Origin of the sequence: Roseicyclus salinarum, assembly GCF_029624655.1 — a bacterium.
GTDB classification, from domain to species: Bacteria; Pseudomonadota; Alphaproteobacteria; order Rhodobacterales; family Rhodobacteraceae; genus Roseibacterium; species Roseibacterium salinarum.
The window spans coordinates 109,225-165,018 of sequence record NZ_JARRSA010000008.1; the positions used below are offsets into that span (position 1 = coordinate 109,225).

The 55,794-nt window shown below is 69.6% G+C and carries 52 protein-coding genes (1 of these 52 only partly in view); 30 read left to right on the forward strand and 22 right to left on the reverse strand.

Translation table 11 applies throughout. The features are described from left to right. Positions 1-71 carry the 5' end (the start) of a fructose-6-phosphate aldolase gene (gene fsa / locus P6F26_RS07475; protein WP_278028038.1) on the reverse strand. It extends 583 nt beyond the left edge of the window, so the window shows 71 of its 654 coding nt (coding positions 1-71); the start codon lies at positions 69-71; its stop codon lies off the left edge, out of view. A gap of 76 nt (positions 72-147) precedes the next feature. Here fsa and P6F26_RS07480 point away from each other — a divergent pair, with 76 nt between their 5' ends. The 4 genes from P6F26_RS07480 (at position 148) to P6F26_RS07495 (ending at position 5,489) form a co-directional block, all read left to right on the forward strand. After that, positions 148-2,355, forward strand: a complete 2,208-nt coding sequence (locus P6F26_RS07480; protein ID WP_278028039.1) for a primosomal protein N' — start codon at positions 148-150, stop codon at positions 2,353-2,355. An 88-nt stretch (positions 2,356-2,443) separates the two neighbouring features. Beyond that, entirely contained in the window at positions 2,444-3,529 is a 1,086-nt protein-coding gene (hisC, locus tag P6F26_RS07485; protein WP_278028040.1) for a histidinol-phosphate transaminase, read from the forward strand. After that, positions 3,526-4,479: a prephenate/arogenate dehydrogenase family protein gene (locus P6F26_RS07490; protein WP_278028041.1), complete on the forward strand. Its 954-nt coding sequence runs from the start codon at positions 3,526-3,528 to the stop codon at positions 4,477-4,479. The genes hisC and P6F26_RS07490 overlap by 4 nt, the downstream gene beginning before the upstream one ends. Then, positions 4,476-5,489, forward strand: coding sequence for an extensin-like domain-containing protein (locus P6F26_RS07495; protein WP_278028042.1), 1,014 nt, complete (start codon positions 4,476-4,478; stop codon positions 5,487-5,489). The genes P6F26_RS07490 and P6F26_RS07495 overlap by 4 nt, the downstream gene beginning before the upstream one ends. Here P6F26_RS07495 and P6F26_RS07500 read toward each other — a convergent pair. Continuing rightward, positions 5,486-6,490, reverse strand: coding sequence for a DUF2125 domain-containing protein (locus P6F26_RS07500; RefSeq protein ID WP_278028043.1), 1,005 nt, complete (start codon positions 6,488-6,490; stop codon positions 5,486-5,488). The two genes, P6F26_RS07495 and P6F26_RS07500, sit on opposite strands and share 4 nt — an antisense overlap. 66 nt (positions 6,491-6,556) lie before the next feature. Here P6F26_RS07500 and P6F26_RS07505 point away from each other — a divergent pair, with 66 nt between their 5' ends. The 3 genes from P6F26_RS07505 (at position 6,557) to P6F26_RS07515 (ending at position 10,587) form a co-directional block, all read left to right on the forward strand. Next, positions 6,557-7,126, forward strand: coding sequence for a gamma-glutamylcyclotransferase (locus tag P6F26_RS07505; protein ID WP_278028044.1), 570 nt, complete (start codon positions 6,557-6,559; stop codon positions 7,124-7,126). Positions 7,127-7,226: 100 nt separating this feature from the next. Beyond that, positions 7,227-8,489: a biopolymer transporter ExbB gene (locus P6F26_RS07510; protein ID WP_278028045.1), complete on the forward strand. Its 1,263-nt coding sequence runs from the start codon at positions 7,227-7,229 to the stop codon at positions 8,487-8,489. 4 nt (positions 8,490-8,493) lie between these two features. Next, entirely contained in the window at positions 8,494-10,587 is a 2,094-nt protein-coding gene (locus tag P6F26_RS07515) for a peptidoglycan -binding protein (RefSeq protein ID WP_278028046.1), read from the forward strand. 575 nt (positions 10,588-11,162) lie between these two features. On the opposite strand, the gene clpA is transcribed toward P6F26_RS07515, so the two are convergent. Together clpA and gloB are read right to left on the reverse strand one after the other, a co-directional pair. After that, positions 11,163-13,496 carry an ATP-dependent Clp protease ATP-binding subunit ClpA gene (gene clpA, locus P6F26_RS07520; RefSeq protein WP_278028047.1) on the reverse strand — a complete coding sequence of 778 codons (2,334 nt, stop codon included), beginning with the start codon at positions 13,494-13,496 and terminating at the stop codon, positions 11,163-11,165. A gap of 220 nt (positions 13,497-13,716) precedes the next feature. Then, positions 13,717-14,505 carry a hydroxyacylglutathione hydrolase gene (gene gloB, locus P6F26_RS07525; protein ID WP_278028048.1) on the reverse strand — a complete coding sequence of 263 codons (789 nt, stop codon included), beginning with the start codon at positions 14,503-14,505 and terminating at the stop codon, positions 13,717-13,719. 79 nt (positions 14,506-14,584) lie between these two features. Here gloB and P6F26_RS07530 point away from each other — a divergent pair, with 79 nt between their 5' ends. After that, positions 14,585-15,343, forward strand: coding sequence for a methyltransferase domain-containing protein (locus P6F26_RS07530; RefSeq protein WP_278028049.1), 759 nt, complete (start codon positions 14,585-14,587; stop codon positions 15,341-15,343). 42 nt (positions 15,344-15,385) lie between these two features. Here P6F26_RS07530 and P6F26_RS07535 read toward each other — a convergent pair whose 3' ends face one another. After that, a complete protein-coding gene (locus P6F26_RS07535; protein ID WP_278028050.1) occupies positions 15,386-16,207 on the reverse strand; it encodes a hypothetical protein in 822 nt (273 codons plus the stop codon). A gap of 427 nt (positions 16,208-16,634) precedes the next feature. Between P6F26_RS07535 and P6F26_RS07540 the strand changes: the two genes are divergently transcribed. The 6 genes from P6F26_RS07540 (at position 16,635) to P6F26_RS07565 (ending at position 22,993) form a co-directional block, all read left to right on the forward strand. Next, complete coding sequence (locus tag P6F26_RS07540; protein ID WP_278028051.1) at positions 16,635-17,195, forward strand: F0F1 ATP synthase subunit delta; 561 nt, start codon at positions 16,635-16,637, stop codon at positions 17,193-17,195. Beyond that, positions 17,196-18,734 (forward strand): F0F1 ATP synthase subunit alpha, encoded by a 1,539-nt coding sequence (gene atpA, locus P6F26_RS07545; protein ID WP_278028052.1) that lies wholly within the window; start codon positions 17,196-17,198, stop codon positions 18,732-18,734. Positions 18,735-18,764: 30 nt separating this feature from the next. Next, positions 18,765-19,643, forward strand: coding sequence for a F0F1 ATP synthase subunit gamma (locus P6F26_RS07550; RefSeq protein WP_278028053.1), 879 nt, complete (start codon positions 18,765-18,767; stop codon positions 19,641-19,643). 21 nt (positions 19,644-19,664) lie between these two features. Continuing rightward, positions 19,665-21,089 (forward strand): F0F1 ATP synthase subunit beta, encoded by a 1,425-nt coding sequence (gene atpD / locus P6F26_RS07555; protein ID WP_278028054.1) that lies wholly within the window; start codon positions 19,665-19,667, stop codon positions 21,087-21,089. A gap of 66 nt (positions 21,090-21,155) precedes the next feature. Beyond that, on the forward strand, positions 21,156-21,599 hold the full coding sequence (locus P6F26_RS07560) for a F0F1 ATP synthase subunit epsilon (protein ID WP_278028055.1): 444 nt from the start codon (positions 21,156-21,158) through the stop codon (positions 21,597-21,599). 167 nt (positions 21,600-21,766) lie between these two features. Then, a complete protein-coding gene (locus P6F26_RS07565; RefSeq protein WP_278028056.1) occupies positions 21,767-22,993 on the forward strand; it encodes an MFS transporter in 1,227 nt (408 codons plus the stop codon). Here P6F26_RS07565 and P6F26_RS07570 read toward each other — a convergent pair. Further along, positions 22,966-23,994, reverse strand: coding sequence for a ribose-phosphate pyrophosphokinase (locus tag P6F26_RS07570; RefSeq protein ID WP_430736729.1), 1,029 nt, complete (start codon positions 23,992-23,994; stop codon positions 22,966-22,968). The genes P6F26_RS07565 and P6F26_RS07570 overlap by 28 nt on opposite strands. A 128-nt stretch (positions 23,995-24,122) precedes the next feature. Between P6F26_RS07570 and P6F26_RS07575 the strand changes: the two genes are divergently transcribed. After that, the gene (locus P6F26_RS07575) at positions 24,123-24,722 is read left to right on the forward strand and encodes a 2-hydroxychromene-2-carboxylate isomerase (protein ID WP_278028057.1); all 600 of its coding nucleotides are present in this window, start codon (positions 24,123-24,125) and stop codon (positions 24,720-24,722) included. After that, entirely contained in the window at positions 24,719-25,501 is a 783-nt protein-coding gene (locus P6F26_RS07580) for an alpha/beta fold hydrolase (protein WP_278028058.1), read from the forward strand. Before P6F26_RS07575 ends, P6F26_RS07580 begins: the two co-directional genes overlap by 4 nt. Here P6F26_RS07580 and P6F26_RS07585 read toward each other — a convergent pair. From P6F26_RS07585 to P6F26_RS07600, 4 genes are read right to left on the reverse strand one after another with little or no spacing between them, the layout of a single operon-like run. Next, entirely contained in the window at positions 25,498-26,559 is a 1,062-nt protein-coding gene (locus P6F26_RS07585; protein ID WP_278028059.1) for a threonine aldolase family protein, read from the reverse strand. The genes P6F26_RS07580 and P6F26_RS07585 overlap by 4 nt on opposite strands. Next, a complete protein-coding gene (locus P6F26_RS07590) occupies positions 26,556-27,002 on the reverse strand; it encodes a YcgN family cysteine cluster protein (RefSeq protein WP_278028060.1) in 447 nt (148 codons plus the stop codon). Before P6F26_RS07590 ends, P6F26_RS07585 begins: the two co-directional genes overlap by 4 nt. Further along, the gene (locus tag P6F26_RS07595) at positions 26,999-27,925 is read right to left on the reverse strand and encodes a bifunctional riboflavin kinase/FAD synthetase (RefSeq protein ID WP_278028061.1); all 927 of its coding nucleotides are present in this window, start codon (positions 27,923-27,925) and stop codon (positions 26,999-27,001) included. The genes P6F26_RS07590 and P6F26_RS07595 overlap by 4 nt, the downstream gene beginning before the upstream one ends. Before the next feature lie 53 nt (positions 27,926-27,978). Then, a complete protein-coding gene (locus P6F26_RS07600) occupies positions 27,979-28,422 on the reverse strand; it encodes a MaoC family dehydratase (RefSeq protein ID WP_278028062.1) in 444 nt (147 codons plus the stop codon). 213 nt (positions 28,423-28,635) lie between these two features. Here P6F26_RS07600 and P6F26_RS07605 point away from each other — a divergent pair, with 213 nt between their 5' ends. Beyond that, complete coding sequence (locus tag P6F26_RS07605) at positions 28,636-28,971, forward strand: ArsR/SmtB family transcription factor (RefSeq protein WP_278028063.1); 336 nt, start codon at positions 28,636-28,638, stop codon at positions 28,969-28,971. A 6-nt stretch (positions 28,972-28,977) separates the two neighbouring features. Here the strand turns inward: P6F26_RS07605 and P6F26_RS07610 are convergent, their stop codons facing one another. Both P6F26_RS07610 and P6F26_RS07615 read right to left on the reverse strand, forming a co-directional pair. Continuing rightward, positions 28,978-29,853, reverse strand: coding sequence for a TIGR01459 family HAD-type hydrolase (locus tag P6F26_RS07610; protein WP_278028064.1), 876 nt, complete (start codon positions 29,851-29,853; stop codon positions 28,978-28,980). A 191-nt stretch (positions 29,854-30,044) separates the two neighbouring features. Then, on the reverse strand, positions 30,045-30,968 hold the full coding sequence (locus P6F26_RS07615; protein ID WP_278028065.1) for a manganese-dependent inorganic pyrophosphatase: 924 nt from the start codon (positions 30,966-30,968) through the stop codon (positions 30,045-30,047). A 366-nt stretch (positions 30,969-31,334) separates the two neighbouring features. Between P6F26_RS07615 and P6F26_RS07620 the strand changes: the two genes are divergently transcribed. The 7 genes from P6F26_RS07620 (at position 31,335) to P6F26_RS07650 (ending at position 38,387) form a co-directional block, all read left to right on the forward strand. Next, positions 31,335-31,646 (forward strand): co-chaperone GroES, encoded by a 312-nt coding sequence (locus P6F26_RS07620; protein ID WP_278028066.1) that lies wholly within the window; start codon positions 31,335-31,337, stop codon positions 31,644-31,646. A gap of 58 nt (positions 31,647-31,704) precedes the next feature. Next, positions 31,705-33,345, forward strand: coding sequence for a chaperonin GroEL (gene groL, locus P6F26_RS07625; RefSeq protein ID WP_278028067.1), 1,641 nt, complete (start codon positions 31,705-31,707; stop codon positions 33,343-33,345). Between the two features lie 138 nt (positions 33,346-33,483). Beyond that, positions 33,484-34,245: an SDR family NAD(P)-dependent oxidoreductase gene (locus tag P6F26_RS07630; RefSeq protein ID WP_278028068.1), complete on the forward strand. Its 762-nt coding sequence runs from the start codon at positions 33,484-33,486 to the stop codon at positions 34,243-34,245. Positions 34,246-34,257: 12 nt separating this feature from the next. Beyond that, positions 34,258-35,103 carry an NAD(P)-dependent oxidoreductase gene (locus P6F26_RS07635; RefSeq protein ID WP_278028069.1) on the forward strand — a complete coding sequence of 282 codons (846 nt, stop codon included), beginning with the start codon at positions 34,258-34,260 and terminating at the stop codon, positions 35,101-35,103. Between the two features lie 80 nt (positions 35,104-35,183). Further along, positions 35,184-36,326: a DUF8173 domain-containing protein gene (locus P6F26_RS07640; protein ID WP_278028070.1), complete on the forward strand. Its 1,143-nt coding sequence runs from the start codon at positions 35,184-35,186 to the stop codon at positions 36,324-36,326. A gap of 52 nt (positions 36,327-36,378) precedes the next feature. Next, positions 36,379-37,527, forward strand: coding sequence for an alpha-D-ribose 1-methylphosphonate 5-triphosphate diphosphatase (locus tag P6F26_RS07645; protein ID WP_278028071.1), 1,149 nt, complete (start codon positions 36,379-36,381; stop codon positions 37,525-37,527). Continuing rightward, positions 37,524-38,387: a DMT family transporter gene (locus tag P6F26_RS07650; protein WP_278028072.1), complete on the forward strand. Its 864-nt coding sequence runs from the start codon at positions 37,524-37,526 to the stop codon at positions 38,385-38,387. The genes P6F26_RS07645 and P6F26_RS07650 overlap by 4 nt, the downstream gene beginning before the upstream one ends. On the opposite strand, the gene P6F26_RS07655 is transcribed toward P6F26_RS07650, so the two are convergent. Continuing rightward, positions 38,357-38,824 (reverse strand): NUDIX domain-containing protein, encoded by a 468-nt coding sequence (locus P6F26_RS07655; protein WP_278028073.1) that lies wholly within the window; start codon positions 38,822-38,824, stop codon positions 38,357-38,359. The two genes, P6F26_RS07650 and P6F26_RS07655, sit on opposite strands and share 31 nt — an antisense overlap. A gap of 89 nt (positions 38,825-38,913) precedes the next feature. On the opposite strand from P6F26_RS07655, the gene P6F26_RS07660 reads away from it, so the two are divergent. Beyond that, positions 38,914-39,672, forward strand: coding sequence for an alpha/beta hydrolase (locus P6F26_RS07660; protein WP_278028074.1), 759 nt, complete (start codon positions 38,914-38,916; stop codon positions 39,670-39,672). A gap of 13 nt (positions 39,673-39,685) precedes the next feature. Here P6F26_RS07660 and P6F26_RS07665 read toward each other — a convergent pair whose 3' ends face one another. The 3 genes from P6F26_RS07665 to P6F26_RS07675 all read right to left on the reverse strand — a co-directional run bounded on the left by P6F26_RS07665 (position 39,686) and on the right by P6F26_RS07675 (position 41,581). Then, positions 39,686-40,759, reverse strand: coding sequence for a 5-(carboxyamino)imidazole ribonucleotide synthase (locus P6F26_RS07665; protein WP_278028075.1), 1,074 nt, complete (start codon positions 40,757-40,759; stop codon positions 39,686-39,688). Beyond that, positions 40,752-41,240: a 5-(carboxyamino)imidazole ribonucleotide mutase gene (purE, locus tag P6F26_RS07670; RefSeq protein WP_278028076.1), complete on the reverse strand. Its 489-nt coding sequence runs from the start codon at positions 41,238-41,240 to the stop codon at positions 40,752-40,754. Before purE ends, P6F26_RS07665 begins: the two co-directional genes overlap by 8 nt. Positions 41,241-41,362: 122 nt before the next feature. Beyond that, positions 41,363-41,581 carry a YdcH family protein gene (locus tag P6F26_RS07675; RefSeq protein ID WP_278028107.1) on the reverse strand — a complete coding sequence of 73 codons (219 nt, stop codon included), beginning with the start codon at positions 41,579-41,581 and terminating at the stop codon, positions 41,363-41,365. 212 nt (positions 41,582-41,793) lie between these two features. Between P6F26_RS07675 and P6F26_RS07680 the strand changes: the two genes are divergently transcribed. Together P6F26_RS07680 and P6F26_RS07685 are read left to right on the forward strand one after the other, a co-directional pair. Beyond that, positions 41,794-42,219 (forward strand): Hsp20 family protein, encoded by a 426-nt coding sequence (locus P6F26_RS07680; RefSeq protein ID WP_278028077.1) that lies wholly within the window; start codon positions 41,794-41,796, stop codon positions 42,217-42,219. Next, positions 42,216-42,443 (forward strand): DUF1150 family protein, encoded by a 228-nt coding sequence (locus tag P6F26_RS07685; protein WP_278028078.1) that lies wholly within the window; start codon positions 42,216-42,218, stop codon positions 42,441-42,443. The genes P6F26_RS07680 and P6F26_RS07685 overlap by 4 nt, the downstream gene beginning before the upstream one ends. A gap of 132 nt (positions 42,444-42,575) precedes the next feature. Here P6F26_RS07685 and P6F26_RS07690 read toward each other — a convergent pair whose 3' ends face one another. After that, positions 42,576-44,243, reverse strand: coding sequence for an NAD+ synthase (locus tag P6F26_RS07690; protein WP_278028079.1), 1,668 nt, complete (start codon positions 44,241-44,243; stop codon positions 42,576-42,578). 286 nt (positions 44,244-44,529) lie between these two features. Between P6F26_RS07690 and P6F26_RS07695 the strand changes: the two genes are divergently transcribed. Then, on the forward strand, positions 44,530-45,969 hold the full coding sequence (locus P6F26_RS07695; RefSeq protein WP_430736730.1) for an MORN repeat-containing protein: 1,440 nt from the start codon (positions 44,530-44,532) through the stop codon (positions 45,967-45,969). Positions 45,970-46,185: 216 nt separating this feature from the next. On the opposite strand, the gene P6F26_RS07700 is transcribed toward P6F26_RS07695, so the two are convergent. Both P6F26_RS07700 and trxB read right to left on the reverse strand, forming a co-directional pair. Next, positions 46,186-48,255, reverse strand: a complete 2,070-nt coding sequence (locus P6F26_RS07700; RefSeq protein ID WP_278028081.1) for a bifunctional sulfate adenylyltransferase/adenylylsulfate kinase — start codon at positions 48,253-48,255, stop codon at positions 46,186-46,188. 365 nt (positions 48,256-48,620) lie between these two features. After that, the gene (gene trxB / locus P6F26_RS07705; RefSeq protein WP_278028082.1) at positions 48,621-49,616 is read right to left on the reverse strand and encodes a thioredoxin-disulfide reductase; all 996 of its coding nucleotides are present in this window, start codon (positions 49,614-49,616) and stop codon (positions 48,621-48,623) included. Between the two features lie 250 nt (positions 49,617-49,866). On the opposite strand from trxB, the gene P6F26_RS07710 reads away from it, so the two are divergent. Together P6F26_RS07710 and P6F26_RS07715 are read left to right on the forward strand one after the other, a co-directional pair. Next, positions 49,867-50,367, forward strand: a complete 501-nt coding sequence (locus P6F26_RS07710; RefSeq protein ID WP_278028083.1) for an Lrp/AsnC family transcriptional regulator — start codon at positions 49,867-49,869, stop codon at positions 50,365-50,367. 4 nt (positions 50,368-50,371) lie between these two features. After that, the gene (locus P6F26_RS07715) at positions 50,372-52,438 is read left to right on the forward strand and encodes a tetratricopeptide repeat-containing sulfotransferase family protein (protein ID WP_278028084.1); all 2,067 of its coding nucleotides are present in this window, start codon (positions 50,372-50,374) and stop codon (positions 52,436-52,438) included. Positions 52,439-52,898: 460 nt separating this feature from the next. On the opposite strand, the gene pgeF is transcribed toward P6F26_RS07715, so the two are convergent. From pgeF to lgt, 3 genes are read right to left on the reverse strand one after another with little or no spacing between them, the layout of a single operon-like run. Further along, positions 52,899-53,669, reverse strand: coding sequence for a peptidoglycan editing factor PgeF (gene pgeF, locus P6F26_RS07720; protein ID WP_278028085.1), 771 nt, complete (start codon positions 53,667-53,669; stop codon positions 52,899-52,901). A gap of 33 nt (positions 53,670-53,702) precedes the next feature. After that, entirely contained in the window at positions 53,703-54,770 is a 1,068-nt protein-coding gene (locus P6F26_RS07725) for a class I SAM-dependent methyltransferase (protein WP_278028086.1), read from the reverse strand. Then, positions 54,767-55,681, reverse strand: a complete 915-nt coding sequence (gene lgt, locus P6F26_RS07730; protein WP_278028087.1) for a prolipoprotein diacylglyceryl transferase — start codon at positions 55,679-55,681, stop codon at positions 54,767-54,769. Before lgt ends, P6F26_RS07725 begins: the two co-directional genes overlap by 4 nt. Between the last annotated feature and the right edge of the window lie 113 nt (positions 55,682-55,794).

Consider the following 55,794-nt stretch of genomic DNA (forward strand, 5'->3'; position numbering starts at 1 on the left):
CCGTCGACGATGCCAAGCTGGGCCAGGTCGCGGATGGCGTCGATGTCGGCGGTATCCACAAAGAATTTCATTGGGTCAGGTTCCTTTCGTGCCGGGGCCGTGATCATCTGGCGGCCTTCTAGCGCAAGGGTGGACTACCTTAAAGACATGAGCGTCGCCAGTTCCATGCCATCGCATTTCGAGGAGGGGGCGCTGATCGGGGTCCTGACGCCCGAGCCGCTCGACCGGGTGCTCGACTACCGCGCGCCTCCGGGCGGGTGCTGGATGGGCGCGTTCGTCGAGGTGCCGCTGGGGCCGCGCAAGGTGCTGGGCGTGGTGTGGGGCGCGGGCAAGGGCGACTTCGACCCGGCGAAGGTGCGGGCCGTCACGCGCGTCCTCGACGCGGCGCCGATGCGCGAGGAAATGCGCGAGTTCCTTGCGCGCGCCGGAGCCTACACGCTGACGCCGATGAGCCAGATGCTTCGTCTCGCCACGCGCGTGCCCGGCCTGTCGGATCCGCCCTCGATGCGCAAGGTCTACCGGCTGGGGCAGGGCGAGGCCGACCGGATGACGCCCGCCCGTCGCCGCGTGGTCGAGACGCTTGTGGAATATGGCGGCCTCGGCTTCACGCTGTCGGAACTGTCCGCGCTGGCCGGTGTTTCTACCAGCGTCGTCAAGGGGCTGGCCGCTCAGGGCGTGGTCGAGGAGACGGACACCCCGCGCGACGCGCCTTACCTGCCGCTCGACCCCGACCGGCCGGGCAAGGCGCTGACCGAGGATCAGGCGCGGGCGGCCGAGACGCTGCGCGCCGCCATCCGTTCGCGCCGCTACGGCACGACGCTGCTGAAGGGCGTCACGGGGTCAGGCAAGACCGAGGTCTATCTCGAAGCGGTGGCCGAGACGCTTCGCGCGGGGCGGCAGGCGCTGGTGCTGCTGCCCGAGATCGCGCTGACGGCCGAGTTCCTCACGCGCGTCGAGGCGCGCTTCGGCACCCGGCCCGCCGAATGGCACTCGGGCGTCACCATGACCGAGCGCCGGCGCTGCTGGAAGATGCTGGGGCAGGGCGAGGCGCAGTTCGTCGTGGGCGCGCGCTCGGCCCTGTTCCTGCCGTTCCGCGACCTCGGCCTGATCGTCGTCGACGAGGAACACGACAGTTCCTACAAGCAGGAGGAGGGCGCGCTTTACAATGCGCGCGACATGGCCGTGCTGCGCGCCTCGCTCAACGACGCGCAGGTCGTGCTGGCCTCGGCCACGCCGTCGCTGGAGAGCTGGGCCAACGCCGAGGCGGGCAAGTATGCGCGCCTCGATCTGACCTCGCGCTTCGGCACCGCCGTCCTGCCCGAGATGGCCGCCATCGACATGCGCACGGAGGACCTTCCGGGGCAGTCGTGGCTTTCGCCGACCCTGACCGGCGAGGTCGCCGCCCGCATCCGGGCCGGGGAGCAGGCGCTGCTGTTCCTGAACCGCCGAGGCTATGCGCCGGTGACGCTGTGCCGGGCCTGCGGCGCGCAGGTGGGCTGCGAGCATTGCGACGCGCGAATGGTCGAGCACCGCTTCCTCAAGCGACTGGTCTGCCACCAGTGCGGCGAGACGCGGCCCCTGCCCGAGGCCTGCCCGACCTGCGGCGTCGAGGGGCGGATGGCAGCCGTCGGCCCCGGCGTGGAGCGCGTCGCCGAAGAGGCGGCGGCAGCCTTTCCCGACGCCAGGATCGCGGTCCTGTCCTCGGATCTCTTCGGCTCGGCCCGCGCGCTCAAGGCCCAGATCGAGGAGATCGCCGAGGGCGACACCGACATCATCGTGGGCACGCAGCTGGTGGCGAAGGGGCACAACTTCCCGCGCCTGACGCTGGTGGGGGTGGTGGACGCGGACCTCGGCCTGCAGGGTGGCGACCTGCGCGCGGCCGAGCGCACCTTCCAGCTGATGCGGCAGGTCTCGGGGCGGGCCGGGCGCGCCGAGAAGCCCGGCGTGGCCCTGCTCCAGACGTTCCAGCCCGAGCATCCGGTGATCCGCGCGATCCTGGCGGGCGACGAGGAAAGCTTCTGGCGTGCCGAGGCCGCCGAGCGGGAGGCGGCCGGGATGCCGCCCTACGGGCGTCTCGCGGGCATCATCATCAGCGCGAACGACGCCGCCAGCGCCTTCGACCTCGGCACCCACCTGGCGCGGAACGACGGGCCGATCCGCGTCGCGGGCGCCGTCGTCTACGGGCCCGCGCCCGCGCCCATCGCGCGCGTCCGGGGGCGGCACCGCGTCCGCCTTCTGGTGAAGGCGCCGAAGGGGGCCCCCCTGCAGGCCGCGATCGGGCGCTGGATCGGCGGATTGAAGCCGCCTTCCCATGTCAGGCTGAGCGTCGACATCGACCCGCAAAGCTTCTACTGATAGCGTTTTCCGGCCTCCATTTGCAGTTTCCTTGCCTCGCCAAGCCCGCTAGAAGGCGCGGCACCCGAGGGACCATCGCGAGATATCCATGCCCGTGTCGATCGAGCCCAAGCCCGGCATTCTCGACATCGCCCTTTACGAGGGCGGTCAGAGCAGCCTGCCGGGCCATGCCGCGCCCCTGAAGCTGAGTTCCAACGAAAGCCCGTTCGGGCCGCCGCCCTCGGCCGTCGGCGCGATGGCCGAGGCCGCGACGATGGCGCACCGCTATCCCTCGACGGACCATGCGGGGCTGCGCCGCGCCATCGGCGAGATCCACGGCCTGGACCCCGAGCGGATCATCTGCGGCGTCGGCTCGGACGAGATCATCCAGCTTTTGTGCCAGGCCTATGCGGGTCCGGGAGACGAGGTGCTCTATCCCGAGCACGGCTTCGGGATGTACCGCATCTGCGCGCTGGCCGCCGGCGCCACGCCCGTCGTCGCGCCCGAGCGCGAGCGCGTCGTCGATCCCGCGGCGATCCTCGACGCCGTCACGCCCCGGACGCGGCTGGTCTTCATCGCCAACCCCGCGAACCCGACGGGAACGATGCTGCCGCTCGCCGCGTTCGAGGATCTCGCCGCGAGGCTTCCCGACGGGTGCCTGCTGGTGATGGACGGCGCCTACGTCGAGTTCGTGGACGATTACGACGGCGGCGCGCGTCTTGTCGAAGCGCGCGGCGACGTCGTGATGACGCGCACCTTCTCGAAGGTCTACGGCCTGGGCGGCGTTCGCGTGGGCTTCGGCTACGCGCCGCGCGCGATCATCGAGGTGCTGACGCGCATCCGCCAGCCCTTCAACCTGTCCAACGTGGCGCTCGCGGGGGCCGAGGCGGCGGTGCGCGACGTGGAATGGGTCGCGGAATGCCTGCGCGTCAACGCCGCCGAGCGCGCGCGGCTGACCGGAGGGCTGCGCCAGCTCGGCATCGCGTGCGATGAGAGCTTCGCGAATTTCGTCCTCGCGCGTTTCGCCGACGAGGCCGAGGCGGACGCCGCCGACGCCCACCTCAAGTCCGAGGGGATCATCGTGCGCGCTCCCAAAAGCTACGGCCTGCCCCAATGCCTGAGGATCACCGTGGGCCGGCCGCAGGACAACGACCGCGTCCTGTCGGCGCTCGCGTCCTTCAAGGGGGCCGAATGAGCGTGATCTATGACCGCGTCGCGCTGATCGGGCTTGGCCTCATCGCGGGGTCGATGGCGCACGCCATCCGTCGCGCCGGTCTGGCCCGCGAAATCGTCGGCACCGCGCGGTCGCAGGAGACGCGGCGCGTGGCGGCCGAGATCGGCCTGTGCGATCGCATCGTCGAGACGCCCGCCGAGGCGGCGCGGGACGCCGACCTCGTGGTCCTGTGCGTGCCGGTGGGCGTCATGGGCGACGTCATGCGGGACATCGCGCCGGTCCTGAAGGCGGGCGCGACCGTGACCGACGTGGGGTCGGTCAAGCGCGACGTGATCGCCCAATGCGCACCGCACGTCCCCGACGGCGTGCATTTCGTGCCGGGCCACCCGCTGGCCGGGACGGAGCATTCGGGGCCGCGCTCGGGCTTCGCCGAGCTGTTCGACAACCGCTACGTCCTCCTGACGCCCGACCCCGGCGAGGAGCGCGAGGCGATCGACCGGCTCCGCAGGCTCTGGGAGGGGTGCGGCGCGAACGTCGAGGAGATGGACGCCGATCACCACGACCTCGTGCTGGCCGTCACCTCGCACACGCCCCACCTGATCGCCTACACGATGGTCGGCGTGGCCGACGACCTGCGCCGCGTGACCGACAGCGAGGTCATCAAGTATTCCGCCGCCGGCTTCCGCGATTTCACCCGCATCGCGGCGTCCGACCCGACGATGTGGCGCGACGTCTTCCTGACCAACAAGGACGCGACGCTGGAGATCCTCGGCCGCTTCACCGAAGAGCTGTTCGCCCTGCAGCGGGCCATCCGGCGGGGCGACGGCGACCATCTGCACGCCTATTTCACCCGGACGCGCGCGATCCGTCGCGGGATCATCGAGGCGGGGCAGGACACCGACGCTCCCGATTTCGGGCGCAAGCCCACGCCGCGGGCCGCCCCGTCACGCAACGAGGACGCGGCCGGATGAGGCGAGGACTGCGAAGCGCGGGCCTTGCCGCGCTGTCGCACGTCCTGACGTTCGCGGCGATGCTCGTCCCCGCGATGGCCGAGGCGCCCTCGCGCTCGTTGCTGCCGCTGCCGCGCGCAACGGCCGAAGCCGCGGTGGCGATGCCGATGCCGGACCGCGTGCCCTCGGCGTCCTCGGCGTCGCTGCCCATGCGTGTCATGGTCGATGCCTCGCGGCTTGCCCCCGGCGCCTCGCTCCGGCCGGTGGCGCGGGGCGGCGCGGCCACGTCCCCCTCCGGCCCCGGACCGCGCGCCGCCGAGGCATCGGCCTTCGCGCTCGCCTCCGCGGGCCTGCGGCTGGCCGATCCCCGTCCGGGCTTCGCCGCGGCGACTCGGACCGCGCCTTCGCGCTCTCTGCGGCCCTCGGGCCGCCCCGAGGGGCTGGAGCGCGTAACCCGCGCCGCCGCCGCGCGCCTGACACCGGGCCGCGTGACGCAGCCCGGCACGCACGGCGCGCTGTGCGGGATCCCGGGGCTTGTGGGCGAACGGCTGCAGCCGATCACCGGCCGCGCCTCGGGCTGCGGCATCGCCGAGCCTGTGCGCCTGCGCGAGATCGACGGTGTTGCGCTGACGACGCCCGCCACGATCTCCTGCGATACCGCGCGCGCGCTCCGGACGTGGGTGCGCGAGGGGCTGGTGCCCACCGTCGGGCGCACCGGCGGGGGCGTGCGCAACCTGCGCGTCGTGGCCTCCTATGCCTGCCGGACCCGCAATTCCCAGAGCGGCGCGCGCCTCAGCGAACATGCCCGCGGGAACGCGATCGACATCGCGGGGATCGGGCTGGCCGACGGCTCGGAGCTGACCGTGCTGGACGACTGGCGGGGCGGGCGCGAGGGGCGGATCCTGCGACGGCTTCACCAGGCGGCCTGCGGCCCCTTCGGCACGGTGCTGGGCCCGAATTCGGACCGCTTCCACCGCGACCACTTCCACTTCGACGTGGCCTCCTACCGCTCGGGCAGCTACTGCCGCTAGCGCAGCGCGAGGCGTGGCGCGGGGCCGATGGGCAGCGGTCCGAGATACGTGCGGCCGTCCGAAAACGCCAGCTCCGCGTCGATTACCTCGGGGTCGCCCGACAGGCCGGCGACGACGCCCAGAAGCCCCTCGGCGGTGCCGGCGAGCCGCTCGGGCAGGAGGCCCGCATTGACCGCAAGCTCCACCATGTCGCGCCAGTTCTCGGCGCGGATCGCCAGCGCGCCCTCCGGAATACCCTCGGGGCCTACGTCCATCTCGCCCGCCGCCCGCAGGAAAAGCGGACCCCACGCGGCCTCCGTTCCGCGCAGGTCGAGCCGGGTGATCTGCGGCCGCCGCTCTTCGATCGCGCGGATGTCCCAGGGGCGGTCGAAGTCCATCGCCGCTTCGTAATGAAGGACCGAAACGGTTTCGGGCAGGATCCCCGCGGGGTCGATCTGCGTGCGGAGCGGCGCGGGCGGGACAAGGCCCGTGGCCGAGAAGGCGACGTCGTAGCTTGCCGCGCCATCCTCGCGCCGCGCCATGGTCAGGCGCCCTTCTGCCAAGGCCATGCGCCAGCCGGCGCTGCTTTCGATCGTCACGTCGGCGAGGCGGGTGTCGGACAGATCGAGCGCGAGGTCCTCCGCGGTGCGCACGTCCAGCTCGGAGGTCATCGTGGCCGCGCGGATCGTGAGGCGCTCGAACGGCGAGGCGAGGGATTGCTCGGCGGGCCAGGTGGCGAGGATGTGGCCAGGCCGGAACGGGCGGCTTTCGAAGACCAGTGCGGGCAGCGTCCAGACCCAGCCCGTTTCGGGGTCGGCCAGCTCCAGCGCCGTCAGCTCCGTGCGGAACCGCGACGGGAAGCCCGTGACGGAGATCTCGGCATAGTTGACCAGCCAGCCCTCGTCGGCCCGCGCCTCGAGCCAGTCGGCCACAACGCCCCGGATCGCCAGCGCCGAGGCGAACCAGAACACCGCTGCGCCAAGCGCCAGCACCGAAAGTCCGATCGCAAGACGCCTCAGCACCGGCCACCCCGTTTCGTTTCCGCTCGTGGCCCGATATAGCCGTGCGCGAGGGCAAGGACCATGACGATGAACGGCACGGAACACGAAACGGCGGAGGATCTCTGGGTCTTCGGCTACGGCTCGCTTCTCTGGAACCCGGGGTTTCCTGTGGCCGAGGCGCGCCCGGCGCGCCTGCACGGCTGGCATCGCAGTTTCTGCATGTCCTCGATCCACCATCGCGGCACGCCGGCGCGACCCGGCCTCGTCCTCGCGCTGGACGCGGCCCGCGACGCGCATTGCGACGGCCTCGCCTTCCGGGTCGCGGCCGCACATGCCGGGGCGACCATCGACTACCTTCGCGAACGGGAACTGGTGTCCTCGGCCTATCTCGAGACGCGCCTCGCCGTCGTCTTCCACGACTGCGGCACGAGGCGGGAGGATGTGCTGACCTACGTCATCGATCCGGGCCACGTGCAGTATCGCGGCGATCTGGACCTCGAGACGCAGGCGCGCATCATCGCCGGTGCGGTCGGCGGGCGCGGGCCCAACGACGAATACCTCTACAACACCGCCCTGCACCTCAGCGAGCTCGGCCTCGCGGACGCGGATCTCGACTGGCTGGTGGACCGGGTGCGCGCCCTCGCGGCGACGGAGTGATCACATCATGCTGCGGGGTGGCCCGCGGTCCCAGTCGGCCATTGGCTTCGCCGCGCCGCGACTGTAGAGTTCGCAAAAGCGAAAACGCCTGAGAGGGGCCGTGGCGAGCAGGACCGAGGGCGCGGAAAGCGTGCGCATCACCCGACCGACGCGTCAGATCGTTCTGATGCTGATCATCCTTGCCTGCGTCATCGCGGGCGGCGTGCTGGTCTGGCCCATGGTCCAGCCGGTCTTCCTTTCGAGCCCCTACCTGAACGGAACCATCGGCATCGTCTTCGTGGTCGGCGTGGTGGCCTGCTTCTGGCAGGTGTTCCAGCTTTTCTCGTCGGTGGCGTGGATCGAGCAGGCGGCGAGCGGCTCGGGGCAGGAGGCCCTCGAACGCCCGCCCGGCCTGCTTGCCGCCGCAACTGCGATCGGCCGGGTGCGCGGCGGGCGGATGCAGGTCACGCAGGCCTCCGCGAAGTCCGTTCTCGACAGCGTCGGCGCGCGGATGGAGGAAAGCCGCGACATCACGCGCTACATCGCCAACCTCCTGATCTTCCTCGGCCTTCTGGGCACCTTCTTCGGGCTCGCCACCACGGTTCCGGCGGTGGTCGAGACGATCCGCTCCCTTCAGCCGGGCCCGGGCGAGGAAGGCATCGGCGTCTTCAACCGCCTTATGGACGGCCTCGAGAACCAGCTGGGCGGCATGGGCACGGCCTTCGCCTCGTCGCTTCTGGGCCTTGCCGGCTCGCTGGTCGTGGGGCTTCTGGAACTGTTCGCGGGCCACGGGCAGAACCGCTTCTACCGCGAGATGGAGGAATGGCTCGCCTCGATCACCCGCGTCAGCCTGTCCTCGGGCGAGGGCGAGGGCGGCGTCGACCGCAGCGCCATCGGCACCGTGCTCGACCACATGGTCGACCAGATCGAGACCCTTCAGAGCCTCTTCGCGCAGTCAGAGGCGCGCCGTGCCGAGACCGACACCCGCCTGCAGGAACTGACGCAGGCCGTGGGCGGGCTGACCGACCGCATGGGCTTCGGCCAGGTCGAGGCGGTGGAGAAACTGACGGCCGCGCAGGAGCGCCTGGCCCAGGCCGTCGAGGACGGACATGCCGCCGGCGGCCTCGACGAGGAAAGCCGGATGCGCCTGCGGTCGATCGACGTGCAGCTCTACAAGATCGCCGAAGGGTTCGGCGCGGCCGACGTCGAAGAAGACGAGGGCGTGCCCCAGAACGAGGCGCTGCGGGCGGACATCAACCAGCTGACCGAGGCGCTGCGCGCCCTGACCCGCGCCGCCGAGGCGCCGGTGCAGCGCCGCGCGACCGCTGCCGCGCAGCCGGCTGGACGCCGCCCGACCGTTCCGCGCCGGGACGTCGGGGAGTAGCGCCATGGCCTTCCAGCGCCGCGCAGGGGCCCGCTTTTCAGGCGCCATCTGGCCCGGCTTCGTCGATGCGATCACCTCGCTTCTGATGGTGATGATCTTCGTGCTGTCCATCTTCATGGTGGTGCAGTTCGTCCTGAGCGAGCAGATCACCAGCCAGGACGACGAGTTGAACGCGCTGAATGCCCGGCTCAACCAGCTGTCCGAGGCGCTGGGCCTCGAGAGCACGCGCGCCGACCGGCTCGAGACGCGCGTCGCCACGCTGACCGGGTCGCTCGACGCGGCCGAGCAGGAGATGGCGGCGCAGGACTCGCTGATCGCGGCCCTCACGGCGGAAGGGGAGCGGCAATCGGCGCGGATCGCCTCGTTCGAAGAGCAGGTCGCCTCGCTTCTGGCCGAGAACCGGGAGCTTGGCGTCGCTCGCGACGCGGCCCGCGCCGAGGCGGCGGACGCGATGGACGACGCCGAGGCGCTGAACCTCGCGCTGGCCTCCGCCCGAGACGAAATCGACGCCGCAGCCGAGGCCGCCCGCCTCGCCGCCGCGCAGCGCGAGGCGCTGGAAGCGATGCTGGCCGAGATGGAGGCCGAGGCGGCCACCCGCGAGACCACGCTGGCGCAGACGCTGGCCGCGCTGGAGCAGGCCGAGGGCGAGGCCGCGCGCGCTGCGGAACTGGAGACCGCGCTCGACGACGCCGAAGCGGCGCGGCTGGCCGAACTGGCGGCCGCCGAGGCCCTGCGCGCGCGGCTTGCGGACGCGCAGACCGAGCTCTCCGACGCCGAGGCCGCGCGTCTTGCCGAAGCCGCCGCCGCCGAGGCGCTGCGCACCCGCCTCGAGACGGCGCAGGCGGAACTGACCTCGATGACGCTGGCGCTGGAGGAACAGCGCCGCGAGGCCGAGGAGACGCTGACGCTTCTGGCCGCCGCCGATGCCGCGCGCGAGGACCTTGCCACGCGGCTCGCCGCGGCGCTCGCGCAGGTCGAGGCGCGCGGCTCGCTGGAAGAGCAGCTGGCCGCCGCACAGATCGAGGCCGAGCGGATGCGCACGATGCTGGACGACCGCGACCAGGACATGACCGACCTCGAGGAGCAGCTGGCCCTGGCCCTGTCGCGGATCGAAAGCGCCGAGGCGAGCGCGGCGGCACGGCTCGCCGAATTGCAGGCCCGCATTCGTGCTGCCGAACAGCGCGCCGCCGAGGCCGACGCCGCACTCGAGACCCGCGAAAGCGACATGACCGCCCTCGAGGCCGAACTGGCCGACGCGCTGAGGGCGCGGCTCGCCGCCGAGGCCGCGCAGACCCGCGCGCTGTCGGCCGCCGAGGAGCGCGCGGCCCTTCTGGCCCAGGCCAATGACGAGTTGCAGACGGTCGAGGCGGCTTCGGCCGAGAACGAGCGGCAGGTCGCGCTTCTGAACGAGCAGGTCGCGGCGCTTCGCACGCAGCTGTCCTCGCTGCAGGCGCTTCTGGACGAGGCCGCGGCCGAGGACACCGAGGCGCAGGTCCAGATCGAGGCGCTGGGCTCGCAGCTGAATACCGCGCTCGCCCGTCTTGCCGCCGAGCAGCGCGCGCTGGCCTCCTCCGAGACTGTGCGTGCCGAACTCGAAGCCGCCGAGGCCGCCCGCCTCGCCGCCGAGGCGCAGGAGCTGGAGCGGTACCGTTCGGAATTCTTTGGCCGGCTGCGCGAGCTGCTCGAGGGGCGCGAGGGCGTCCGGATCGACGGCGACCGCTTCGTCTTCTCGTCCGAAGTGCTGTTCGACGTGGGCTCGGCCGACCTCGCGCCCGAGGGCCTGTCGCAGATCGAGAACGTTGCGGCCCTTCTGACCGAGGTCGCCGACGACATTCCCGAAAGCATCGACTGGATCATCCGGGTGGATGGCCACACGGACAACCAGCAGATCGCCGGCGGCGGCGCCTTCGCCAACAACTGGGAACTGAGTCAGGCGCGCGCGCTGTCCGTCGTGCTCTACATGTCGGAAGAGCTTGGCATCCCGCCCTCGCGCCTCGCCGCAACGGGCTTCGGGGAATACCGGCCGGTCGCGACGAACGAGACCGCCGACGGCCGCGCGGCGAACCGGCGGATCGAGCTGAAGCTGACCGAGCGGTGATCGCCAAGGGGCTCCGGCGGGGTGCGCGTCCGCCAGGGCCGCGCGAAATCCTGCCGCCTCGATGAAAGTTCGGATATCGCGCCGTCGCGGTCCGTCTCTCCCATCCCGGCGTCAGCGCCGTGGGCGCGTCAGGTCCCGCCCGCTGGCGGTCCGATCGCGCGTCGGGCTTGCGCCTCGGCCATGGTGGTGGCCGGGGCGCTCAGCCGAGCGGGGGTCGCCGGCCGGACCGACCCTCGGCGCTCTCGCCCCGCGCACCAAGTACACCGCAAGACCCGCACACCCGCCGTCCCTTCGTCGGCCAGGTTTGCCGAGGTGTGGGCTCGGGGGCTCTGGCCGGGTGGAGAGCGCGCTTGCAGACGGCAAGGCTAAGGGATCATCGCGTCGATGCGATGGGGCTTGCGCCGGCGGCACGCAGGTAGCTGAAGCAAGGGCGTCTCTGTTCCCGGTGGCGCGCTCCTGCATCCCCGAGGGAGCTAAGGGGATATCCTGTCACGTCAGCAGCAGGTGGAGGTCCCGGGAAACGGAAAACGCCGCACCCGGGGGATGCGGCGTTTTCGATGTCATGGTGGCTGCCGTCAGTCTGCAGTCAGAAGCGGCGGCTTCCGCGAGCTGAGGCGCGGGTTGCCCAGCTCCTCGAAGCGCAGGTCTATCTCGCCATCCTTGACGCCGACCTTGACCGTGCCGCCCTTGGCAAGCTTGCCGAACAGAAGCTCCTCCGCGAGGGGCTTCTTGATGTGCTCCTGGATCACGCGGCCGAGGGGCCGTGCGCCCATCTTGTCGTCGTAGCCCCGTTCGGCCAGCCATTCGGCCGCGGGCTTCGTCAGCTCGATCGTGACGTTGCGGTCCATGAGCTGCGCCTCAAGCTGGAGGACGAACTTCTCGACCACCGACAGGATCGTGTCCCGTCCGAGCGGTGCGAAGCTGATCACGGCGTCGAGGCGGTTGCGGAACTCGGGCGTGAACGTCCGCTCGATCGCGGCCGTGTCCTCGCCCTCGCGCCGCTCGCGACCGAAGCCGATGGCGGATTTCGCCTGCTCCGCAGCGCCCGCGTTCGAGGTCATGATCAGGATCACGTTGCGGAAATCCACCTTGCGTCCGTTGTGGTCCGTGAGCGTGCCGTGGTCCATCACCTGCAGCAGGATGTTGAACACGTCCGGATGCGCCTTCTCGATCTCGTCGAGGAGGAGGACGCAGTGCGGATGCTGGTCCACGCCGTCGGTCAGGAGGCCGCCCTGGTCGAAGCCGACATAGCCCGGAGGCGCGCCGATGAGGCGCGAGACCGCGTGCTTCTCCATGTATTCGGACATGTCGAAGCGCAGCAGCTCCACGCCCAGCGACGAGGCAAGCTGCTTGGCGACCTCGGTCTTGCCGACGCCGGTGGGGCCTGCGAACAGGTAGTTGCCGATCGGCTTTTCCGGTTCGCGCAGGCCCGCCCGCGCGAGCTTGATCGAGGCCGAAAGCGCCTCGATCGCGCCGTCCTGGCCGAACACCACCCGCTTCAGTGTCTTCTCGAGGTCCTTCAGCACCTCGGCGTCGTCCTTGGAGACGTTCTTGGGCGGGATGCGGGCGATCTTGGCGATGACCGCCTCGATCTCCTTGGCGCCAATGGTCTTGCGGCGCTTGCTTTCGGCCATGAGATGCTGCGCCGCGCCGGCCTCGTCGATCACGTCGATCGCCTTGTCGGGCAGCTTGCGGTCATTGATGTAGCGCGCGGAAAGTTCCACGGCGGTCTTGATCGCCTCGGCGGTGTATTTCACCGAATGGTGCGTTTCGAAGTAGGGCTTGAGGCCCTTGAGGATCTTCACCGCATCGTCCGTCGAAGGCTCGTTCACGTCGATCTTCTGGAACCGGCGGCTGAGCGCGCGGTCCTTCTCGAAGTGCTGGCGATACTCCTTGTAGGTGGTGGAGCCCATGCAGCGCAGCTTGCCGCCCTGAAGCGCGGGCTTGAGGAGGTTGGAGGCGTCCATGGCGCCGCCCGAGGTGGCGCCCGCACCGATGACGGTGTGGATCTCGTCGATGAAGAGGATCGCGTCGGGATGCTCTTCCAGTTCCTTGACGACGGCCTTCAGACGTTCCTCGAAATCGCCGCGGTAGCGGGTTCCGGCCAGAAGCGCGCCCATGTCGAGCGAGAAGATAGTGGCGCCCTGAAGCACCTCGGGCGTCGCGCCCTCGACGATCTTCTTGGCCAGACCCTCGGCGATGGCGGTCTTGCCCACGCCGGGGTCGCCCACCAGCAGCGGGTTGTTCTTGCGCCGGCGGCACAGCACCTGGATGCAGCGCTCCACCTCGTGATCGCGTCCGATCAGCGGATCGACCTCGCCCTTCACGGACTTGGCATTGAGGTCGACGCAATACTTGGCCAGCGCCGACTCCTTCTGATCGGGCTCGCCGGGGTCGGCGGCCTGCGCGCGCGGCTCGTCCTCTTCCTCGGACGCGCCGGTGACGGGGCGGCTTTCGCCGTAGGATGGATCCTTGGCGACGCCGTGGGCGATGAAGTTCACCGCGTCGTAGCGGGTCATGTCCTGCTCCTGCAGGAAGTATGCCGCGTTCGACTCGCGCTCGGCGAAGATTGCGACGAGCACGTTGGCGCCCGTCACCTCGGTCCGGCCCGAGGACTGGACATGGATCGCTGCGCGCTGGATCACGCGCTGGAAGGCGGCGGTGGGAACGGCCTCGGAGCCCTCGACATCGGTCACCAGGGTCGAGAGGTCGTCCTCGATGAAATTGACGAGCGTGCTGCGGAGCGTCTCCAGATCGACGCCGCACGCCTTCATCACCTTCTGGGAGTCGGGCTCGTCGATCAGGGCGAGAAGCAGGTGCTCGAGCGTCGCAAGCTCGTGGCGGCGTGCGTTGGCGTTCGCCAGGGCTGCGTGGATGGCCTGCTCAAGTGTTGTCGAAAAAGATGGCACGCGCGTGCTCCTTTCGGTGTCGTCGAGGGGGCGGCGCCTCCGCTCGATCATGGCCTCGTATGTTTAAGCTTTGGTTTTTGTGAGCGTGTTTCAAGCAATTTCTGCGCAAATATCGGTATGGGCGGAGCGGTCCGGCACAACCCCTTGGATTCGCGAGGCGCTGCCCAAAAAAATGGCAGACCGAGCGCGAGGGGGTTTCAACGCCTGCTGTTGCACAGGCCTAGAAGGCGTCCTTGCGACGCCTGATCTCCGCGAAGACATCGGCGTCGTCTGCATGAGGAAGATTTAGGATCGACTTCACCTCCGACAAGCCCGCGCGAAGGAACGGGTTCGTGTCCATCTCCTCGCCCAGACGGGAGGGCACGGTGGGGCGCCCCGCGGCGCGGGCCGCGTCGATGGCCTCGGCGCGCGCCGCCAGGGCGGGGTTGGACGGCTCGATCGTGAGGGCGAAGCGGGCGTTGGACTGCGTGTATTCGTGTCCCGAACAGACCAGCGTGTCGCGGGGCAGGGCGGCAAGCTTCGAGAGGCTCTCCCACATCTGCGGGGCCGTTCCCTCGAACAGCCGGCCGCATCCCAGCGCCATCAGGCTGTCGGCGGTGAACACGGCGTGCGCCTCGGGAAAGTGGAAGGCGATGTGGCCCAGCGTGTGTCCCGACACGTCGATCACCGTGCCGGTGAGGTTTCCGATCCTCACGGTATCGCCCTCCGACAATGCCTCGTCGAGCGGCGGAAGCCGCGCGGCATCGGCCGCCGCGCCCCGGACCTTCGCCCCGGTCGCGGCGCGCAGGCTGGCGACGCCGTCGATGTGGTCGCCGTGGTGGTGCGTGATGAGGATGTCGGTCAGCCGCCAGCCGCGCTCGGCCAGCGCGGCCTCTATCGGACCGGCCTCCGGGACGTCGATGACCGCGGTCGCACCGGTTGCGGGGTCGTGCAGGAGAAAGGCGTAGTTGTCCGACAGGCAGGGAACCGTGACGATCTCGCCGGCTCCGGTCTCGATGGATGTTGGCATGGCAATTCCACTCCGCTCGGGGTTAATGTCCGCATCGGGGGACAGGGCACAGCCTCGCGCAGAAGGCCGGGAAGACGCAATGCATCTCGACGTGATCGACCTGCGGCAGTTCTACTACCGCACGCGGCTCGGCCGGACCGCCCAGAAGGCGATCCGCGACCAGATGCTTGCCTTCTGGCCCGAGGCGAAGGGTCAGACGGTGATCGGCTTCGGCTTCGCGGTGCCGCTGCTGCGTCCCTATCTCGCCGAGGCGCGGCGCGTCATCGGCCTGATGCCTGCGGAGCAAGGAGTGATGCCGTGGCCTGCCGGCCTCGACAATGTCTCGGTTCTGTGCCGCGAAAGCCTCTGGCCGGTCGAGACGGGCCACGCCGACAAGGTCGTTTGCCTGCACGGGCTGGAGACCTCCGAACATCCCGCAGCCGTTCTGGAGGAATGCGCCCGCGCGCTGGGGCCGGGCGGCCGGGCGCTTTTCGTCGTGCCGAACCGTGGCGGGCTCTGGGCGCGGCGCGACAAGACGCCGTTCGGCTTCGGGCGGCCCTATACGCTCAGCCAGCTCGAGGCGCAGCTGAAGCGCCACGACTTCATTCCCGAACGCCATTGCGCGGCGCTGTTCGCGCCGCCGTCGGACAAGCGGTTCTGGACGAGGTCCGCGGATATGATCGAGACGCTGGGAAGCCGCCTGCCGGGACAGCGAGGCGGCGGCGTCCTTATCGTGGAGGCGTCCAAGCGCGTCTACGCGCCTCTCGGTCCGGGACTGGCCGAACGCGTGCGCCGTCCGCTCAGGGTGCTGGAGGGCGCTCCCCGCCCCGCGGGGGCAGCCGGGCGCGACATCGCCTGAGGGCGCGACGTCCCTCGAGGCTGCGGTCGCGGGGGTGGAGGATCAGCCGAAGAGAGCGGACATTTCCGTTACGGGCCGGTTGGCGAGGACGTGGGGCGGCTCGACCTGTCGGCTGTCCGCGGTCACGACCGTGTCGCCGGATTCGGGATCGAACCTCGCCTCGAACTGGCCGAGATCGACCTCTCCCAGCTTCTGCAGGCCGTGCGCCTCGATGAACTCGGCCTCGGTTCCGGTCACGCTGCCGACAGGGATGCCCTGCCCCTCGGGGAGGATGTAGAAGTTGAGCGAGTAGCGCAGCCCCACCGAGACGTCGTCGCCGCCGGCGGTGTCGTGCACGCTGTGAACGGCGAGGATCTGTCCGGGAAGGTCGGGCGCGATGTTGAGGGTCAACTCGTCCTCGGGCTCGAGCTGGGTACGGAAGCCCGCTTCGGTCGGGTCGGGCGTGACCGCGCCCGGGCCGCCCACCGCGACCGAGATCACCTCGTTGGGTTCGTCGTCGTCCAGATCGCCGAGATCGGTCGCGGGGATCGTCCGGCCTGCGATGAGGTCGATCTCCTCGGGCGTCAGCTGCGCGACGACCGCGTCCTCGATGACGCCACTTCGGGCGTCATGCGCGTCGGCGTACCGTTCCGCAGGGAGGTAGGCCTCGCTGGTCGGCGTGGTGTCGGGCCCGCGCATGTTGAGCGCCGCATAGGAGTCGAGCCGCGCGATCAGGTCGTCCTGACCGCCGAGCGTCGCCTCCGCGCCGTCGTCGAACCCCTCGTCGTCGCGATCGTCATCGTCGTCCGCGCGGTCGGAGACGTCGGTGAGTGCGTTCGATGCCCCGAACGCGCCGAGGACCGTGAGGGTGAAGATCGACAACATCCTGAAATATGCCCGCCTGAATACAGATTCCGGGAGAATCTAGACCATTGGATTTGGGTCAAATGCGGGTAGGCCTGAGGTCGGAATGTGGCGCTCCCGCGGCTTTCTTTGGCGCCCGGCGTCCGTGCCGCCCGTCGCGCGTCCTTCGGCGCGCCGAAGAATCGTCGCGGCCCGCGCTGCAGTGCCGCGAAAGGCCGGCCCCGGCGCGAGCTTCAAAGCGTCGCAGAGGCCGCGGGCGGCGCGATGCTTCGGCATCTTGAGGTTTTTTCCCGCGAAGAGCCCTTTTTGTGGCGGTTGCAGCATTTGGAACCCTCTGCTACATCCACGGCGATTTAGGGGAACCGGCTGCCATCTGCCGCCAAGAAGCCAACAGAGATCCGGAGGTGCCGATCGGCATCTGCCGGCACAAGTATGTGAAAGGGTGGACGTGAGCGAACCTGCTTCGATCTCGACCGGCATCGCCGCGCGATATGCGACCGCGATGTTCGAACTTGCTCAGGACGGCGGGGCGCTCGACGCGCTTGAGGCTGATGTCGCCTCGCTCGAGGCCGCACTCGCCGACAGCGCGGACCTGCGCGACCTGATTTCGTCTCCCATATACGGCCGCGACGAGACGCAGGCCGCGATCGGGGCCGTCGCCGAGGCGATGGGGCTTGACGCGATGACGGGCAACACGCTGCGCCTGATGGCGTCCAAGCGCCGCCTTTTCGTGCTGCCCGCCCTCCTGCGCGCGCTGCGCGAGAAGATCGCCGAGCACAAGGGCGAGGTCACGGCCGACGTCGTGTCCGCCAAGGCGCTGACCAAGGCTCAGTCCGAGAAGCTTCAGAAGGCGCTTTCGGCCTCCGTGGGCCGCGAAGTCCAGATCAATGCGACGGTCGATGAAAGTCTCATCGGCGGTCTTGTCGTCAAGGTGGGCTCCAAGATGATCGACACCTCGATCCGCGCGAAGCTCAACACCCTCCAGAACACCATGAAAGAGGTCGGATAAATGGGTATCCAAGCAGCCGAGATTTCCGCGATCCTGAAAGAGCAGATCAAGTCGTTCGGTCAGGATGCCGAAGTCGCCGAGGTGGGCCGCGTCCTGTCGGTCGGCGACGGTATCGCCCGCGTCCACGGCCTCGACAACTGCCAGGCCGGCGAGATGGTCGAGTTCCCCGGCGGCGTGCGCGGCATGGCGCTGAACCTCGAAGCCGACAACGTGGGCGTCGTGATCTTCGGCTCCGACCGCGCGATCAAGGAAGGCGACACCGTCAAGCGCACGAACTCGATCGTGGACGTGCCCGCCGGTGACGCGCTTCTGGGCCGCGTCGTCGACGGCCTCGGCAACCCGCTTGACGGCAAGGGCGAGATCAAGGCCTCCGAGCGCCGCGTCGCGGACGTGAAGGCGCCGGGCATCATCCCGCGCAAGTCGGTCCACGAGCCGATGGCGACGGGTCTCAAGGCCATCGACGCGATGATCCCGATCGGCCGCGGCCAGCGCGAGCTGATCATCGGCGACCGCCAGACCGGCAAGACCGCAGTGGCGCTCGACGCGATCCTGAACCAGAAGGTCTACAACGAGCGCGCCGGCGACGACGAGAGCAAGAAGCTCTATTGCGTCTACGTCGCCGTGGGCCAGAAGCGCTCGACCGTGGCGCAGCTGGTGAAGAAGCTCGAGGAGACGGGCGCGATGGAATACTCCATCGTCGTCGCCGCGACCGCGTCCGACCCCGCGCCGATGCAGTTTCTCGCCCCCTACGCCGCGACGGCGATGGCCGAGTATTTCCGCGACAACGGCCGCCACGCGCTGATCATCTACGACGACCTCTCCAAGCAGGCCGTCGCCTACCGCCAGATGTCGCTCCTGCTGCGCCGTCCGCCGGGCCGCGAAGCCTATCCGGGCGACGTCTTCTACCTGCACTCCCGCCTGCTGGAGCGTTCGGCCAAGCTGAACGAGGACAACGGCGCGGGCTCGCTGACGGCGCTTCCCGTGATCGAGACGCAGGGCGGCGACGTGTCGGCCTTCATCCCGACCAACGTGATCTCGATCACCGATGGCCAGATCTTCCTCGAGACCGAACTGTTCTACCAGGGCATCCGCCCCGCCGTGAACACCGGCCTCTCGGTCAGCCGCGTGGGCTCGGCCGCGCAGACCAACGCGATGAAGTCGGTCGCGGGCTCGGTGAAGCTGGAGCTTGCGCAGTACCGCGAGATGGCGGCCTTCGCGCAGTTCGGATCGGACCTCGACGCGGCCACGCAGCGCCTGCTGAACCGTGGCGCGCGCCTGACGGAGCTGATGAAGCAGCAGCAGTATTCGCCCCTGACCAACGCCGAGATCGTCGTCGTGATCTTCGCGGGCATCACCGGGTTCCTCGACAAGCTGAAGGTGTCCGACGTGGGCCGCTTCGAGCGCGGTCTCGTGACCTACATGCGCCAGAAGAAGTCCGACGTCCTCGACTGGATCACCAACGAGGATCCCAAGATCAAGGGTGACGCGGCCGACAAGCTGAAGGCAGCGATCGAAGACTACGCCGCCGATTTCGCCTGATCCGGAACAACGCGAGGAGGGTAAAGGCAGATGCCGAACCTCAAGGACCTGAAGAACAGGATCGCGTCGGTCAAATCGACCCGCAAGATCACCAAGGCGATGCAGATGGTCGCCGCCGCCAAGCTGCGCCGCGCGCAGGAGGCGGCGGAGATGGCGCGTCCCTACGCCGAGAAGATGGAGGCCGTCATGGGCGGCCTCGCGCAGTCGGTGGGCGAATCCGAGACGGCGCCGCGCCTTCTGGCCGGCACCGGGTCGCGCGACGTCCACATGCTTGTCGTGATGACCGCCGAGCGCGGCCTGTGCGGCGGCTTCAACTCGTCGATCGTGCGGCTCGCCCGGCAGCGCATCCAGAGCCTCGTGGCCGAGGGCAAGACGGTCAAGATCCTGACCGTCGGCAAGAAGGGGCGCGAGCAGCTGCGGCGTGACCACGCCGACAAGTTCGTCGGCCATGTCGACCTGTCGGACGTCAAGCGGATCGGATATGCCGAGGCCGCCGACATCGCGCGGGGCCTGCTGGAGCGGTTCGACGCCGGCGAATTCGACGTCGCGACGATCTTCTACAACCGCTTCCAGTCGGTGATCTCGCAGGTTCCGACCGACACGCAGGTGATCCCGGCCTCCTTCGACGCGCCCGAGGAAGCGGACGCGGCGGCGACGCTCTACGACTACGAGCCGTCCGAGGAAGGCGTGCTCGCCGACCTGCTGCCGCGCGGCGTCGCCACGCAGATCTTCACCGCGCTTCTCGAGAACGCGGCCTCCGAGCAGGGTGCGCGCATGTCCGCGATGGACAACGCGACCCGCAACGCGGGTGACATGATCGAGAAGCTGACGATCGAATACAACCGCTCGCGTCAGGCCGTCATCACCAACGAGCTGATCGAAATCATCTCGGGCGCCGAGGCGCTCTAAGTCACCGGAGACATGGACCACATGGCAAACGAAGTCGGTAAAATCACCCAGGTCATCGGCGCCGTCGTCGACGTGCAGTTCGACGAGCACCTGCCCGAGATCCTGAACGCCCTCGAGACGGACAACAACGGCAAGCGCCTCGTGCTCGAGGTCGCGCAGCATCTCGGCGAGAACACGGTGCGCACCATCGCGATGGACGCGACCGAGGGCCTCGTGCGCGGTCAGGACGTCAAGGACACCAAGGGCCCGATCACGGTGCCCGTGGGCAACGCCACGCTCGGCCGCATCCTCAACGTCGTGGGCGAGCCCGTGGACGAGGGCGGTCCGGTCGAGGCGGACGAGTATCGCCCGATCCACCAGAACGCCCCCGAATTCATCGAGCAGTCGACCGAGTCCGAGATCCTCGTGACCGGCATCAAGGTGGTGGACCTGCTCGCCCCCTATTCCAAGGGCGGCAAGATCGGCCTCTTCGGCGGCGCCGGCGTGGGCAAGACGGTTCTGATCATGGAACTGATCAACAACATCGCCAAGGTGCACTCGGGCTACTCGGTGTTCGCGGGCGTCGGCGAGCGGACGCGCGAGGGCAACGACCTCTACCACGAGATGATCGAGTCCAACGTCATCAAGCCGGACAACCTTTCCGAAAGCCAGGTGGCGCTGGTCTACGGCCAGATGAACGAGCCTCCGGGCGCCCGCGCGCGCGTCGCGCTGACCGGCCTGACGCTGGCCGAGCAGTTCCGCGACCAGTCGGGCACGGACGTCCTGTTCTTCGTCGACAACATCTTCCGTTTCACGCAGGCGGGCTCCGAGGTGTCGGCGCTTCTGGGCCGCATCCCCTCGGCCGTGGGCTACCAGCCGACGCTGGCCACCGACATGGGCCAGATGCAGGAGCGGATCACCTCGACCAAGTCGGGCTCGATCACCTCGATCCAGGCCGTCTACGTTCCTGCGGACGACCTTACCGACCCCGCGCCGGCGACGACCTTCGCCCACCTCGACGCGACGACGGTTCTCAGCCGCGCGATCTCCGAGCTGGGCATCTACCCGGCGGTGGACCCGCTCGACAGCTCCAGCCGGATCCTCGATCCCGCAATCGTCGGCGACGAGCACTACCAGGTCGCGCGTGACGTTCAGGGCATCCTTCAGCGCTACAAGTCGCTGCAGGACATCATCGCCATTCTCGGCATGGACGAGCTGTCGGAAGAGGACAAGCTGACCGTGGCCCGCGCCCGGAAAATCCAGCGTTTCCTCAGCCAGCCCTTCGACGTGGCGCAGGTCTTCACCGGTTCGCCTGGCGTGCAGGTCCCGCTCGAGGACACGATCCGCTCGTTCAAGGCCGTCGTGGCCGGCGAGTACGATCACCTGCCCGAAGGCGCGTTCTACATGGTCGGCGGCATCGACGACGTCGTGGCCAAGGCCGAGCGCATGGCCGCCGAAGCCGCTTAAGGGTTTGGCCGCCCCCCGCCGTCGCGGATCGCGGGCAGGGGGGCGGCAATCGAAAGGATCAGGAAGATGGCCGACACGATGCAGTTCGATCTCGTCAGCCCGGAACGCCGCCTTGCCTCGGTCGAGGCGACCGAGGTGCGCATCCCGGGCACCGACGGCGACATGACCGCGATGGCCGACCACGCGCCGACCATCACGACGCTGCGGCCGGGCGTTCTGGCCGTGACCCACGCGGGCGGCACCGACGAATATCTCGTCGTCGGCGGGTTCGCCGATATCTCGGCGGATGGCGTCACGGTGCTGGCCGAGCGTGCGATGCCGGTCGGCGAGATGACGCAGGACGTCATGGATGGCCTCGTGGCCGAGGCGCGCGAGGCCCATGAAAAGGTCCTGAAGGCACCCGAGGCGCCCGACGACGCGGCCGATGCGGCGGCGAAGTTCCTCGCCGACCTCGTGGCCGCGGGCGATCACATCAACCTTCCGGCGTCGAGCCGCGTTCCGGCGCCGTAAGGCACCCCAAGGACCGGCGCCCCGAGGCATCGCCCCCCTCCGCACCCGCGGTCGGGGGCGTTTTCTTGCCGTCCGGGCGTCGGCGCGGCCGGCACCCCGCCGAGGCGCGCCGGCGCTGCTGCGGACTTGACGCTTGCGCCGCGGCGCGTGCCGGAGGATAGGGCGGCATGTCCACGCCGCGCGGCCCGCTTCTGTTCATTCTCGCCACGCTGATGATCGACGCCATCGGCATCGGCATCGTGTTCCCGATCATGCCCGACCTGATGATGCGGGTCGGCGCGGGCGACATCGCGCAGGGCTCGCTCTGGGCGGGCTTTCTCATGTCGGCCTATGCCGGGGCGCAGTTCCTGTTCGCGCCGGTGGTCGGGTCGCTTTCGGACGCGTTCGGGCGCAAGCCCGTGCTGCTGGCGGCGATGGCCTTCCTTGCGGTGGACTACGTCGTCATGGCGCTTGCCGGATCGCTGTGGCTTCTGCTTCTTGGCCGAACGCTCGCGGGGGTGGCGGGCGCGACCTACATCACGGCGACCGCCTACATCGCCGACATCACGCCCCCCGGACAGCGCGCCGCGCGCTTCGGCCTGATCGGGGCAGCCTTCGGGATCGGCTTCGTGCTCGGGCCGGCGCTTGGCGGGCTGGCGGCGACGTGGCACATCAGCGCGCCGTTCTGGCTGGCCGCGGCGCTTGCGCTCGGGAACGTGGCTCTCGGCCTTCTTGTCCTGCCCGAGTCCCTCAAGCCCGAGAACCGCCGCCCGTTCGGGGCGCGCGACCTCAACCCCTTCGGCGTGATCCTGCGCGCCTTCCGGATCCCGGGGCTCGCCGTGCCGCTCGTCTGCATCGCCGTCTTCGAGTTCGCCAACATGGTCTATCCGACGCTCTGGGCCTTCTGGGGCCGCGAGACGTTCGGCTGGTCGACGCTGGTGATCGGCCTGTCGCTGTCGGCCTATGGCGTCCTGGTTGCGGTGGCGCAGGCCGGGGTGATGCCGCTTGCGGTGGCGCGCCTCGGCGAGGGGCGGCTGCTGCTTGCTGGCCTAGGGCTGGCCGTGGCGGCCTTCGCGGGCCTCGGCGTGGCGGATGCCCTCTGGATGGTGGCGATCCTGCTGCCGATGGCGGCGCTGACCGATCTCGTGCCGCCGACGCTCGCGGCGCTTTCCGCGAACGCGGTCGAGGATGACCGCCAGGGCATGGTGCAGGGCGTCATCGCCTCGCTGTCGTCGCTGGCCGCCGTTCTCGCGCCGCTGGTCTACACGCCGCTCTTCGGGGCCTTCGTGTCAGGTGCGGCAGGGATCTACCTGCCCGGCGCGCCGTTCCTGTTCTCGGGCGTGCTGGTGCTGGCGCTGATCCCGCTCGCCCTGAGGGCCGCGGGACCTCAGCGGCCCCACATGCCGCGCGGGTAGAGCCCTTCGTAGATCGGCACCAGCGAGGCCGTGTCGAACAGCGATGAGACGCTCGTTCCCGACCAGATGTTTACGATGGACTGCGCGAACATCGGCGCCGTCGGCACGATGCGCAGATTGGGGCAGGCCGCGACCTCGGCGGTCGCCTCGATCGTGTCCGTGACGACCATCGACTTCAGGACCGAGCCCGAGATGCGCTCGATCGCGGGGCCCGACAGAACGCCGTGCGTGGTGTAGGCGTGCACCTCGGTGGCGCCGGCCTCCATCAGCACGTCCGCCGCCTTGCACAGCGTGCCGGCGGTGTCGCAGATGTCGTCCACGATCACGCACTTGTGGTCCTTCACCTCGCCGATCACCGTCATTCCGGACACTTCGCCCGCCTTCTCGCGGCGCTTGTCCACGATGGCGAGCGGTGCTCCGATGCGGGTCGCAAGCTCGCGCGCGCGAGCCACGCCGCCGACGTCGGGCGACACCACCATGACGTCGGACATGTCGCCCGAGAACTGGTGCAGGATGTCGAGCGCGAAGATCGGGCTGGCATAGAGGTTGTCCACGGGAATGTCGAAGAAGCCCTGGATCTGGGCCGCGTGCAGGTCCATCGTCAGGACCCTCTCGACCCCGCCCTGCGTGATGAGGTTCGACACCAGCTTGGCCGAGATCGGCGTGCGCGCCTTGGTGCGGCGGTCCTGCCGAGCGTAGCCGAAATAGGGGATCACCGCCGTGACGCGCGCCGCCGAGGATCGGCGCAGCGCGTCTGCCATGATCAGAAGCTCCATCAGGTTGTCGTTGGCGGGCTTCGACGTCGGCTGGATGATGAACATGTCCTCGCCGCGGACGTTCTCGAACACCTCGACGAAGATCTCCCCGTCGTTGAAGCGCTCGACGCGGGCATCGACGAGCGACACCTGCATCCCCCGGTGCATCGACATGCGCCGGGCGATGGCGCTGGCGAGAGAACGATTGGCATTGCCCGAAATGAGCTTCGGTTCCGTCGACGACATCGGCAGCTGTCCCCTTGCGCGGTCTCGATTTGTCCCTCGTAGGGGCCGCCCCCGCGTCCCCCGCCTTTGGTTGACACCCCCTAGCACCGGCGTAGGGTCTGCGCAAAGCCAAATGGAGGGGACAGCGCGTGGCCCATATCGAGTATTTCTTCGGGACGAATTCGCCTTTCGTCTATCTTGCCGGAACGCGGATGGAGGAGGCGGCGGCGCGCCATGGCGCGACCATCGCCTACCGCCCCGTCGACCTCATGGCGCTGTTCCCGCGGACGGGCGGCCTGCCCCCCGGAGAGCGCGCGCCCGCGCGCCTCGACTACCGCCTGCAGGAGCTGAAGCGGCAGTCGCGCAAGCACGGCCTGCCGATCGACCTCGACCCGCCGTTCCGGTCGGTCAATCCCGCACCCTCGTCCTACGCGTTCATCGCGGCCGAGAAGGCGGGCGGGGGCGACCTCGGGGCGTTGGTCCATGCCTTCACCTGCGCGGTCTGGCGCGACAAGCGCGACATCGCCGAGGACGAGGTGATCGCCGCCTGCCTCGAGATGGCGGGCTTCGATCCCGGCCTTGCCGGCATGGCGATGCTTCAGGGCGCCGAGCAATATGCGCGCAACCTCGAGGACGCGGTCGCCGCGGGTGTCTTCGGCGCGCCCTTCTACATCGTGGACGGGTCCGAGAAGTTCTGGGGTCAGGACCGGATCGAGGACCTCGAGACGCACCTTGCCGGCACGCCTTGAACCAGCGGCTTCTGACCTGGGGCGAGGAGGGGGCGCCGCCCGTCCTGCTGCTGCACTGCTCGCTCGCACACGGCGGTGCGTGGAAGCGCGTGGCGCGGCGGCTCGCGGACCGTGCGCACCTTGTCGCGCCGGACCTCGTCGGGCACGGCGAGGGGCCGCCCGGCGATCCTGCCCGCGACTATCATGACCAGGTGACAGACCAGGCGCGGGCGCTGCTGACGGAGCGGCCCGCCCATGTCGTGGGTCACAGCTTCGGCGCGACGGTCGCGTTGCGCCTTGCCATCGAGGCGCCCGAGCGCGTCGCCTCGCTGACCATGATCGAGCCCGTTCTTTTCGCCGCCGCGCCCGACAGCCCCGGGAAACGCGCCAATGCCCGGACGCTTTCGCGGATGGGTCCGATGATCGCGCGCGGCGAGACCCGTGAGGCCGCGCGCCAGTTTCTGTCGGTCTGGGGCGGGGGCGAGCCCTTCGACGAGATGCCGGCAGACCAGGCCGCCTACATGGCCGACCGCATGTGGGTCGTCGCGGCGCAACATGCGGCGCTGCATCACGACGCGGCGCGCCTGCTGCCGCGGCTGGGCCGGGTGCGCTGTCCGTCGCTCCTGCTGGAGGGCAGCACCTCGCCGCCCGTGATCGGCCGGATCCTCGACACGCTCGAGCGCGGTCTGGCGGACACGCGGCGCTTGTCAATCGAGGGCGCGGGCCACATGGCGCCGATCACCCACGCCGCCGAGGTCGCCGCCGCGATCGGCGGGCTCCTCGACCGGGTCCGCGTCTAGGCCTTCCGGCCTTCCCAGGCGGCCGCGATCCGTTCGATCTCGGACAGGGGCTTCGACCAGTCACACACCAGGCGGCAGCGGATCGGCGTGTCGTCCGGCCCGTCGAGCGGCGTGTCTGAGGGATAGATGTAGTATTGTGCGCCGGCCGCCATCGCGCGGCGATGCGCGGCGCGCGGCAGGTCCGCGTATATCATGTTGCCAGCCGGCGCATGGGCGAGCCGCCCGCTGGGAACCGCGCGCACCGCCTCGGCCAGCCGGGCGCAGGCGGCGTTGGCCGCGCCGGCCATTTCCAGCCACAGGCCGTCCTCGACATAGGCCGACATCTGCGCCGAGAGGTAGCGCTGCTTGGACCACAGGTGCCCCGAGCGCTTGCGCCGCAACGCCAGTTCCCTGCCATGCTCGGGGCGGAACATCACGACGGCCTCCACGCCGAGACAGCCGTTCTTCGTTCCCCCGAAGCTTACCGCGTCGACGCCCGCCTTCCAGGTCATCTCGGCCGCCGTGCAGCCAAGCGCCGCGCAGGCATTGGCGAAGCGCGCGCCGTCGAGGTGCACGGGGATCCCGGCGTCGCGGGCCATGTCCGCGAGCCTGCCGATCTCGGCCAGCGAATAGGCCGTGCCGCGCTCGGTGATCTGCGTGATGCTGAGCGCGCCGGCCTGCGCGCCGTGAACGCCGCGGTCGCGGGTCGCGGCCAGCGCGGCGGCAAAGGCGGCAGGGTCGATGAGGCCATCGGGCGCATGAAGAAGCGTCATCTTCGCGCCGCCCGTGAAGAATTCGGGGGCGTTGCACTCGTCCTCCTCGATATGGGCCATGCTGCTGCAATAGACCGTCTCGAAGGGACGCACGAGGCACGACAGCGCCAGCGCGTTGGCCGCCGTTCCGGTGCCGACGAAGGCGACCTCGGCCTCGGGCGCCTCGAAGAGGTCGCGGATGGCTCCGACGGCATCGGCGGTGACGGGATCGTTGCCGTAGGGCATCGCGTAGCCCTCGCCCGCGCGCGCCAGCGCCTCCATGACCCGCGGATGCGCGGGCCCCGCATTGTCCGACGCGAAATTCATGTTCCAGGCTCCTCGATGACGTAGTCTTCCCAGTCCTCTTCGGGGACTTCCCATTCCGGCACCGTGATGCCGCGCACGCTTACACCGGCGCGGTGCACCGTCTCGGGGTCGCCCGACACCAGCGGATGCCACCATTTCAGGGGCTTGCCCTCGTGCAGCAGGCGGTAGGCGCAGGTTTCGGGCATGAAATACGCGACGTCGTCCATCGTCTCGGGCGTCAGGCGGATGCACTCGGGGACCAGCGTCTTGCGGATCTCGTACTGCCCGCAGCGGCAGGTCTCGTCGTCGAGCAGGCGGCAGGCCACGCGGGTCAGGGCGACCTCGTTCGTGTCCTCGTCCTCCAGCTTGTTGAGGCAGCACTTGCCGCAGCCGTCGCACAGCGCCTCCCATTCCTCGGGCGTCATGCGGCGCATCGCAACGCGTTCCCAGAAACGATCCCTCATGTGCCCGCCAGCGCCTTTCGCGCCGCAGCACTGTCGGCGTCCATCTGCGCGATCAGCCCGTCGAGCCCGTCGAACTTCATCTCCGGGCGCAGGAACTCCACGAGGCCGACCGAGAGGTGACGTTCGTAGAGGTCGCCCGAGAAATCGAACAGGAAGGTCTCGAGGTTGGGGGAGGCGCGTTCGAACATCGGTCGGATCCCGAGGTTGGCGACGCCGTGATGCCGCCCCTCGTGCGGTCCGCTGAGCACGTCCACGAGCACCGCATAGACGCCGAGGCGGGGCACATGGAGGCCGGAAAGCTCCATGTTGGCGGTCGGATAGCCCAGTTGCCTGCCGCGCTTCTCGCCGTGCAGGACGGGCCCCTCGATCCGGTGCCAGTGGCCCAGCATGGCCGCCGCGCCGCGTGGGTCGCCGTCGCTCAGCGCGTTGCGGATGGCGGTGGAGGACACCGCGCCATCGCCGGCCTTCAGGATCGGCGCGACGGTGACGTCGAAGCCCATCCCGCGGCCGAAGTCCCTCAGCATGTCGGCGGTGCCCGACCGTCCCTTGCCGAACCGGAAATCGGCCCCGACGACGACATGGCTGACCCCGAGGCCGTCGCTCAGGACGGTTCGGGCGAAGTCCTCGGCGGTCAGGCCCGCAAGCGTGGCGTCGAAGGGCAGTTCGGCAAGGACCTCGACGCCCAGCTTTTCGAGGCGGTGCGCGCGCGCCTCGGAATTCATCAGCCGGAAGGGCGGCGCGTCCGGGGCGAAGAATTCACGGGGATGCGGCTCGAACGTCACGACGCCGAGGGGCGCGTGGGGGCGGCGCGCAAGGTCGATGACATGCGCATGGCCGCGATGCACGCCATCGAAATTGCCGATCGCCACCGAGGCGCCGCGATCTTCGGGACGGACATACTGGTGGTCGCGCACGATCCGCATGGGGCGGACTTAAACGGGGCGTCGCGGGAGGGCAAGACGCCCGGAGCGTGGCGTCAGTCGAACTTGCCCGACGGCGCCAGAACCACCGCCTCGCCCTTCAGCACCACGGTGTCGCCGACCCTGCAATGCGTCGCGAGCGTGACGCGCCGCCTGCCGTAGTCGATGTCCGTGACCTCGACCTCGGCACGGACCATGTCGCCGGGACGGACGGGGGCCATGAATTTCAGCGTCTGGCCGAGATAGACCGTCCCGTGGCCAGGAAGCTGCTCGCCGATCACGGCCGAAATCAGGCCCGCCGTCAGCATCCCGTGCGCGATGCGGCCCTCGAAGATCGTATCGCGCGCATACGCGTCGTCGAGATGAACGGGATTGCGGTCGGTCGAGACCTCCGCGAACAGCTCGATGTCGCGGTCCGTGACCATCTTCTCCAGCGACCGGGTCATCCCGATCTCGAGATCCTCGATGACGATCGTGCCGGTCGTGATGTTGTCGAGCATGTCCGATCCTCCCTTCCGCATGGCGCCTCCATACGTCATCGGGTCGCGTTCTGCAACGCAGAAAGCAACAAAGTGTTCATTTTGGCGGTAAAGATCGCAATTTTATTTCGCGCGCAATTTTCCTCAGGTTGGATGCCGTGGAAACAATCTGTTGCCGCCGCTCCTTGACCGCTGCGCTTGACCGGGCGGGGCGTCGGGCAGACGCTTAGGCGCATGACTAGGCGAACGACACCTCTCGACACGATCTTCTCGGCCTTCGGCGACCCGACGCGGCGGGCGATCGTGGATCGGCTTGCGGACGGGCCGGCCAGCGTCAGCGAACTGGCCGCGCCGCACGCCATGGCGCTGCCGTCCTTCCTGGGTCATCTCAAGAAGCTGGAGGAGGCCGGGGTCGTCGCCTCATACAAGAAGGGACGGGTGCGCACCTGCCACCTCGTGCCGGGCGCGCTGCAGCCCGCGCAGGACTGGATGGCGCGCAACCACGAGCGGCGTCCCAACCGGCTGCAGAGCCTGGACACCTTCGTGTCGCGCATGAAGGGCGGCGGCTGAGGCGTCCTAGCGCAGCATCCCGATGGCGTAGGTGGGCTGCAGCCGGATGTCCGCCAGGAACGCGTCGAGGCGATCGGGGTCGGGCTGGTCGGTCGTGCCGGTCTCGCTCCGTGCCAGGCCGCCGGTGATGAACAGCGTGTCGATGTTCTCGCCCATGCCGCCCTTCACGTCCGTCAGGATCCCGTCGCCCACCGCGAGGATGCGGTCCTCGGGCACGGACCTGCCGATCTGCTCCAGCCGGCGGCGTGCGAGATCGTAGATCGGCGGATGCGGCTTGCCGAAATAGAGGCTTTCGCCGCCCATCTCCTCGTAGAGTTCGGCCAGCGCTCCGGCGCACCATTCCCGGCTGTCGCCCCGGTCCACGACGATGTCTGGGTTCGCGCACAGAAGCTTCAGGCCCATCGTCTTGGCCAGCAGGAAGCGGGGGCGCATCTCGGCGGGGTCGGCGTGGGGGTCGAAGGGGCCGGTGCACACAATGCCCTCGGCCTCCTCCAGTTCGACCTTCTCGATCGGGGCGGGGTTCTCCAGAAGCTTCACGGGTTCGAAGAACGGGGCGTCGTGCGCCTCGCCGATGTGCCAGACCTTGTGGCCCACGACGCCCTGGAACATCGCCAGCCGGGCGGCGTCGCCCGAGGTCGCGATGATGTCCCACGCGTCGTCCGGGACGCCCAGTCGACGGATCTGGCTGGCCACGCTCGCGCGCGGGCGGGGCGCGTTGGTCAGAAGGACGACGGCGCCGCCCGCGGCCTTGAACGCCTGCAGCGCGGCGACGGCCTCGGGCAGGGCGCGGATGCCGTCGTGCACGCAGCCCCAGAGGTCGCAGAACAGCGCGTCATAGCGACCCTCGAGATCGGCGAGGCTGTCGATGATGGGCGTCGTCATGCGCGTCTCCTTTGGGGCGTCGGCTGTTGTCCGCAGCCTCAATAGGGGGTTTGCCCGCGCGCGAACAGCCACGATCTGGCACGATCCGGGGCGGCGCCGCACCCTTGAGCGCCGGCGGGAACGGGGCGCGCCGGCCGGTGCCGAAGTCGCGCCGGAGCGCGGCCTTCGACGCCGGCCCCGCGCGGCCGCGCTCAGAGCGTGAGGTTGGGGATGATCTGCTTCTTCCGGCTCATCACGCCCGGCAGCACGACGGTGTCGGCATCGCCGCAGACGGTTGCGAAGCTCTTTTCGGCCACCTGCCGCGTCAGGTCGTTGGGAACGAGCATCGTCGCCTCTTCACGCAGGATGTCGACGATGAAGAGCAGGACCTGGTCCACGCCGTCCTCGGCCGCGACCGCAGGCATCGCGGCCACGAGCCCGTCCTTGCGCGCCAGCACCGTCTCGGGCGAGGTCGTCTCGAGCACGCTGACGCGGAACGACTTGCCGCCGACCTCGTATTCCTTGCTGTCCATGCGCAGAAGCTCGGCGTCCGAGAAGGCCGAGACGTCGGACTTGGCGGCGAACATCTCGGCGGCGTAGCCGGGGATGGAGACGCCGAGGTCGGCGGCCAGTTCCTCGGCCAGCGCCTTGTCGGCCGGCGTCGTGGTGGGCGAGCGGAACTCGAGCGTGTCGGACAGGATGCACGACAGCATCGCGCCCTTGATCGCCTCGGGCATCCGGGCCGCCGCGTCGCCCATCAACTCGTGCATGAGGGTCGCGGTGCAGGCCAGCGGGCGCACCGTGATCTCGATCGGGCCGCGCGTCTCCAGCCCGCCGACCAGCTTGTGATGATCGATGATGGCGCGGATGTCGGCGTCGTTGATGGTATCGGGCAGTTCCGCGGGATTGTTGGTGTCCACGATGACGACCTTCTGGCCGGCCTCGAGGTCGCTGAGGATGCGCGGCTTGTCGAGGCCCCAGCGCTGCAGCATGAATGCGGCCTCGGAGCTGGGCTCGCCCAGCAGGACAGGCTCGGCCGGATGGCCTTCGATCTCGTTGAGATACCAGGCCCAGATGATGGGCGATCCGGTCGAATCGGTGTCGGGCGATTTGTGGCCGAAGACGAGCGTGGTCATTTGGGGCGTCTCTCAGGTGCTTGAAATTCGCGGCCCTCATAGCCGGGGCGCTCGAAGATGTCACGAGGCCGCGACCAGCCTCGCGGGGCGCGCGTTGCGCAGCCGCCGCCGGGGCATGCCGATCCGCCACGGCGAGGGATGGCTTCGCGGCCCGCACAGCCTGTAGCGATGGGCCGCGCCGGCCCGTTGCGCAAGGCGGTTACACCCCATGACCGCGCGCCTAGGACGGCCCGGTCCGATCCGTGGCAACTTTCGATTCACGACCCGTTGACAGCCCGTGAGGGGGTGCCTATTTCCGCATCGTTAGCACTCGGTCCACCTGAGTGCTAACGGGAGACAACCGAACCCGAGAGGAGAGTTCGAGAGATGGCATTCAAACCGCTTCATGACCGCGTTCTGGTCCGCCGTGTCGAATCCGACGAGAAGACCAAGGGCGGTCTGATCATCCCCGACAGCGCCAAGGAAAAGCCCGCCGAGGGCGAAGTCATCGCCTGCGGCGACGGCGCCCGCAAGGATTCCGGCGAGCTGATCGAGATGTCGGTCAAGCCGGGCGACCGCATCCTGTTCGGCAAGTGGTCGGGCACCGAGGTCACGATCGATGGCGAGGAGCTCCTGATCATGAAGGAGTCCGACATCCTCGGCGTGATGACCGACGCGAAGGCCGCCAAGGCCGCCTGATCCCAGATCAGGACGAACCCGGACAATTCAGGAATTTCAAGCAAGGGAGCTATCCAAGATGGCTGCTAAGGACGTCAAGTTCGACACCGATGCCCGCAACCGCATGCTCAGGGGCGTCAACATCCTCGCCGACGCGGTGAAGGTCACGCTCGGCCCCAAGGGCCGCAACGTCGTCATCGAGAAAAGCTTCGGCGCGCCCCGCATCACCAAGGACGGTGTGACGGTCGCCAAGGAGATCGAGCTCGAGGACAAGTTCGAGAACATGGGCGCGCAGATGGTCAAGGAAGTGGCCAGCCGCACCAATGACGAGGCCGGCGACGGCACCACCACCGCGACGGTTCTGGCCCAGGCCATCGTCCGCGAGGGCATGAAGTCGGTCGCGGCCGGCATGAACCCGATGGACCTCAAGCGCGGCATCGACCTTGCCGTGCACAAGGTCATCGACCACATCAAGTCCGCCGCCCGTGACGTCACCGACAGCGACGAAGTCGCGCAGGTCGGCACCGTCTCCGCGAACGGCGAGGCCGCCATCGGCCGCATGATCGCCGACGCGATGCAGAAGGTCGGCAACGACGGCGTCATCACCGTCGAGGAGAACAAGGGCCTCGAGACCGAGACCGAAGTCGTCGAGGGCATGCAGTTCGACCGCGGCTACCTCTCGCCCTACTTCGTCACCAACCCCGACAAGATGACCGCCGAGCTGGAAGACGTGCTGATCCTTCTCCACGAGAAGAAGCTGTCTTCGCTCCAGCCGATGGTTCCGCTTCTGGAGTCGGTGATCCAGTCGGGCAAGCCGCTTCTGATCATCTCCGAGGACGTCGAGGGCGAGGCCCTGGCCACGCTCGTCGTCAACAAGCTGCGCGGCGGCCTCAAGATCGCTGCCGTCAAGGCGCCCGGCTTCGGCGACCGCCGCAAGGCCATGCTGCAGGACATCGCGATCCTGACCGGCGGCCAGGTGATCTCGGAAGACCTCGGCATGAAGCTCGAGAACGTCACGATGGACATGCTCGGCAACGCCAAGAAGGTCGTCATCAAGAAGGATGACACGACCATCGTGGACGGCGCAGGCGAGAAGTCCGAGATCGAGGCGCGCGTCGCTCAGATCCGTCAGCAGATCGAAGAGACCACGTCGGACTACGACCGCGAGAAGCTGCAGGAACGTGTGGCCAAGCTCGCAGGCGGCGTCGCCGTCATCCGCGTCGGCGGCATGACCGAGGTCGAGGTGAAGGAGCGCAAGGACCGCGTCGATGACGCGCTCAACGCGACCCGCGCCGCGGTTCAGGAAGGCGTCGTGGTCGGCGGTGGCGTGGCGCTCGTGCAGGGTGCCAAGTCCCTCGAGGGCGTTTCGGGCGAGAACTCCGACCAGAACGCGGGCATCGCCATCGTGCGCCGCGCGCTGGAGGCTCCGCTGCGCCAGATCGCAGAGAACGCAGGCGTCGACGGTTCGGTCGTCGCAGGCAAGATCCGCGAATCGAGCGACCTGTCCTTCGGCTTCAACGCGCAGACCGAGGAATACGGCGACATGTTCAAGTTCGGCGTGATCGACCCCGCGAAGGTCGTCCGCACCGCGCTGGAAGACGCCGCATCGGTCGCTGGCCTGCTCATCACCACCGAGGCGATGGTTGCAGACCGTCCGAAGAAGGACGAAGGCGCCGGTGGCGGCATGCCCGACATGGGCGGCATGGGCGGCATGATGTAATTCGCCTTCCGCGAATTCGCCGCAAGGCAAAGGCAAGGGGGTCCTCGCGGGCCCCCTTGTCACGTTCGGGCCCCTCTTCTCGGCGCGGGAACATGCCGCTAGGCTGACGACGGGACCAGTGGGGACGGAGACACCATCATGAGCGACACACCCGTCGCCCTCGTCACGGGCGCGGCGCGTGGCATCGGGCTGGCCACGGCGAAACGCCTTGCCGCGGGGGGCTGGCGCGTCGCCATGCTGGACCGCGACGCCGAAGAGCTTGCCGCCGCGGACGCGCCGCCGGGGCCGGTCCTGCCGCTGCCCTTCGACGTCTCGATCCCCGATCAGGTCGAGCGCGCGGCGGCCGAGACCCTGCGGGAATTCGGCCGGATCGACGCGCTGGTGAACAACGCGGGCGTCGCGGATTTCGGGCCGATCGAGGAGACGAGCTTCGCGCGCTGGCGCAGGGTGATGGACACCAACCTCGACGGCGTCTTCCTGATGTCGCAGGCGTGCATCCCGGCGCTGAAGGACAGCCGCGGCGCGATCGTCAACATCGCCTCGATCTCCGGCCTGCGCGCCTCGACGCTGCGGGTGGCCTACGGCACGTCGAAGGCTGCCGTCATGCACCTGACGAAACAGCAGGCGGCGGAACTTGGGGAATACGGGATCCGCGCGAACTGCGTCTGTCCCGGTCCGGTGCGCACGAAGCTTGCGATGGCGGTGCACAGCCGGGCGATCATCGACGCCTACCACGACGCGATCCCGCTGAACCGCTACGGGTCGGAGGACGAGATCGCGAGCGTGATCGCCTTCCTCTGCTCGCCCGAGGCGTCCTATGTCACGGGCCAGGTGATCGCGTCGGATGGCGGTTTCGAAGCGACGGGGATCGGCTTGCCGGCCCTGCGCGACACTGTTTGAGGGGGCTTCGGCATGGAACGGATAGGCGTGGTGGGACTGGGTCGGATGGGCAGCGCGATGGCGCTGCGCTTCGCGGCGCAAGGCGCGCAGGTGACGGGATGGACGCGGTCGGGGCGCACGGTCGAGGGCGTCGCGTCCGCCCCGGACCTCGGGGCGCTCGTCGCCGCCTCCGATGCGCTCGTGTTGTCGCTTTATGACGATGCCGCCGTGGCCGAGGTGCTCGATGCGCTTCTCGGGCATGACCTGCCGGGAAAGCTGATCCTGGAGACAAGCACCGTGGTGCCGAAGATCCTTCAGGACCGGGAGGCTGCCCTCGCGGCGCGGGGTGCCGAACTCGCCGACGCGCCGGTCTCGGGCGGTCCCGAGATGGTCGAGGCGGGGACCTGCGGCGTCTTTCTCGGCGCGGCGCCCGACACGGCCGGGCGGGCCGCGGCCCTTCTGCGGCTGCTGACCCCGAGGGTGGCCCGTGTCGGGCCTCTCGGGGCTGGCATGGTCATGAAGACGATCAACAACTCGATGCTTCAGGCCTATGTCGCGGGCCTGCGCGAGATGCTTCCGCTGGCGCGGCGCGCGGGCATTCCGCTGGCCGATGTCCTCGGGATCCTGAACGCGGGGCCCGCGGGCCTTCCGATGATCCGCGACCGGATGGCCAAGATCTTGGGCGAGGACGAGACCGTGGGCTTCACGCTGGCAGGGATCGCCAAGGACAACGACGTGTTTCGCCGCGTGGTCGAGGCGCACGGGCTGACCGCCCCGGTGCTGGCGCAGGCAGGCAGGATCCAGCGCGCGGCGATCGAGAGCGGCCTCGGCGAAAGCGATCCCGCCGCCGCCATCGCCGCCGCCTACCACGACGGCTGACCCCTTGCCTCAGATCAACGCGGCGCGGGACGAATTGCGTCACGCTGCGGTCATCGCGTTCCGATCAAGGGAGATGACCCATGCGCCTTGTCCTGCCCCTTCTGACTGCGGTCTTCCTGGGCCTCGCGGCCCTGCCGGTGGCGGCGCAGGATGACGAGGCGGCCCGCCTCGAGTTCGGCGGCGACGCCTTCGCCGCCGGGGACGACCTAGAGCTCGACGGCGAGATCGCGCGCGACCTCTTCGCGGCTTCCGAGGACATCGCGCTGGTAGGCGAGGTCGGCGGCGCGGCGCATCTGGCGGCCCGGCGGCTCGACATCGGCGCGCCAACCGGCAGGCTTTACGGCTTCGCCTACGAGATCGACCTGTCGGCGGACGTGGCGGGGCCGGCCCTGCTTGCCGCCGCCGAGGCCGAGGTCGACGCCGCGATCGGCGGCAACCTGAGGCTTTTCGCGCGCGATGCCGACGTCTCGGGCAGCGTCGGCGGATCGGCAATGATCGCCGCCGAGGACCTGCGCCTCGACGCCGCGGTGGCCGGGGACCTCATGCTTGCCGTCGAAACGGTGGACTTCGGGCCCGGCGCGACGGTCGCCGGGCAGGTGATCCTTTATGTCGAGGATGGCGACACGGCGCCCGGGATCCCCGAGCGCGTCGCACCGGCCGACCGCGTGGAGGTGCGCGACATCGACGTGGACGACGCGATGCCGGGCGGCTTCGACGACATGCGCCGCACGGCCTGGAGGGCGGCGGTCACGGGCTTCTTCGTCAGCGTCCTGACAGTCGCCGCGCTGGCTGCGGCCGCCGTCGCAGTGGCCCCGGCGCATGTCGCGCAATGGCGCGAGCGGGCGTTGTCGCATCCCGGGCAAAGCTTCGGCGCGGGCTTCGTCCTCGTGTCGCTGATCTCGGGGGCGGGCTTCGTGCTGGCGTTGACGATCATCGGCATCCCTCTGTTCTTCGCGGCGCTCTTCATGGCGGGGCTCGTGGGGTTCGCGGGCTACGTCATGGGCAGCTACATCCTCGGGGTCGGCATCTGGCTGAGGCTGGGCAACGAGATGCCCCACACGGTGCTGCCCAGGGCGGGTCTCGCGCTGCTGGGCGCATTCGTCGCCGGCATCGTCACCCTGATCCCGTTTCTCGGCTGGCTCGCGGTCCTGGCCCTGTCGCTGACGGGGGCGGGCGCCGTGGCCATCGTCATCCGCGAGACGCGTCAGGCGCGGCAGGCCTGAGGGGGCGCTCGCGGGGCTTCCCCTCGGCCACGGTTCGGTCCATCAGGGGGCCATGACGCTTCCCGACGTGACATTCCTCGGCGCGCGCGTGCTGACGCCTGACGGTCTTGCGGACACGCCGCTTGCCCTGTCGCGCGGCCTGATCGCCGAGGCGCCGGCGGGCGTGAGCGTTGACGCCTCGGGCCACCTGATCCTGCCGGGCATCGTGGACATTCACGGCGACGGGTTCGAGCGTCACCTCGCGCCGCGACGCGGGGCGCTGGAAAGCCTGTCGGCGGGCCTTGCGAGCCTCGACGCCGAGCTTGCGGCGAACGGGATCACGACGGCCGTTCTCGCGCAGTTCTTCTCGTGGGAGGGCGGGATGCGCGGCCCGGACTTCGCCGAACGTCTCGCCGATGCGCTTGCGGGCACCCCCATGCGCGCCGACACGATGCTGCAGCTGCGCCTCGAGACCGGCATGATCGGCGATTTCGACCGCGCGCTGGCGCTGATCGGGCGGGCGCGCATCCCCTACGTCGTGCTGAACGATCATCTGCCGCACCGCGAACTGGCCGAGGGCCGCCGGCCGCCGCGCCTGTCGGGGCAGGCGCTCAAGGCGCAGCGTTCGCCCGAGGCGCACTGGAAGCTCCTGCAGGAGATGCACGACCGCCGCGACGAGGTGCCTGCGGCGCTCGCGCATTTCTGCGCCGTGGCCCGTCAGCACGGCGTCCTTATCGGAAGCCATGACGACCACACTGCCGAGGACCGCGCCCGCGCCCGCGCGCTTGGCGCGACACTGTCGGAATTCCCCGAGACGGCCGAGGCCGCGATGGCCGCACGGAAGGCGGGCGAGGGCGTGATCATGGGCGCGCCGAACCTCGTGCGCGGCGGCTCCCACGCGGGCAAGGTGGCCGCGGGCGATCTCGTGGCGGAGGGCATCGTCGACGCGCTCGCCTCGGACTACCACTATCCCGCACCGGCGCGGGCGGCGTTCCGCCTTGCCGCGGACGGCATGGACCTCGCGCGCGCCTGGGCGCTCGTGTCCTCGGGGCCCGCGCGGCTTCTGGGCCTGTCGGACAGGGGCCGTATCGTTCCCGGCCTCCGCGCCGACCTCGTGATCGTCGAGGAAGAGGGCCACCGGATCGCGGCCACCGTCGCGGGCGGCGAGGTGAGCTTTCTCGCCGGGCCGCTCGCCACCCGCTTTCTGCAGGCGGCGACATGAGGACCGCGGGGCTGACGGTTCTGGTAATGACGGCCTTCGCCGCAAATTCGGTCCTCAACCGCATGGCGGTCGGGCAGGGCCTGATCGGAGCCTTCGACTTCGCCCTCGTGCGCGCGGTGGCGGGCGCGCTGACGCTGAGCGCGCTGGTGGCCCTGCGCGGCCGCCGCCTGCCCTTCGGCTCGCTGCGGCGCATTCCGGGGGCGCTCGGCCTTGCGCTCTATCTCGTGGGCTTCTCCTTCGCCTATCTCGCGATCGACGCGGGCGTCGGCGCGCTTATCCTGTTCGGGGGCGTGCAGGTGACGATGTTCGCAGGCGCCGTCCTTTCGCGCGAGGCGCTGCCGGCCCGCCGATGGATCGGGGCGGCGCTGGCGCTCGCGGGGCTTGCGTGGCTGGTGTGGCCCTCGGGGGAGGTCGCGCTTCCGCCCGCCGCGTCGGCCGCGATGCTGGCCGCGGCGCTGGGCTGGGGCGTCTATTCGCTGGTCGGCAGGCGCGCCACCGATCCGCTGGCCGAGACGGCCGCGAACTTCGTGCTGGCCGCGCCGCTCTGCGCTCTCGTGCTCGTGGCGCTTCCGGGGGGGCTGACGGAGGCCGCGGCGCCGGGCCTCGCGCTTGCGGTCCTGTCGGGGGCGATCACCTCGGGTCTGGGCTACGCGCTGTGGTATGCCGTCCTGCCGCGCCTCGATGCCTCGGTCTCGGGCCTCGTGCAGCTTTCCGTGCCCATCATCGCGACGCTCGGCGGCGTCGCGATCCTGGGCGAGGCGCTGACCCCGAGGATGCTGGGCGCGGGCCTTCTGACGCTGGGCGGCATCGCCTACGGCCTCGGCGCCTTTCAGCGCACGAGGGGCTCCAGCGGGTCATAGAGGATGCCCGTTCCCCACGCCGCGTCCGGCAGGCTGTCGGGCTTGTAGCGGAGCGCGGCCATGTCCTGCCGGCTGGCGAGGACGCGGCGGTTCACGATGCCCTCGGGATCGCGCCACGGCGCGAAGGGATCGCCCGCCACGAGCGTGACCCGGAAATAGACATCGACCTGGTGAAACGCGCGTCCGGGCGCGTGGAACTCGTTGATCAGGCACGGCTCGTCCACCGCGACGGTCAGGCCGGTCTCTTCGTGGAACTCGCGCATCAGGTTCTCGGGGAGGCTTGCATGGGGCTCCACGCCTCCGCCGGGGGCGCACAGAAGGTCGCTCGCGTCGCCTGCGTAGGCGTTCACCAGCAGAAGCCGGTCGTCGATCAGAAGGAGGCCGCGGACGGCCACTCGGGGGATGGTGCGGGGCCGCGCCCCGGTCGTGTCGCTCATGCCGCCAGAGTGTCCTGACGCAGCGGCATGGGCAAGTTGCATGGGCAAGCACCCTCGCGGGAGGGCGCGCGATGCCCTATCTGTGAGCCATGCCCCGTCTTGCCCACGCCCTTCTCATCTTCGTCCTCGCGTCGCATCCGGCCGCCGCGCAGGAGGTGCGCGTCCCGGCGCATGACAGGGGCTGCGTCATCCTCCTGCATGGCCTCGCGCGCACGCAGGTCTCGCTTCTGGTCATGGAGGAGGCGCTGGAGGCCGACGGCTACCGCGTCGTCAACCAGGGATACCCCTCGACGCGCGCCTCGATCGCCGAGCTCGCGCCGCGGACCATCCTGCCCGCACTTGCCCGATGCGGCGCGGAGCCGGTGCATTTCGTCACCCATTCGATGGGCGGCATCCTGCTGCGCTACTGGCTGGCCACGCACAGGCCGGAACGGCTGGGCCGGGTGGTGATGCTTGCGCCGCCCAACGGCGGCACGGAACTGGTCGATGTCCTCGGCCCGCTCGAGCCGTTCGAATGGATGAACGGTCCCGCCGGGCAGGAGCTGGGCACCGGGCCCGAGGATCTTCCCAACCGACTTCCGCCCGTCGATTTCGAGCTTGGCGTGATCGCCGGCGACCGGACGCTGAACCCGATCTACTCCGCGCTGATTCCCGGCCCCGATGACGGCAAGGTCGCGGTCGGGCGCACGATGGTGGACGGGATGAGCGATTTCCTGATCCTGCCCGTCACCCATACCTTCATGATGAACAACCCCGTCGTCATCGCGGAGGTCAGGCGCTTCCTCGAGACCGGCGCCTTTGATCACGACATGGAGTTCATGGACGCCGTCGGCACCCTGATCGAGTGACGGCCCTCGGCCCTCAGCCTGCAGGCCCGGTGACGCGATTGACGTGGCCCATCTTGCGGCCTGCCCGCGTCTCGGACTTGCCGTAGAGGTGGATCTGCACGCCGCGTTCGGCGGCCATCGCAGGCGCGCGCGAGACGTCCTCGCCGATCAGGTTCTCCATAACGACGTCGGCATGGCGCGACCCGTCGCCAAGCGGCCAGCCGGTGACGGCGCGGATGTGCTGCTCGAACTGGTCGACGGCGCATCCCGCCTGCGTCCAGTGGCCGGAATTGTGCACCCGCGGCGCGATCTCGTTGACCACGAGCCCGCCGCGCGTCACGAACAGCTCGACCCCCAGAACGCCGACGTAGTCGAGCGCGTTGAGGATGCGCGAGGCCAGCAGCACCGCGTCGGTGCGCAGGCCGGCTGGGATCGCGGCGGGCACCGTGGTCGTCGACAGGATGCCGTCGACATGCACGTTCTCGCCGGGGTCGTAGGCCGCGACCGATCCGTCCAGGCCGCGCGCGGCGATCACGCTGATCTCGCGGGCGAAGTCCACGAAGCCCTCGGCGATGGCCGGCGCCCCCGCAAGGCTTTCCAGCGCGGTCCCGGCCTCGGCCACGGACATCGCCCGCGCCTGCCCCTTGCCGTCATAGCCGAAGCGGCGGGTCTTCAGGACCGCGGGCACGCCCGTCCGTTCCAGCGCGGCCTCGAGGCCGTCGGGGCCGTCGATCGCCGCGAAGGGCGCGACCGAAAGGCCGAGGGAGGAAATGAATTCCTTTTCCGTCAGCCTGTCCTGGCTTGTCTCCAGGGCGCGGCGATCGGGATAAAGGGGCGTCGTTTCCGACAGGATGTCGAGCGCTGCGGCGGGGATGTTCTCGAACTCGAAGGTGATCACGTCGCAGGCCTCGGCGAAGGCGCGGAGCGCGGCGGCATCCTCGTAGCTCGCCTGCGTCCATGCTGCGGCGACGTCGGCGGCAGGCGCGGCGCCGGGCTCGAAGATGTGCGCGCGGTAGCCGAGCCTGGCCGCGGCCATCGCCAGCATACGGCCCAGCTGTCCGCCGCCCAGAATGCCGACGACGGAGCCCTGCGGAAGCGGCTCAGTCATCCGACGGAACCTCGGGAATGGACGCTGACAGCGCCGCGCGCCACGCGTCGAGCCGTGCGGCCAGCGCCTCGTCCGAGGTCGCGAGGATCGCGGCGGCCATGAGGCCCGCGTTCGCCGCCCCCGCCGCGCCGATCGCCATGGTCGCCACCGGGTAGCCGCGCGGCATCTGGACGATGGAATAGAGGGAATCGACCCCGGACAGCGCCTTGGTCTGCACCGGCACGCCGATCACCGGCACCCGCGTCTTGGAGGCCATCATGCCGGGCAGGTGCGCCGCGCCCCCCGCGCCCGCGATGATCGCCTTCAGCCCCCGGCCGGCCGCGGACACCCCGTAGTCCCACAGCCGGTCGGGCGTGCGGTGGGCCGAGACGATGCGCGCCTCGTAGGCCACGCCCAGCTCGTCGAGGACCGCCGCCGCTTCGCGCAGCGTGGGCCAGTCCGACTGGCTGCCCATGATGATGCCGACCGCTGGTTCAGCCATCGCCCCGTTCCCTTTCGCGTCAGTCTCGGATGTCCCCCGGAACGCCGCACTATAACGGCGGGCGAGGCGCGCGCAACGCGTCCGCGACACGGATTCAGCCACGGCCCGCGCCGCCGCTGGTGTCAGGCGATGATGTCGGGCGTCAGTTCGTCCTCGATGCGCGAGATGGCGTCCTTCAGGCCGAGCTTCTGCTTCTTGAGCCGCCGCAGGGTCAGCTGGTCGGGGTTGAGCGAGTGCTGCAGGGCCGCGATGGCCTCGTCGAGGTCGCGATGCTCGCGGCGCAGCACCTCGAGCTTCACGCGGAGGACGTCCTCGTGGTTCATCTCGCTCGGTGCGTTCATCGTGCCGGTCCCCAGATCCCGCATGATCTCCGTTCGGTCGTGCGGAGTGCGAGAATACACCCAAAGATGAGGCGCTCCAAGCCTTTGCGCGGCGCGCGCGGCCTGTCTTGCACTGCCGCGCAGCCCTCCCCATATTTGGTGTCGATGGACCCGCGCCGCCGCTACCGGGACGACGGGGCCTCCTGCAGATCGCTTCTTGAAGGATGTGCCTGATGACGAAACTGACACTTGGATCGCACCCGTTCCTTTTGGGGTTCGATCAGCTCGAGCGCCTCGTCGAGCGCACGGCGAAAACTGGCAACGACGGCTATCCGCCCTACAACATCGAACGCAAGGGCGAGAACGCCTACCGCATCACGCTGGCCGTGGCCGGCTTCGCCGAGGACGATCTCTCGATCACGGTCGAGGACAGGCAGCTCGTGGTGCGCGGCAAGCAGGCCGAGGACGGTCATGACCGCGTCTTCCTGCACCGCGGGATCGCGGCGCGGCAGTTCCAGCGCAGCTTCGTCCTCGCCGAGGGCGTGGAGGTGGCCGGCGCCGCGATGGAACATGGCCTTCTGCACATCGACCTGAACAGGGCGGTCCCGGAAAAGGTCGTCCAGTCGATACGGATCTCGAATGGAGGTGGTCGCAAATGAACGAACGCAACGCAGCAGCCGACGTGGCCGGACGGCCGATCGTCTACATCCGTCAGATCGCGGTCGCCGATCTGCCCGAGGACGTGCGCGAACAGGCAGGCGACCTCGATACCGTCTACGCCATCGGCTCCGAAACGGGCGAGCAGCTCGCCCTCGTTCGCGACCGCAAGCTCGCCTTCGTGGTGGCGCGGCAGAACGACATGGAACCCGTCAGCGTCCACTGAGGCCGCGGACGGGCAACGCCCGATACCGGGCAGGGGCGCCTTCGGGCGCCCTGTTTCATGGGGCGCGACGCCCCGCGGGCCGTCTGGGGAGTTGCCGCACGGTGCCCGGCTCGGCGCGGCTTCCGCTGGCCCTCAGTTCCCGGTGTCGTCCCGCCAGCGATTCACGATGGGATAGCGCCGGTCGAGCCAGAACGCGCGCTCGGTCAGGCGAGTGCCCGGCGCGGCCTGGAAACGCTTGTATTCGCTGATGTAGATCAGGCTTTCGATCTTCTTGACCGTCTCGCGGTCGTAGCCCTGCGCCACCACGTCGGCGACCGAGGCCTCCTTGTCGATCAGCATCTCCAGCATCACGTCGAGATCGGCGTAGGGCGGCAGGCTGTCCTCGTCCTTCTGGTCCTCGCGCAACTCGGCGGTCGGCGGCTTGTCGATGACCCGAGGCGGGATGACTTCGCCCTCGGGGCCCTTCATCCACGGGCGGTGGTTGGCGTTGCGCCAGCGGCAGGTCTCGAAGACGCGGGTCTTGTAGAGGTCCTTCAGCGGATTGTAGCCGCCCGCCATGTCGCCGTAGATCGTGGCGTAGCCGACGGCGACCTCGGACTTGTTGCCCGTGGTCAGCAGCATCTCGCCGAACTTGTTGGACAGGGCCATCAGCATCACGCCGCGCAGGCGCGACTGGATGTTCTCTTCGGCGATGCCGGGCTCGAGACCCGCGAACAGGTCCGACAGCGCGCCCGTCACCGCCTCGTGCGCGCCGCCGATCGGGACTGTGTCGAGCCTGCAGCCGAGGGCCGCCGCCACGTCGCGGGCGTCCTTTAGCGAGGCCTCCGACGTGTAGCGCGACGGCAGCATGACGCAACGCACGTTCCCGGGCCCCAGCGCATCGCTCGCGATGGCCGCGACCAGCGCGCTGTCCACGCCGCCCGAAAGCCCGAGCACCGCCTTCGAGAACCCCGCCTTGCGCATGTAGTCGCCCAGCGAAACGACCATCGTTCGATAATCCGCCTCCCATGTGTCGGGAAGCGTCGCCTTCTCGCCGGGAAGCGCCGTCCAGCCGTCGGCGTCGTCCTTCTCGAAGTCCACATGGACGAGCGCGGGCTCGAAAGCGGGTAGCTGGTGGGTCAGAACCCCGTGCGGGTTCAGCACGAAGCTTGCGCCGTCGAAGACCTGGTCGTCCTGTCCGCCCAGCAGGTTGAGGTAGACGAGCGGCAGGCCCGTCTCGATCACGCGGGCCACCATCTGGGACTGCCGGATGTTCATCTTGCCCCTGTGGTAGGGCGAGCCGTTTGGCACCAGAAGGATCTCGGCTCCCGTTTCCTCCAGCGTTTCTGTCACGTCCTCGAACCAGGCGTCCTCGCAGATCGGAATGCCGATACGCAGCGGCCCCACCCGAACCGGCCCCGCCGGGTCGCCCGCGTGGTAATAGCGCTTTTCGTCGAAGACGTTGTAGTTCGGCAGGTGGTGCTTCAGCACGGTCGCCGAGATCGCGCCCCCCTGAAGGACGTAGTAGGCGTTGAACGGCTTGGCCCCGCCCGGAAGCGGGCTGCCGATCCCGATGGCCGGCCCGTCGGCGCAGGCGGCGGCCAGTTCGCCCATCACACGGTGCACGTCCATCGCGAAGGCCGGCTTCTTAACCAGGTCCTGCAGCTGGTAGCCGGTCAGGAACATCTCGGGGAACGCGATCACGTCCGCGCCCGCGGCCTTCGCCTCGGCCCATGCGGCGCGCGCCATCTCCGCGTTTCCCGCAAGGTCCCCCACCGTCGGGTTCAATTGCGCAAGGCTCAGTCGGAAGCGCTCGGTCATCGGTCTCGGACCCCGTCAGTCAGCAACTCGGCCAGCGGTCCGGGCGTCGGCCCGGATCCATTCCGCCCCCCACATAGCAGACCACCCGGCGGGGCCAAGCCGTCGCAAGGCCCGCGGACCGAAAGGCGTTGCAGAGACCCTGTGCCTCCAATAGCTTCATGCACGCCGAGCGCGCCTGCTCGACAGGACCGGCTCCGAGGACATGGGAGGGGCAAGACCCGTGCGAAAGACGAACCTGGGCGTCGCGATTGCCAGCGGCCTGGCGCTGATGGCGTCGGGCGCGGCCATGGCGCAGGACGATGCCGGCGGCGACACCCGCACGGATATCGTCCAGTACGACAACGGCGGGATCTACGAGGGCGAGTTCCGTGGCGGCGTGCAGCACGGCACTGGCACCTACCGCCTTCCCAATGGCTATGAATATGCCGGCGAATGGGTGGACGGAGAGATCCGCGGCCAGGGCGTCGCGCGCTTCCCCGACGGGTCGGTCTACGAGGGCGAGTTCGCCGCGGGCCGCCCGCAGGGCATGGGGTCGATCACCTTCGCCGACGGTTCCACCTACGACGGCGAATGGAACGAGGGCCGCATCGAGGGCGCAGGCACAGCCGTCTATGCCAACGGCGTGAGCTACACGGGCGAGTTCCGCAACGCGCTCCATCATGGCGAGGGCGTCATGACCGGGCCCAACGGCTACCGCTACGAGGGCCAGTGGCAGGACGGCCTGAAGCAGGGTACGGGCACCATCACCTATCCCGACGGGTCGGTCTACTCGGGCCAGTTCGACGACGGCCAGCGCGAGGGCACGGGCCGCCTGCAGATGGCCGACGGCGTGGTCTACGAGGGTGAGTGGATCGACGGCCAGATCAACGGCCAGGGCACGCTGACGCAGCCCAACGGCGACGTCTACACGGGAACGCTGGTCGATGGCCGCCGCGAGGGCGAGGGGCGCGTCGTCTATGCCAACGGCGACGTCTACGAAGGCACGTTCGAGAACGACCGCCGCAGCGGGCAGGGCACCTTCATCGGCGTGGACGGCTACGTCTACGTGGGCGAATGGCGGCAGGGCCGCATCGAGGGGCAGGGCGAAGTCACCTATCCCGACGGGTCGGTCTATGTCGGAAGCTTCCGCAACGACCTCGCGCATGGCTCAGGCACGATCACGTACCCGGACGGATCCTCCTACGAGGGCGGTTGGGTGGACGGCGTGATCCAGGGGACGGGCGTCGCCCGATACGCCAACGGCCTCGTCTACGAGGGCCAGTTCCTCAACGCCCGCCAGCACGGGCAGGGCGTGATGAGCCACCCCGACGGCTACCGCTACGAGGGCCAGTGGGAAGACGGCCTGCGCCACGGTGAGGGCGTCGCGACCTACGCCGACGGCACCGTCTACGACGGCCAGTTCGTCGCGGGCCAGCGGGAGGGACAGGGCACGCTGACCATGCCCGATGGCTTCACCTATGCCGGCGAATGGGACGACGGCGAGATCAACGGCACGGGCATCGCGACCTATTCCAACGGCGACGTCTACGAAGGCATGTTCGTCAATGGACGCCGGCAGGGCGAGGGCGTCATGCGCTACGCCTCGGGCGAGGTTCTCGACACCGAATGGGAGGCGGGGCTTCCCGCCGAGGACGCGGCGGACGCCCCGACCCCCGCCGCGCAGCCCGACACGTCCGAGACGCCGCCGGGCGCGGACTCAGCGGCGGGCGAGGCCACCGACGGCTGACCCCCGGCGCCGTGCGCTGGCAGGACGGCGCGCGACGTCCGAGGACCGCTTGACGCGCCTGGGGCCGCGTCCCTGTGCCGACTGCCATCTGCCGCGAGCCCGCGAGGCCTTGTCCGCGCGTCAGGCGCGAATTGGCCGGGACAGCCGAAATCGCATGAAACAGGGGCGCCGGATCTCTCCGGCGCCCGTCTTGCGTGGCGATCGACGGGGCGGCGCTCAGCCTGCCACCAGTCCCATGCTTTCCAGCTTCAGAAGCACCTGCTGGGCGCAGTGGTCGACCTCCATCCCTTCGGTGTTCACGACCAGTTCGGCGCTGGTCGGCGCCTCGTAGGGGTCGGAGATGCCGGTGAACTCCTTGATCTTGCCTTCGCGCGCCAGCTTGTAGAGGCCCTTGCGGTCGCGGCGCTCGCATTCCTCGAGGCTGGTTGCGACATGCACCTCGACGAAGGCGCCGTAGGCCTCGATCATCTCGCGCACCGCCCGCCGGGTTGCGGTGTAGGGCGCGATGGGCGCGCAGATGGCGATGCCGCCGTTCTTGGTGATCTCCGACGCGACATAGCCGATGCGGCGGATGTTGATGTCGCGGTGTTCCTTCGAGAAGCCCAGTTCGCTCGACAGGTGCTTGCGCACCACGTCACCGTCCAGAAGCGTCACGGGACGCCCGCCCATCTCCATCAGCTTGACCATGATCGCGTTGGCGATGGTCGACTTGCCCGAGCCCGAAAGCCCGGTGAAGAACACGGTGAAGCCCTGCTTCGAACGCGGCGGCGAGGTGCGGCGCAGCTCGTTGACCACCTCGGGGAACGAGAACCATTCCGGGATCTCAAGTCCCTCGCGCAGACGGCGGCGAAGCTCGGTGCCCGAGATGTTCAGGATGGTGACGTTCTCGCGGTCTTCGATCTCGTCGGCGGGCTCGTACTGGGCGCGCTCCTGCACGAAGACCATGTGCTTGAAGTCGACCATCTCGATGCCGATCTCGGCCTGATGCTCGCGCACCAGCTCCTGCGCGTCGTAGGGGCCGTAGAAATCCTCGCCCGCGCTGTTCTTGCCGGGGCCGGCATGGTCGCGGCCCACGATCATGTGGGTGCAGCCGTGGTTCTTGCGGATGATGCCGTGCCAGACGGCCTCGCGCGGGCCCGCCATGCGCATGGCGAGGTTCAGAAGGCTCATGTGGGTGGTCGAGGCGGGATACTTGTCGAGCACGGCCTCGTAGCAGCGCACGCGGGTGAAGTGATCGACGTCGCCCGGCTTCGTCATGCCCACGACCGGATGGATCAGCAGGTTGGCCTGCGCCTCCTTGGCGGCGCGGAACGTCAGCTCCTGGTGGGCGCGGTGCAGCGGGTTGCGCGTCTGGAAGGCGACGACGCGGCGCCAACCGAGCTTGCGGAAATAGGCGCGCAGCTCGTTCGGCGTGTCGCGGCGGGCGCGGAAGTCGTAATGCGTCGGCGGCTGGATGCCGGTGATCGCGCCGCCGAGATAGACGGGGCCCGCGACGTGGTGCAGGTAGTTGACCGCCGGATGGGCGAGGTCGTCGGCGCCGTAGACCAGTTCGGCCTCGCGCGCCTTGTCGGGGCTCCACTTGTCCGACACCGACAGGATGGCGAGGATGACGCCCTCGGCGTCGCGCAGGGCAATGTCCTGACCCGGCTCGACCGTCTCGGCGAAGGCCTCGGACACGTCGAGCGTGATCGGCATCGGCCAGAGCGTGCCACCGGCAAGCCGCATCGTGGTGAGGACGCTGTCGTAATCCTCCTGGCCGAGGAAGCCCTTGAGCGGGTTGAAGCCGCCGTTCATCAGAAGCTCCAGGTCGCAGGTCTGGCGCGGCGTCAGGTCCCACGAGGGAAGGTCGCCCGCGTCGCGCTTCAGCTTCTGCGCGCTGTCCGGCGAGACGTAGAGTTCCTGGATCGGGGTCAAGTGGTTCTGCATGAAAGGGGTCCTGGTCTTGAGGGAAAGAAGGCCGCTGGCCGTTCCGGTCAGTTCGGCGTGAAGGGCGTCGTATTCGGCAAGCTTGCGGGCGAGGAAGCGGTCCGCGAGGCGCGACCGTTCCGCCGCGCCGCGCGACGTGAGGGCGTAGGCGAACCGCTGGCGCCGGTCCGGACCCTGCCGGTCCGTGACGGTGACGAGCCCCGCGTCCGTCACCGCGCGAAGCTGCGCGTTGAGCCGCCCGAGGCTGATCCCGAGCGCTTCCGCCGTGGCGCGCTGCGACGCCTCGGGGGCCCTGTCGAGCTGGCGCAACAGGCGAAAGACGAGGTCCTCGTCTGCGAGGGGCGGAAGCGGATCGGTCACGGCAGGTCCGGTTGAGTCGGGTTTGTTCACCGCTGAACAAATGACACGCGCCCACGCTCGACGAAAGAGGTTTGTTCACCCATGAACACAATGTCGCCAGCCCGGCATCAATAAGGCCCGGGTTTCACGGGGTCTCGGGCCGTCGCCCCCTGCGAGGCTTGTTCTTGCGGAAGACGGTCGCGCGCGAACCGCGCGGCGTCCCGAGAGCAGACGAACGGGCCGGGCTGGCGATTGCCGCGGTGTGGCGCGGAGGCTTGCCGCCTCCGTCGCGCGCTTTGTGTCGAACTTCGCTGGTGCCGCGGGCAAGATGCCGCCCGGTCCATCAGGGCGTCTGGCGGCGCCCGTGCCGGGCGCGCCGCATCACGTCACTCCGCGGCCGGGGTCTCCGCGGCGTAGACGCCCGCTTCCGTCACCGGCTCGCCTTCCTGTTCGGCCAGCCACTTCTCGGCGTCGAGCGCGGCCATGCAGCCCATTCCGGCGCTCGTCACGGCCTGCCGATAGACGTGGTCGGTGACGTCCCCGGCGGCGAAGACGCCCGGGATCGAGGTGCGGGTGGTGCCAGGCTCGACCTTGACGTAGCCGCCATTGTGCAGGTCGAGCTGATCCTTCACGAGGTCGGTCGCCGGCGCATGGCCGATTGCCACGAAGAAGCCAGCGCAGGCGATCGTCCGCGTCTCGCCCGTCTCGACGTCGCGAACGACCACGCCCTCGACGCCGCGCGGCTCCTCGGAGCCGACGACCTCTTCCACCGTGTGGTTCCACACCACCTCGACCTTGGGGTTCCGGAACAGGCGCTCCTGCATGATCTTCTCGGCGCGCAGGCTGTCGCGGCGGTGCACCAGCGTCACCTTGGTGGCGAAGTTCGTCAGGAACAGTGCCTCTTCCACCGCGGTGTTGCCGCCGCCGATCACGACGATCTCCTTGCCGCGATAGAAGAACCCGTCGCAGGTCGCGCAGGCCGAGACGCCAAAGCCCTTGAAATGCTCTTCGGAGGAAAGGCCCAGCCACTTCGCCTGCGCGCCGGTCGCAAGGATCACGGCGTCGGCGGTGTAGGTCGTGCCGGTGTCGCCCGTGGCGGTGAAGGGACGCTTCGAGAGGTCCAGCGCGCTGATGTGGTCCGAGATGATCTCGGCCCCGGTTTCGCGCGCATGGGCCTCCATGCGGACCATCAGGTCGGGGCCCATGACGGACGCGTCGCCCGGCCAGTTCTCGACATCCGTGGTGATGGTCAGCTGGCCGCCGGGCTGGATGCCCTGCACGAGGATCGGTTCGAGCATCGCGCGCGACGCGTAGACGGCGGCCGTATAACCGGCGGGACCGGACCCGATGATCAGCAGGCGGGTGTGGCGGGTGTCGGACATGATCGGGCCTCACTTCTGTTCCACGACGAGGATATAGGCCGGGCGCCGTCCGCGCGAAAGGGCCGATCGGGCCCTTCGCCTTGACGCGGAATGCCCGCGCTGCGCAGTAAACGGGCACCGGCGTCCAGATCCGGGTTGCAAAACCGGCGTGCCTCTTTCAAATGTTGCGCCAGCGTGAAATAAAGTTGCGCGGCGCAACCTGCTCACGCAAATAACCACCAGACACTTCTCCGTCAGAGGCGCGGACCACATGCCCAGTACAAAGCTCGACCCGATAGACCGCAAAATCCTTGCCGAGCTTCAGGCCGATGGCCGAATGACCAACGTCGAACTCGCCAAGCGCGTCGGAATCTCCGCGCCGCCCTGCCTGCGGCGCGTCCGCACGCTGGAGGAGGCGGGCTACATCCGCGGCTACCACGCCGAGGTCGATCCCCGCCTTCTGGGCTTCGAGGTCCAGGTCTTCGCCATGGTCGGCCTTTCCAGCCAGGCCGAGGCCGATCTCGTGGCCTTCGAGACGCTCTGCCGCTCGTGGCCGCTGGTCCGCGAGTGCCACATGCTCAACGGCGACATCGACTTCATCCTGAAATGCGTCGCGCCCGATCTCTCGACCTTCCAGAGCTTCCTGACCGGCGACCTGACCGCCGCGCCCAACGTGGCGAGCGTGCGCACGTCGCTTGTGATCCGCGGCGCAAAGGACGCGCCCGGCGTTCCTTTCGAGGTCATGGAGGACAGGCTGAGCAGGTCCGCCTGATCCGATGTTGCCCCCCGCAAAAAGCCAGATCCCGTCGCTTTATCAGGAGGCGCTGGGCCTGCAGAAGGCCGGCGAGGCTGAGGCCGCTCTTGCGATCTACCGGCGCATCCTCACGGTCGTTCCGGGCCAGGGCGAGGTGCTGTTCCAGGTCGGCCGCCTGCAGACGCGGGCCGGCGACCTGGAGGCGGCCGAGGCAAGCCTTCGCAAGGCGCTGAAGGCCAAGCCCGGCGAGGCCGCGATCTGGCAGGCGCTGCACGCGGTGCTGGAGGGCGCCGCGCGCCGGCAGCTCGAACGCGAGGCGGCGCGTGCGCGCGTGCCCCTCGGCCTGGCCGAGGAGGCCGCGCCGATCTTCGGCCAGATCGCGAAGGGCGAGGCCGACCGCGCCCTGAAGCAGGCGCTTGCGCTGGTGCGCGCCGCGCCTGCCGCCGCCGCGCCCGCCCATGCGCTGGGTGCGGCCCATCTCGCGCTCGGCAACTGGGCGGCGGCGCTGCCCGCGCTGGAGACGGCGCGCGACCGCGCGCCGGGCGACGGCGCCGTCCTCCTCGACCTCGCGCAGGCGCTGGCCCGCCTGGGAAGGCCCCTGCGCGCGCTGTCGGTTCTGGACGAGGCGGCGGCGGCGGGGGCCGAGACGACGTTGCCGCGGGCCGCCGTTCTGCGCGACATCTGCCGCATCGAGGAAGCGTCGGAGGTGCTTGCCGCCGCGGCCGCCGCGCGCAAGGCGCCCGCGGGCGTTCACCGCGAGAACGCCCTGACCCTCGCGGCCTTGCGCCGGGCCGATGCCGCGCGCAAGGCCTTGGCCCCGGCGCTGAAGGCGCGGCCCGAACGCGCCCTGTCGCTCCGCCGCGAGCTTGCGAGCGCGCTGACCGACGAGGGCGAGATCGAGGCTGCGCAGGCGGTTCTTGGCGAGGCGCTGGCGGCCCGGCCCGATGACGCGGGCCTTCTGGTGCAGCGCGGACAGCTTCGCCAGACGGTTGGCGATCTTGCGGGCGCCGAAGCCGACCTGACGCGCGCCATCGAGATCGCCCCGCGCACCGCCGAAGCCTACCGCGCCTATGCCAACGGCCGCAGGTCCGCGCCGGACGATCCGGTCGCCGCCGCGCTTGCCGGTCAGCTGGGTCAGGCGGATCTCGACGCGCGGACACGCCGCGTCATGTCCTTCGCGGCGGCCAAGTTTGCCGCCGACCGCGGCGACACCGAGGTCGAGACCGGCCATCTCGAGCGGGCCAACCGGCTCATGGCGCAGGCCTTCCCCTATTCGTTCGATGCCGATCTTGAGAGCGCCCGGCGCCTTGCCGCGGACTGGCGGAGCCTAGAGGGCATGACGCGCGAGGGGCCGGCCGAGCCCGTCGTCTTCGTCACCGGGCTGCCCCGGTCCGGCACCACGCTGGTCGAAAGCGTCCTGGCCGCTCATCCCGACGTCACGGCCGGCGGCGAGATGCCGTTCCTGTCGCGCGCGCTCGCGCCCGCGATCGAGGGCCTGCGCGACGGCGCACCCGATGCCGCCCGCTTCGCCGAGGCCGGGCGCCGTTACCTCACCGCCGCGCGGCGCAGGACCGGTGCCACGGCGGTGATCGCCGACAAGGCGATCTCGACCTTCTCGCGCATCGGCCATGCCGCCGCCGCGTTGCCGGGCGCGCGTTTCGTCGTGCTCCGGCGCGATCCGCGGGACACCGGCCTGTCGCTGTGGCGCAACATGTTCGCCGAGGGGCTGCACCGCTATGCCTACGATCAGGTGCAGATGGCGCGCTACATCCGGCTGCACGAGGCGCTCGTCGCGTTCTGGGCCGAGCGGCTCGTGGACCGGGTGCATGTGCTCGACTACGAGGCGCTGACCTCCGACCCCGAGCCAGAGATACGGCGTCTCGTGGCGTTCTGCGGCCTTGCATGGGACGAGGCCTGCCTCTCGCCGCATGCCGCCAGACGCAACGTCGCCACGCTGAGCTTCGCGCAGGTGCGCCAGCCGATCGGACGCGGGTCGGTTGCGGGGTGGCGCCGGTTCGAGGCGGGCCTTGGCGATCTTCTCGCCGAGCTTGACCGGACCGCGCGGCACGATCTGCAGGCGCCGGACTGAACGTTCCCCTGCGAAGGCGCGCTGCCCGGAGACGCGAAGGGCGGCCGTTCTGGCCGCCCGCTTCAAGCGTTCGCGATCGAGAGGCGTCGCGCCGGCCCCCCATCCGGTGGCCTTACCCTGTGGCCTTGATCCTGGCCGGCTTTGCGGCTGCCCGTCTGGGTCTGTACTTGCGCGCCCAGGCGAGTCTGATCTCGGCCTCTGTCTTCTTCGCCTCAGCGAGGATGGTTTCCATCCAGCGACGGGTTTTCATCTGCCTGTGTCCTCGTTCCGTGGCGCGTCCGGGCCCATGCGGGCCTTCGGGCGGTGATGCCGCGGCTTTCCGGCAGTCTTGCGGCGAATTTTCTAACGCGCGATGAACTTTCACGGCGAAAATGGGGCGCGGGCTTGCCGCGCCGCGCCTTTTCGAGCGCGATTCGATACGAAATCTACCGGCTTGCCCTGGAGGTCCGTCCCGCCCGCGTCAGAGACGGATGGCCGACAGGAGCCGTCCGTAATCCGCCTCGCCCCGGTGGATCGAGCGGCGGTACGAATAGAAGCGGCCCGCGTCGCGGTAGGTGCAGTGCCGCGTCCATTCCGCGTTGCGGATGCCGGCGGCGCGCAGCCGCTTCAACCCGTAGCCTGGAAGGTCGAACAGGTACCTGTCGTCCGCCCCGTTGATGAAGAAGCGCGCGTTGGCCGGGTCGTCGTCGCAGAAGCGTTCGAGAAATTCCTGTCCGACCTCGTAGGCGGACTGGCTGATGCAGGGGCCGATGGCCGCGCGGATGCGGTCCCGGTCCGCGCCGGCGGCCTCCATCTCGTCGATGGTGGCTTCGACGATACCGTCGAGCGCCCCGCGCCAGCCCGCGTGCGCGGCGCCGATGACGCCGGCCTCGGGGTCCGAGAACAGGATGGGCTGGCAGTCGGCCGTCAGGATCGCGATGGCGAGGCCCGGTGTCGAGGTCACGATGGCGTCGGCGCGCGGCCGATCCGAGGGGGACGCCCCGAGCGTGACGGCGTCCGCCGAATGCACCTGGTTCACGGTGACGAGCCGTTCCGGCACGACCCCGAGCGCGGCCGCAGCCCGGCCGCGGTTCATCTCCACGATCTCGGACTGGTCCGACGATCCTCCGCCGCAGTTCAGGCCTTCGAATATGCCCGACGACGCGCCGCCGCGTCGCGTGAAGAATCCGTGGCGCACGCCGCCGAGCGCAGGCGCGGTGAGGATCTCGAGGCTTACGGTCACTGCGGCCATGGACGGATTGCGCTGCCTCCCTTTTCTTGCGGCTTAGTCCGCGAATCCGGGCGGAAGAGACGACCCCTCCGGCACGATCGCGAGCAGCTTGAACAGGTTTCCCATTTCATCGGGATGCGTCAACCGCCTGTGTGCGGCGACATGCGCATCGAGCGCTTCGCCCTCCAGCCGCCGCGCCAGCGCGCGGGCGCGCCCGGTGACGCCGAGCCGCTCGAGGAAGACGCCTTGCGTCACCAGGGGAGAGGCCTTCGCGGGCGCCGCAGCCCGCGCGATCGGGCCGAAGGCGACATGCGCCGTCAGGTCGGCCTCGCCGGGGGCGTGGAACGGGTCCGCATGGGCATGGGCCGCAATCGCCTGGAAGGTGTCGCCGATGCTTTCCGTGTCGCCATAATCCACGATCAGCGCGGCGCCCCCCCGGCGCGCGATCCGCTCGCCGATGGCGGCGGCGATGGCTTCGGCGGGCGCGTTGTGTTCCACGATCTGGCCGTCGTGCGTGTCCGCGAGCCGCCCCTCAAGCGCGGCGACGGGACCGGGCGGGGCGAGGCCGAGCACGAGGTCGTCGTCGCGGACGCCGACCACCCGCTCGCGCCAGGACGGCCCGCCTGCGCGCTGGAACTGGCGGATCGGAAGCGCGTCGAAGAACTCGTTGGCCACGAGGAGAAGGGGCAGGTCGGGGATCGTGTCGAGCGTGTCGTGGAATTGCGGGGCCGCGCCGGCGAGGGTTTCGGCCTGAAGCGTGCGCAGGTGCGGCGAGGCCTCCACGAGGTGCAGCCGCAGGGCGTCGTGGAAGCCCGGCACGCCCGCCGTGGCGCGCAGCGCGTCGGCCATCAGCGTGCCGCGCCCGGGCCCCAGCTCGACCAGCGCGAATTCGCCCGGAGCGCCGTGGTCCATCCAGGTCTGCGCGAGGCACAGCCCCAGGAGCTCGCCGAACATCTGGGAGATTTCGGGCGCGGTGACGAAATCGCCCGCCCGCCCGAGCGGGTCGCGCCGCGTGTAGTAGCCGTGCTCGGGGTGCAGCAGGCACTCGGTCATGTAGTCGGCCAGCGTCATCGGCCCGGTGCGGCCGATGCGCTGGACGAGGCGGGCCTTGAGCGGCGTCATGCCGAGGCCGTCCGCCGCCGCGCGATCAGCCACAGGCCCGCCGCGATCATCGGAAGGGTCAGAAGCTGCCCCATCGTCAGCCCCACCGAGGGCGACAGGTGCAGCGCGTAGCCCAGCGGGTTGCCGGCCGAGACGAACTGCGCGTCGGGCTGGCGCACGAACTCCACCGCGAAGCGCGACAGGCCGTAGAGGACGAGGAACAGCCCCGTCAGCGCACCGGGCCGCTTCAGCCAGCCCCGCCGCCACCCCAGCCACAGGAGGATCGCGCCCATGAGCAGACCTTCGAGGAGCGCCTCGTAAAGCTGCGAGGGATGGCGCGCGCAAAGCGTCGCCATCGCGCGCTCCACCAGGCCTTCGGGGCCGGGACAGGCCTGCGCCGCCTCGCCGGGGAAGATCACGGCCCACGGCACGTCGGACGGACGGCCCCAGAGCTCGGCGTTGATGAAGTTCGCGATCCGTCCCAGGCCGATGCCGATGGGGGCAACCGTCGCCATCGCGTCCGCCACCTGCAGCGGCGGGACGTCGTTGCGGCGGCAGAAGATCCACCCTGCGATCGCGACCCCGATCAGCCCGCCGTGGAAGGACATGCCGCCCTCCCAGATGCGCAGGATCGACAGCGGGTCGGAAAGGTAGCCGCCGGGCTGGTAGAACAGCGCGTAGCCGATCCGCCCGCCCAGGATCACGCCCAGCACGACCGCGGTCAGAAGGCCCTCGACCTGCTCGGGGCGCATCGGCGGCGTCTCGCCCGGCCAGAGCGCGGGCCGCCGGACCGCGCGCACGATCAGCCACCAGCCCGCCACCAGACCCGTGATGTAGGCCAGCGCATACCACCGCAGCGCGAAGGTGAAGTCGCCGAAGGAGACCGAGAAGATCTCGGGCGAGATGTCGGGAAAGGGAATGGCGAGGATCATGGTCTTGCGCGGTCCTTCAGCCTGACGGGTGGGGATGGCAGCGGGCTCGTGTGCGCCGGGATGCGGGGCGGCCGGGGTGAAGTCAACCTTGATCCCCGCCGGGCGCGGGGCCA

Coding starts and splice junctions, on each gene's coding strand:
- P6F26_RS07480 (WP_278028039.1), top strand. CDS start 148: ATGAGCGTCGCCAGTTCCATGCCATCGCATTTCGAGGAGGGGGCGCTG.
- hisC (WP_278028040.1), top strand. CDS start 2,444: ATGCCCGTGTCGATCGAGCCCAAGCCCGGCATTCTCGACATCGCCCTT.
- P6F26_RS07490 (WP_278028041.1), top strand. CDS start 3,526: ATGAGCGTGATCTATGACCGCGTCGCGCTGATCGGGCTTGGCCTCATC.
- P6F26_RS07495 (WP_278028042.1), top strand. CDS start 4,476: ATGAGGCGAGGACTGCGAAGCGCGGGCCTTGCCGCGCTGTCGCACGTC.
- P6F26_RS07505 (WP_278028044.1), top strand. CDS start 6,557: ATGAACGGCACGGAACACGAAACGGCGGAGGATCTCTGGGTCTTCGGC.
- P6F26_RS07515 (WP_278028046.1), top strand. CDS start 8,494: ATGGCCTTCCAGCGCCGCGCAGGGGCCCGCTTTTCAGGCGCCATCTGG.
- gloB (WP_278028048.1), bottom strand. CDS start 14,505: ATGCCAACATCCATCGAGACCGGAGCCGGCGAGATCGTCACGGTTCCC.
- P6F26_RS07530 (WP_278028049.1), top strand. CDS start 14,585: ATGCATCTCGACGTGATCGACCTGCGGCAGTTCTACTACCGCACGCGG.
- P6F26_RS07535 (WP_278028050.1), bottom strand. CDS start 16,207: ATGTTGTCGATCTTCACCCTCACGGTCCTCGGCGCGTTCGGGGCATCG.
- atpA (WP_278028052.1), top strand. CDS start 17,196: ATGGGTATCCAAGCAGCCGAGATTTCCGCGATCCTGAAAGAGCAGATC.
- P6F26_RS07550 (WP_278028053.1), top strand. CDS start 18,765: ATGCCGAACCTCAAGGACCTGAAGAACAGGATCGCGTCGGTCAAATCG.
- atpD (WP_278028054.1), top strand. CDS start 19,665: ATGGCAAACGAAGTCGGTAAAATCACCCAGGTCATCGGCGCCGTCGTC.
- P6F26_RS07560 (WP_278028055.1), top strand. CDS start 21,156: ATGGCCGACACGATGCAGTTCGATCTCGTCAGCCCGGAACGCCGCCTT.
- P6F26_RS07565 (WP_278028056.1), top strand. CDS start 21,767: ATGTCCACGCCGCGCGGCCCGCTTCTGTTCATTCTCGCCACGCTGATG.
- P6F26_RS07570 (WP_430736729.1), bottom strand. CDS start 23,994: ATGTCGTCGACGGAACCGAAGCTCATTTCGGGCAATGCCAATCGTTCT.
- P6F26_RS07585 (WP_278028059.1), bottom strand. CDS start 26,559: ATGAATTTCGCGTCGGACAATGCGGGGCCCGCGCATCCGCGGGTCATG.
- P6F26_RS07590 (WP_278028060.1), bottom strand. CDS start 27,002: ATGAGGGATCGTTTCTGGGAACGCGTTGCGATGCGCCGCATGACGCCC.
- P6F26_RS07595 (WP_278028061.1), bottom strand. CDS start 27,925: ATGCGGATCGTGCGCGACCACCAGTATGTCCGTCCCGAAGATCGCGGC.
- P6F26_RS07600 (WP_278028062.1), bottom strand. CDS start 28,422: ATGCTCGACAACATCACGACCGGCACGATCGTCATCGAGGATCTCGAG.
- P6F26_RS07605 (WP_278028063.1), top strand. CDS start 28,636: ATGACTAGGCGAACGACACCTCTCGACACGATCTTCTCGGCCTTCGGC.
- P6F26_RS07610 (WP_278028064.1), bottom strand. CDS start 29,853: ATGACGACGCCCATCATCGACAGCCTCGCCGATCTCGAGGGTCGCTAT.
- P6F26_RS07615 (WP_278028065.1), bottom strand. CDS start 30,968: ATGACCACGCTCGTCTTCGGCCACAAATCGCCCGACACCGATTCGACC.
- P6F26_RS07620 (WP_278028066.1), top strand. CDS start 31,335: ATGGCATTCAAACCGCTTCATGACCGCGTTCTGGTCCGCCGTGTCGAA.
- groL (WP_278028067.1), top strand. CDS start 31,705: ATGGCTGCTAAGGACGTCAAGTTCGACACCGATGCCCGCAACCGCATG.
- P6F26_RS07630 (WP_278028068.1), top strand. CDS start 33,484: ATGAGCGACACACCCGTCGCCCTCGTCACGGGCGCGGCGCGTGGCATC.
- P6F26_RS07635 (WP_278028069.1), top strand. CDS start 34,258: ATGGAACGGATAGGCGTGGTGGGACTGGGTCGGATGGGCAGCGCGATG.
- P6F26_RS07640 (WP_278028070.1), top strand. CDS start 35,184: ATGCGCCTTGTCCTGCCCCTTCTGACTGCGGTCTTCCTGGGCCTCGCG.
- P6F26_RS07645 (WP_278028071.1), top strand. CDS start 36,379: ATGACGCTTCCCGACGTGACATTCCTCGGCGCGCGCGTGCTGACGCCT.
- P6F26_RS07650 (WP_278028072.1), top strand. CDS start 37,524: ATGAGGACCGCGGGGCTGACGGTTCTGGTAATGACGGCCTTCGCCGCA.
- P6F26_RS07655 (WP_278028073.1), bottom strand. CDS start 38,824: ATGAGCGACACGACCGGGGCGCGGCCCCGCACCATCCCCCGAGTGGCC.
- P6F26_RS07660 (WP_278028074.1), top strand. CDS start 38,914: ATGCCCCGTCTTGCCCACGCCCTTCTCATCTTCGTCCTCGCGTCGCAT.
- P6F26_RS07665 (WP_278028075.1), bottom strand. CDS start 40,759: ATGACTGAGCCGCTTCCGCAGGGCTCCGTCGTCGGCATTCTGGGCGGC.
- purE (WP_278028076.1), bottom strand. CDS start 41,240: ATGGCTGAACCAGCGGTCGGCATCATCATGGGCAGCCAGTCGGACTGG.
- P6F26_RS07675 (WP_278028107.1), bottom strand. CDS start 41,581: ATGAACGCACCGAGCGAGATGAACCACGAGGACGTCCTCCGCGTGAAG.
- P6F26_RS07680 (WP_278028077.1), top strand. CDS start 41,794: ATGACGAAACTGACACTTGGATCGCACCCGTTCCTTTTGGGGTTCGAT.
- P6F26_RS07685 (WP_278028078.1), top strand. CDS start 42,216: ATGAACGAACGCAACGCAGCAGCCGACGTGGCCGGACGGCCGATCGTC.
- P6F26_RS07690 (WP_278028079.1), bottom strand. CDS start 44,243: ATGACCGAGCGCTTCCGACTGAGCCTTGCGCAATTGAACCCGACGGTG.
- P6F26_RS07695 (WP_430736730.1), top strand. CDS start 44,530: ATGGCGCAGGACGATGCCGGCGGCGACACCCGCACGGATATCGTCCAG.
- trxB (WP_278028082.1), bottom strand. CDS start 49,616: ATGTCCGACACCCGCCACACCCGCCTGCTGATCATCGGGTCCGGTCCC.
- P6F26_RS07710 (WP_278028083.1), top strand. CDS start 49,867: ATGCCCAGTACAAAGCTCGACCCGATAGACCGCAAAATCCTTGCCGAG.
- P6F26_RS07715 (WP_278028084.1), top strand. CDS start 50,372: ATGTTGCCCCCCGCAAAAAGCCAGATCCCGTCGCTTTATCAGGAGGCG.
- pgeF (WP_278028085.1), bottom strand. CDS start 53,669: ATGGCCGCAGTGACCGTAAGCCTCGAGATCCTCACCGCGCCTGCGCTC.
- P6F26_RS07725 (WP_278028086.1), bottom strand. CDS start 54,770: ATGACGCCGCTCAAGGCCCGCCTCGTCCAGCGCATCGGCCGCACCGGG.
- lgt (WP_278028087.1), bottom strand. CDS start 55,681: ATGATCCTCGCCATTCCCTTTCCCGACATCTCGCCCGAGATCTTCTCG.